This window comes from Pseudomonas fluorescens group sp. PF-69 (assembly GCF_054481235.1).
This window is the reverse complement of the sequence record NZ_JBTMNC010000001.1, coordinates 1610001-1667487: the sequence shown is the minus strand read 5'-3', so window position 1 is coordinate 1667487 and position 57487 is coordinate 1610001. Positions and strand designations below refer to the sequence as shown.

At 58.2% G+C, this 57487-nt stretch carries 52 protein-coding genes and 2 pseudogenes (2 of these 54 only partly in view); 17 read left to right on the top strand and 37 right to left on the bottom strand.

The window, feature by feature from the left end; all coding sequences use genetic code 11:
- On the top strand, positions 1 to 335 hold the 3' portion of the coding sequence (locus ACX3YF_RS07595; RefSeq protein ID WP_047535298.1) for a DUF3301 domain-containing protein. It extends 79 nt beyond the left edge of the window; the window shows 335 of its 414 coding nt (coding positions 80-414); its start codon lies beyond the left edge, outside the window; the stop codon is at positions 333 to 335.
- An 11-nt stretch (positions 336 to 346) separates the two neighbouring features.
- Here ACX3YF_RS07595 and ACX3YF_RS07590 read toward each other — a convergent pair whose 3' ends face one another.
- Positions 347 to 1318, bottom strand: coding sequence for a CobW family GTP-binding protein (locus ACX3YF_RS07590; RefSeq protein WP_458973605.1), 972 nt, complete (start codon positions 1316 to 1318; stop codon positions 347 to 349).
- A gap of 26 nt (positions 1319 to 1344) precedes the next feature.
- Between ACX3YF_RS07590 and ACX3YF_RS07585 the strand changes: the two genes are divergently transcribed.
- Positions 1345 to 1701: an NADH:ubiquinone oxidoreductase gene (locus ACX3YF_RS07585; protein ID WP_130205532.1), complete on the top strand. Its 357-nt coding sequence runs from the start codon at positions 1345 to 1347 to the stop codon at positions 1699 to 1701.
- 4 nt (positions 1702 to 1705) lie between these two features.
- On the opposite strand, the gene ACX3YF_RS07580 is transcribed toward ACX3YF_RS07585, so the two are convergent.
- Both ACX3YF_RS07580 and zigA read right to left on the bottom strand, forming a co-directional pair.
- Complete coding sequence (locus ACX3YF_RS07580) at positions 1706 to 2371, bottom strand: DUF1826 domain-containing protein (RefSeq protein WP_458973604.1); 666 nt, start codon at positions 2369 to 2371, stop codon at positions 1706 to 1708.
- Entirely contained in the window at positions 2371 to 3576 is a 1206-nt protein-coding gene (gene zigA / locus ACX3YF_RS07575) for a zinc metallochaperone GTPase ZigA (RefSeq protein ID WP_458973603.1), read from the bottom strand. Before zigA ends, ACX3YF_RS07580 begins: the two co-directional genes overlap by 1 nt.
- 144 nt (positions 3577 to 3720) lie before the next feature.
- Between zigA and ACX3YF_RS07570 the strand changes: the two genes are divergently transcribed.
- Positions 3721 to 4098, top strand: coding sequence for a glutamine synthetase (locus tag ACX3YF_RS07570; RefSeq protein WP_449106575.1), 378 nt, complete (start codon positions 3721 to 3723; stop codon positions 4096 to 4098).
- Positions 4099 to 4101: 3 nt separating this feature from the next.
- Here the strand turns inward: ACX3YF_RS07570 and ACX3YF_RS07565 are convergent.
- A pseudogene (locus tag ACX3YF_RS07565) lies at positions 4102 to 4407 on the bottom strand (N-acetylmuramoyl-L-alanine amidase family protein); the annotation flags it as partial.
- Between ACX3YF_RS07565 and folE2 the strand changes: the two are divergent.
- The 5 genes from folE2 (at position 4406) to ACX3YF_RS07540 (ending at position 8807) form a co-directional block, all read left to right on the top strand.
- A complete protein-coding gene (gene folE2, locus ACX3YF_RS07560; RefSeq protein ID WP_196585901.1) occupies positions 4406 to 5302 on the top strand; it encodes a GTP cyclohydrolase FolE2 in 897 nt (298 codons plus the stop codon). The pseudogene ACX3YF_RS07565 and the gene folE2 overlap by 2 nt on opposite strands.
- Complete coding sequence (locus tag ACX3YF_RS07555; RefSeq protein WP_196585902.1) at positions 5299 to 5967, top strand: metal ABC transporter ATP-binding protein; 669 nt, start codon at positions 5299 to 5301, stop codon at positions 5965 to 5967. Before folE2 ends, ACX3YF_RS07555 begins: the two co-directional genes overlap by 4 nt.
- A complete protein-coding gene (locus tag ACX3YF_RS07550; RefSeq protein WP_130205520.1) occupies positions 5967 to 6833 on the top strand; it encodes a metal ABC transporter permease in 867 nt (288 codons plus the stop codon). Before ACX3YF_RS07555 ends, ACX3YF_RS07550 begins: the two co-directional genes overlap by 1 nt.
- Before the next feature lie 11 nt (positions 6834 to 6844).
- Positions 6845 to 7720 carry a metal ABC transporter substrate-binding protein gene (locus ACX3YF_RS07545; protein WP_458973602.1) on the top strand — a complete coding sequence of 292 codons (876 nt, stop codon included), beginning with the start codon at positions 6845 to 6847 and terminating at the stop codon, positions 7718 to 7720.
- A gap of 181 nt (positions 7721 to 7901) precedes the next feature.
- A complete protein-coding gene (locus ACX3YF_RS07540) occupies positions 7902 to 8807 on the top strand; it encodes a His/Gly/Thr/Pro-type tRNA ligase C-terminal domain-containing protein (RefSeq protein WP_288099324.1) in 906 nt (301 codons plus the stop codon).
- A 77-nt stretch (positions 8808 to 8884) separates the two neighbouring features.
- On the opposite strand, the gene ACX3YF_RS07535 is transcribed toward ACX3YF_RS07540, so the two are convergent.
- Complete coding sequence (locus ACX3YF_RS07535) at positions 8885 to 9406, bottom strand: DUF3617 domain-containing protein (protein WP_090326836.1); 522 nt, start codon at positions 9404 to 9406, stop codon at positions 8885 to 8887.
- Between the two features lie 133 nt (positions 9407 to 9539).
- Here ACX3YF_RS07535 and cls point away from each other — a divergent pair, with 133 nt between their 5' ends.
- A complete protein-coding gene (gene cls / locus ACX3YF_RS07530; protein WP_130205514.1) occupies positions 9540 to 10979 on the top strand; it encodes a cardiolipin synthase in 1440 nt (479 codons plus the stop codon).
- On the opposite strand, the gene cfaB is transcribed toward cls, so the two are convergent.
- The 5 genes from cfaB to hflK (ACX3YF_RS07505) all read right to left on the bottom strand — a co-directional run bounded on the left by cfaB (position 10976) and on the right by hflK (ACX3YF_RS07505) (position 18347).
- The gene (gene cfaB, locus ACX3YF_RS07525) at positions 10976 to 12163 is read right to left on the bottom strand and encodes a C17 cyclopropane fatty acid synthase CfaB (RefSeq protein WP_458973601.1); all 1188 of its coding nucleotides are present in this window, start codon (positions 12161 to 12163) and stop codon (positions 10976 to 10978) included. The genes cls and cfaB overlap by 4 nt on opposite strands.
- A 226-nt stretch (positions 12164 to 12389) precedes the next feature.
- Positions 12390 to 14297, bottom strand: coding sequence for a cation-translocating P-type ATPase (locus tag ACX3YF_RS07520; protein ID WP_288099327.1), 1908 nt, complete (start codon positions 14295 to 14297; stop codon positions 12390 to 12392).
- Entirely contained in the window at positions 14294 to 15352 is a 1059-nt protein-coding gene (gene hflK / locus ACX3YF_RS07515) for a protease modulator HflK (RefSeq protein WP_458973600.1), read from the bottom strand. Before hflK (ACX3YF_RS07515) ends, ACX3YF_RS07520 begins: the two co-directional genes overlap by 4 nt.
- On the bottom strand, positions 15349 to 16389 hold the full coding sequence (hflC, locus tag ACX3YF_RS07510) for a protease modulator HflC (RefSeq protein ID WP_458973599.1): 1041 nt from the start codon (positions 16387 to 16389) through the stop codon (positions 15349 to 15351). Before hflC ends, hflK (ACX3YF_RS07515) begins: the two co-directional genes overlap by 4 nt.
- Positions 16386 to 18347 (bottom strand): protease modulator HflK, encoded by a 1962-nt coding sequence (hflK, locus tag ACX3YF_RS07505; protein WP_458944024.1) that lies wholly within the window; start codon positions 18345 to 18347, stop codon positions 16386 to 16388. Before hflK (ACX3YF_RS07505) ends, hflC begins: the two co-directional genes overlap by 4 nt.
- A gap of 218 nt (positions 18348 to 18565) precedes the next feature.
- On the opposite strand from hflK (ACX3YF_RS07505), the gene lpdA reads away from it, so the two are divergent.
- Positions 18566 to 19966 (top strand): dihydrolipoyl dehydrogenase, encoded by a 1401-nt coding sequence (lpdA, locus tag ACX3YF_RS07500; RefSeq protein WP_047535348.1) that lies wholly within the window; start codon positions 18566 to 18568, stop codon positions 19964 to 19966.
- 110 nt (positions 19967 to 20076) lie between these two features.
- Here the strand turns inward: lpdA and ACX3YF_RS07495 are convergent, their stop codons facing one another.
- Positions 20077 to 20550 carry an Lrp/AsnC family transcriptional regulator gene (locus ACX3YF_RS07495; RefSeq protein WP_090326856.1) on the bottom strand — a complete coding sequence of 158 codons (474 nt, stop codon included), beginning with the start codon at positions 20548 to 20550 and terminating at the stop codon, positions 20077 to 20079.
- A 145-nt stretch (positions 20551 to 20695) separates the two neighbouring features.
- On the opposite strand from ACX3YF_RS07495, the gene ACX3YF_RS07490 reads away from it, so the two are divergent.
- Entirely contained in the window at positions 20696 to 21325 is a 630-nt protein-coding gene (locus tag ACX3YF_RS07490; RefSeq protein WP_458944022.1) for a LysE family translocator, read from the top strand.
- 3 nt (positions 21326 to 21328) lie between these two features.
- Here the strand turns inward: ACX3YF_RS07490 and ACX3YF_RS07485 are convergent, their stop codons facing one another.
- The 5 genes from ACX3YF_RS07485 to ACX3YF_RS07465 all read right to left on the bottom strand — a co-directional run bounded on the left by ACX3YF_RS07485 (position 21329) and on the right by ACX3YF_RS07465 (position 28487).
- On the bottom strand, positions 21329 to 23443 hold the full coding sequence (locus ACX3YF_RS07485; protein ID WP_458973598.1) for a hypothetical protein: 2115 nt from the start codon (positions 23441 to 23443) through the stop codon (positions 21329 to 21331).
- On the bottom strand, positions 23430 to 24626 hold the full coding sequence (locus tag ACX3YF_RS07480; protein WP_458973597.1) for a DUF3142 domain-containing protein: 1197 nt from the start codon (positions 24624 to 24626) through the stop codon (positions 23430 to 23432). Before ACX3YF_RS07480 ends, ACX3YF_RS07485 begins: the two co-directional genes overlap by 14 nt.
- Before the next feature lie 110 nt (positions 24627 to 24736).
- A complete protein-coding gene (locus ACX3YF_RS07475; protein WP_458973596.1) occupies positions 24737 to 26767 on the bottom strand; it encodes a pyridoxamine 5'-phosphate oxidase family protein in 2031 nt (676 codons plus the stop codon).
- A 63-nt stretch (positions 26768 to 26830) separates the two neighbouring features.
- A complete protein-coding gene (locus tag ACX3YF_RS07470; protein ID WP_130205494.1) occupies positions 26831 to 27457 on the bottom strand; it encodes a glutathione S-transferase family protein in 627 nt (208 codons plus the stop codon).
- Positions 27458 to 27584: 127 nt separating this feature from the next.
- Positions 27585 to 28487, bottom strand: coding sequence for a LysR family transcriptional regulator (locus ACX3YF_RS07465; protein WP_458973595.1), 903 nt, complete (start codon positions 28485 to 28487; stop codon positions 27585 to 27587).
- Between the two features lie 405 nt (positions 28488 to 28892).
- On the opposite strand from ACX3YF_RS07465, the pseudogene ACX3YF_RS07460 reads away from it, so the two are divergent.
- Positions 28893 to 29630, top strand: a pseudogene (locus ACX3YF_RS07460) (HAMP domain-containing protein); the annotation flags it as partial.
- Between the two features lie 153 nt (positions 29631 to 29783).
- Complete coding sequence (locus ACX3YF_RS07455) at positions 29784 to 30488, top strand: methyl-accepting chemotaxis protein (protein ID WP_458946220.1); 705 nt, start codon at positions 29784 to 29786, stop codon at positions 30486 to 30488.
- A gap of 340 nt (positions 30489 to 30828) precedes the next feature.
- Here the strand turns inward: ACX3YF_RS07455 and glmS are convergent, their stop codons facing one another.
- The 21 genes from glmS to rpmH form a co-directional block, all read right to left on the bottom strand.
- Positions 30829 to 32661 (bottom strand): glutamine--fructose-6-phosphate transaminase (isomerizing), encoded by a 1833-nt coding sequence (glmS, locus tag ACX3YF_RS07450; RefSeq protein WP_130210940.1) that lies wholly within the window; start codon positions 32659 to 32661, stop codon positions 30829 to 30831.
- 1 nt (position 32662) lies between these two features.
- The gene (locus tag ACX3YF_RS07445; protein WP_189340492.1) at positions 32663 to 33442 is read right to left on the bottom strand and encodes a DeoR/GlpR family DNA-binding transcription regulator; all 780 of its coding nucleotides are present in this window, start codon (positions 33440 to 33442) and stop codon (positions 32663 to 32665) included.
- Between the two features lie 198 nt (positions 33443 to 33640).
- Positions 33641 to 35008 carry a bifunctional UDP-N-acetylglucosamine diphosphorylase/glucosamine-1-phosphate N-acetyltransferase GlmU gene (gene glmU / locus ACX3YF_RS07440; RefSeq protein WP_130210942.1) on the bottom strand — a complete coding sequence of 456 codons (1368 nt, stop codon included), beginning with the start codon at positions 35006 to 35008 and terminating at the stop codon, positions 33641 to 33643.
- A 114-nt stretch (positions 35009 to 35122) separates the two neighbouring features.
- Positions 35123 to 35548, bottom strand: a complete 426-nt coding sequence (locus tag ACX3YF_RS07435; RefSeq protein WP_130210943.1) for a F0F1 ATP synthase subunit epsilon — start codon at positions 35546 to 35548, stop codon at positions 35123 to 35125.
- Positions 35549 to 35591: 43 nt separating this feature from the next.
- Positions 35592 to 36968, bottom strand: a complete 1377-nt coding sequence (gene atpD / locus ACX3YF_RS07430) for a F0F1 ATP synthase subunit beta (RefSeq protein ID WP_130210944.1) — start codon at positions 36966 to 36968, stop codon at positions 35592 to 35594.
- Positions 36969 to 36995: 27 nt separating this feature from the next.
- Positions 36996 to 37856 (bottom strand): F0F1 ATP synthase subunit gamma, encoded by an 861-nt coding sequence (atpG, locus tag ACX3YF_RS07425; protein ID WP_196586480.1) that lies wholly within the window; start codon positions 37854 to 37856, stop codon positions 36996 to 36998.
- A 50-nt stretch (positions 37857 to 37906) separates the two neighbouring features.
- On the bottom strand, positions 37907 to 39451 hold the full coding sequence (atpA, locus tag ACX3YF_RS07420; RefSeq protein ID WP_008018366.1) for a F0F1 ATP synthase subunit alpha: 1545 nt from the start codon (positions 39449 to 39451) through the stop codon (positions 37907 to 37909).
- 21 nt (positions 39452 to 39472) lie between these two features.
- Positions 39473 to 40009, bottom strand: a complete 537-nt coding sequence (locus tag ACX3YF_RS07415) for a F0F1 ATP synthase subunit delta (RefSeq protein WP_090326933.1) — start codon at positions 40007 to 40009, stop codon at positions 39473 to 39475.
- A gap of 12 nt (positions 40010 to 40021) precedes the next feature.
- A complete protein-coding gene (locus ACX3YF_RS07410; RefSeq protein ID WP_090326939.1) occupies positions 40022 to 40492 on the bottom strand; it encodes a F0F1 ATP synthase subunit B in 471 nt (156 codons plus the stop codon).
- 58 nt (positions 40493 to 40550) lie between these two features.
- Entirely contained in the window at positions 40551 to 40808 is a 258-nt protein-coding gene (gene atpE / locus ACX3YF_RS07405) for a F0F1 ATP synthase subunit C (protein ID WP_003097235.1), read from the bottom strand.
- 133 nt (positions 40809 to 40941) lie between these two features.
- Positions 40942 to 41811 (bottom strand): F0F1 ATP synthase subunit A, encoded by an 870-nt coding sequence (gene atpB / locus ACX3YF_RS07400; protein ID WP_007969902.1) that lies wholly within the window; start codon positions 41809 to 41811, stop codon positions 40942 to 40944.
- 16 nt (positions 41812 to 41827) lie between these two features.
- On the bottom strand, positions 41828 to 42235 hold the full coding sequence (locus ACX3YF_RS07395; protein ID WP_047535609.1) for a F0F1 ATP synthase subunit I: 408 nt from the start codon (positions 42233 to 42235) through the stop codon (positions 41828 to 41830).
- Positions 42236 to 42383: 148 nt separating this feature from the next.
- The gene (locus ACX3YF_RS07390) at positions 42384 to 43256 is read right to left on the bottom strand and encodes a ParB/RepB/Spo0J family partition protein (RefSeq protein ID WP_047535612.1); all 873 of its coding nucleotides are present in this window, start codon (positions 43254 to 43256) and stop codon (positions 42384 to 42386) included.
- Between the two features lie 9 nt (positions 43257 to 43265).
- Entirely contained in the window at positions 43266 to 44063 is a 798-nt protein-coding gene (locus ACX3YF_RS07385) for a ParA family protein (RefSeq protein WP_130210945.1), read from the bottom strand.
- An 18-nt stretch (positions 44064 to 44081) separates the two neighbouring features.
- Positions 44082 to 44726 carry a 16S rRNA (guanine(527)-N(7))-methyltransferase RsmG gene (gene rsmG, locus ACX3YF_RS07380; RefSeq protein WP_090466262.1) on the bottom strand — a complete coding sequence of 215 codons (645 nt, stop codon included), beginning with the start codon at positions 44724 to 44726 and terminating at the stop codon, positions 44082 to 44084.
- Entirely contained in the window at positions 44723 to 46615 is a 1893-nt protein-coding gene (gene mnmG, locus ACX3YF_RS07375) for a tRNA uridine-5-carboxymethylaminomethyl(34) synthesis enzyme MnmG (protein ID WP_458944011.1), read from the bottom strand. Before mnmG ends, rsmG begins: the two co-directional genes overlap by 4 nt.
- A 551-nt stretch (positions 46616 to 47166) precedes the next feature.
- Positions 47167 to 48537, bottom strand: coding sequence for a tRNA uridine-5-carboxymethylaminomethyl(34) synthesis GTPase MnmE (gene mnmE, locus ACX3YF_RS07370; RefSeq protein ID WP_196586483.1), 1371 nt, complete (start codon positions 48535 to 48537; stop codon positions 47167 to 47169).
- A 79-nt stretch (positions 48538 to 48616) separates the two neighbouring features.
- Entirely contained in the window at positions 48617 to 50296 is a 1680-nt protein-coding gene (gene yidC / locus ACX3YF_RS07365; RefSeq protein ID WP_130210948.1) for a membrane protein insertase YidC, read from the bottom strand.
- Positions 50297 to 50298: 2 nt separating this feature from the next.
- Entirely contained in the window at positions 50299 to 50544 is a 246-nt protein-coding gene (yidD, locus tag ACX3YF_RS07360) for a membrane protein insertion efficiency factor YidD (RefSeq protein WP_003213574.1), read from the bottom strand.
- Entirely contained in the window at positions 50537 to 50938 is a 402-nt protein-coding gene (gene rnpA, locus ACX3YF_RS07355; RefSeq protein ID WP_204149576.1) for a ribonuclease P protein component, read from the bottom strand. Before rnpA ends, yidD begins: the two co-directional genes overlap by 8 nt.
- A 16-nt stretch (positions 50939 to 50954) precedes the next feature.
- A complete protein-coding gene (gene rpmH, locus ACX3YF_RS07350; RefSeq protein ID WP_003213577.1) occupies positions 50955 to 51089 on the bottom strand; it encodes a 50S ribosomal protein L34 in 135 nt (44 codons plus the stop codon).
- A gap of 567 nt (positions 51090 to 51656) precedes the next feature.
- On the opposite strand from rpmH, the gene dnaA reads away from it, so the two are divergent.
- The 4 genes in view from dnaA to gyrB are tightly spaced (at most 39 nt apart) and all read left to right on the top strand, a layout consistent with a single transcriptional unit that may run on beyond the window.
- Entirely contained in the window at positions 51657 to 53174 is a 1518-nt protein-coding gene (dnaA, locus tag ACX3YF_RS07345; RefSeq protein WP_130210950.1) for a chromosomal replication initiator protein DnaA, read from the top strand.
- 39 nt (positions 53175 to 53213) lie between these two features.
- On the top strand, positions 53214 to 54317 hold the full coding sequence (dnaN, locus tag ACX3YF_RS07340) for a DNA polymerase III subunit beta (protein ID WP_130210951.1): 1104 nt from the start codon (positions 53214 to 53216) through the stop codon (positions 54315 to 54317).
- A 20-nt stretch (positions 54318 to 54337) separates the two neighbouring features.
- The gene (gene recF / locus ACX3YF_RS07335; protein ID WP_130210952.1) at positions 54338 to 55441 is read left to right on the top strand and encodes a DNA replication/repair protein RecF; all 1104 of its coding nucleotides are present in this window, start codon (positions 54338 to 54340) and stop codon (positions 55439 to 55441) included.
- A 5-nt stretch (positions 55442 to 55446) separates the two neighbouring features.
- A protein-coding gene (gene gyrB, locus ACX3YF_RS07330; protein WP_130210953.1) for a DNA topoisomerase (ATP-hydrolyzing) subunit B crosses the window boundary here: on the top strand, positions 55447 to 57487 show its 5' portion. 377 nt of this gene lie beyond the right edge of the window; the window shows 2041 of its 2418 coding nt (coding positions 1-2041); it begins with the start codon at positions 55447 to 55449; its stop codon lies off the right edge, out of view.

Below are 57487 nucleotides of genomic sequence, written 5' to 3'. Positions count from 1 at the left end.
GCGAACGGGCGCTGGAGCGGGTCAAACAGCATTGCGGCAAGCTCGGGATCGAGTTGCTGGATGGCAATGTGGCGTTGAAAAAAATCGGTTTCATCAAGGATGCCAGTGGTCGCCGACGCCTGGCCCGTGTGTATAACTTCGAATTCACCGTGACGGGCGAAACTCGCCACAACGGCACCATCACCCAGTTCGGCGCCCACAGTGCACAGATCGAATTGGCGCCCTACCCGGCACCGTTCGACGACACGCCACCGGTGGTTGATGTCGCAAGGCCCAGCGCCGAAGTGATCGAACTGAGCCATTGGCGGCAAGAACACAGCAAATGGCGGCCTTGAGCGCGGGTGAGTTAATTCCCTTTCAACCGACACTCGGCGAGGCTTTGCTGCAATAAGTCGACATCCTGCGGCGCACTGAAAATCAGCTCGATCCGCGAATCCTGCCGCCACTCACTGGCCAGCCATTGCAGCTCTGCATTGTCCAGCGCATTTGCCGAGATCCAACCCTCGACACTGTGGATAACCAGCTTCGCCCGCCGCCAGTCCAGGCTGGTCAGCCACCGGGAAACAAGCGACACATCGAATGTCTGGCTCGGATGCCAGCGCCAGCCGATGCTCCAGCCGCCCTCCTGCTCCTGACTCAAACAAATCGGCAGCGCCGGATCGCTCCAGATTGCCGGTATTTGCGCCAACCCCCTGGGCATCACAAAGTTATCCACACCCGCCGCTCCCTGAGCCGCCAGTCCCGGCAGTTCGCTCAGTGGCAAGAACGCTTGCTGCGTCCAATACAATGAACGAGCAGGCAACTGCGCAGCGATTCGCTGACGATCACTGGCGTCCAGGCCTTCCGCCTTGTTCAGCAGCAACAAACCGGCACTACCCAACGCGTCCTGTTGCGACTCGGGCAACACCTTGCCGCTGGCAAGAGCCTGGGCATCGAGCACCATCACACAGGGCTGCACCGCCAACACGCCGACCCACGGCGCCTCGCTCAACTGCCTGAGCAACTGCGCCGGATGCCCCAGCCCGGACGGTTCGATGAACAACCGATCCGGTCGCGCCTTGCGCAGCAGTCGGCCGAGCCCGATCTGAAACGGCGCGCCATTGACGCAACACAAACAGCCCCCGGCGACTTCACCCAGTGCGATACCATCGGCGTCCTGTGTCAGCAGCGCGGCGTCGAGGCCGATCTGGCCGAACTCGTTGATCAACACCGCCCAGCGCTCTCCGGCCGGGCGCTGCGCCAACAGGTGCTTGATCAGACTGGTCTTGCCGGCACCCAATGGCCCGGCGATGACGTGGGTGGGAATGTTCTGCAACATGATCGAGGTTTTCTGAGGAGGTAAGGATGCGGTTGAGGGGATGGTCGTTGCTCCTGACGCTGACTTGCGGCGAGGCGCTGGCTCAAGCCTGCATCGTCCACAGTCAGGCTGAAAGGCTCGACGTGAAAGTCTGTCAGCAGAACCGCAACATCCCGGAAAAACTGTTCGCCGACGGCTTTTGCCAACCGAATCTGGCCGGGCAGACAGTCGAGGTGCAGTACCTCGACCAGTGCCCTGCCGGAGCGTTCGGCGTTTGCAGCAACGCTCAAGTCGCCAATATGCCTTACCGGCAGGATATTCACTATTACGGCGTGGCCACCGACGCGGCGTATTTGAAGCCGTTTTGCGAGGCCCAGAGCCACGGCACCTGGCTCAAACCTTGAGCCGCTAGCTCAACCAGTCGAGGGTGAGGATCAAACGCCGCTCGCCAGCAGCGAGTTGCGGCGAGCGGTGAATCAACCCGAAACCTTCGTTGCCGTGCCATTTCTCCCCCTTGAGCAAAGCCACGTCGCCGCTGGCGATCTGCCCGATCAGCGAGTTGTCCTGGGGTTCCGCGTCAGGCTTGCCCAATTGTCGGCGGTCCATCGCGCCTTCCATCAGCCACTGGCTGCCGACCCCGGCATAGGTGGTAATCAGCCGCACCGGTACGTGATCGACGTGAAAACGCGGGCACATGGCCTTGTCCAAAACCCGCAGACGCAGGCCGATGCGCTTCGCGCCGAGCAAACAGGCGAACGCACGGACCAGCCACGACAGGTCGGCGATAAAGCCTTCGTAGCCCTGGAGATCACTGAAACGTGAGGCCAATCCGTAGAGATTGGGCTCTGCTTCGTCATCGGGCATTTCCAGTGACAACGACTCGGCCAACGGCTCGTTCAGGGACAGCAGCAGGGTCGAGAAATCCGCGATATGGGCCGGGAGCTGGCGATTCCAGACAGCGAGGTTCACATCATCGTCGAGGATGCGGGTCAAGGACTCTGGAGTGCCAGCCTGATGTTGATACAGGGTGCGCGTCGCGACCGGGCTGCCGCCTACGGAGGTCAGCGTCAACATCAGGCCACCTCTTCATGCCAGGGACCGAATGGATCTGGCAGCCGCTGCCAGCCCTCGACACCGAGCGCCATTTCTTCTTCGGTCAGCAGGCAGCCATCGAGCTCGTCGGTGAGGTGCGCGAAATCGATGTTCTGGCCGATGAACACCAGCTCCTGTCGACAGTCACCCGTGGCGGCAGTCCAGTGCGCCATGATGCCGGCCGTGTTTTCTTCCTCTTGAGGCCACTGGTCTTTAGGCACGAAACGCCACCAACGTCCGGCAAACCCGTGCCGCATCAGCCCCCCGGCCTGGGACCAACTGCCCGCATCCTTGTGCTTGCTCGCCAGCCAGAAAAAACCTTTGGAACGCAGCAGTTTGCCGTTCACCCACGGACGATCGATAAAGCTGAAGAATCGCTGCGGATGGAAGGGGCGGCGCGCACGATAAACCGCAGAAGCGATGCCATATTCTTCGGTTTCCGGCACGTGCTCACCCCGTAACACCTGCAACCAGCCCGGTGCCTCGGCGGCTTTTTCGAAGTTGAATCGACCGGTGTTGAGGATTTTTTTCAGCGGCACTTCGCCCATGACCATTGCGATGATTTCCGCGCGGGCGTTGAGCCGCTCGAGGATTGCCATCAACTCTTGCCGTTCGCAGCTGCTGATCAGGTCGATCTTGCTGACCAGGATGACGTCGGCGAATTCGATCTGTTCGATCAACAGGTCGGTGATCGAACGTTCATCCTCTTCGCCAAGGGTTTCACCCCGGGAGTCGAGGCTGTCGGCGGCCTGGTAGTCGAGCAGGAAGTTCACGCCGTCGACCACGGTGACCATGGTGTCGAGCCGGGCGATGTCGTTGAGGCTTTGGCCGCTTTCGTCGCGGAAGGTGAAAGTTTCCGCGACGGGCAGCGGTTCGGAAATGCCGGTGGACTCGATCAACAAGTAATCAAAGCGACCGTCCATCGCGAGTTTGCTCACTTCCTCGAGCAAGTCTTCGCGCAACGTGCAGCAAATGCAGCCATTGCTCATTTCCACGAGTTTTTCTTCAGCTCTATTGAGGCGCACATCCCGTTGCACCTCGCTACCATCAATGTTGATTTCGCTCATATCGTTGACGATGACAGCGACCCGAAGGTTTTCGCGATTACGTAGTATGTAATTAAGAAGTGTACTTTTTCCGGCACCGAGAAAGCCGGACAACACGGTGACGGGAAGACGATCGGGCATCAGGTGCTCCTCACAAGGAATGCCCGGTCAAATCGTCGGGCTTATTTAAATGTTATAATATAACCAAACAATCAAACCACTCCCTTTTTGCCCGCGATGACAAAAGGCACAATGCTCAAGCCCCTTCCAACCAAGAGAAACGCCATGCGTAATGCCCTGAAATTGGCGCTGATGAGCGCTGCATTGTTGGTCGCTGTCGATGCCTGGGGGCAAATTCCGACGTTGGCCACCTGCACCCGCAGCGCCAATTTGCTGGCTTGCGTGGACGCCGATGGCAATGCCTACAGCGTCAACACTGCCGGTAGTACGATTTATCTGCGCGGGTTCGAAGTGGCTGGAAAACGCTACTGGGCGCAGACCAACAGTCGTTACGGCCAACTGACGTTTTTCACTGGCATCGCCTCTGACGGTGAAACCTGGGTCGGCTATAACCGGCGCGTCGGCTGGACCACGATCAATCGGTTTTCCAGCTCCGGCGGCAGCAGTGCCAGGTTCACCTGCAGCCGAGTTGCTGGCTGCTAGCCAGGCTTGGGACGTTTTCTGCGCCTGCTGCCAGGCGATGTAACTGTTGGCCGGTGGATTCTTCTGAAAGTAGCGCTGCAAACCTTCAAACAAGCCGTCAGCCACTGCCTGCTGATGGCGCGCCGTCACCCATCGCTGGCTATCGCGGACATTTGAAATGAAGCCGGTTTCCACCAGGATCGACGGCACGTCCGGTGACTGTTGTGCTTGCCTCTGTGCAGGGTGAAAGCCCGCTCGTGAAAAAGGCATCGTCGATTTGATTGTTATAATATAACATGTCAAATCAACTCCCTCGATGGACTTGCTCATGAATGCGCTGACTCTGCCGGATATCGCCGCGCAGGCCCCACGCCAAGCCCTGCCACTGGAGTGGGTGGGCATGTGCGGCATTGCTCTTCCTGTTTTGTTCGATGGCCAACGTTTGGTGGCAACCGCTGATGCCGGAGTGAGCCTTGACGATGGAGAAGCACGCGGCATCCACATGTCGCGTCTTTATCTGGCGCTGGAACAACTGGAACAGGAAACGCTCTCGCCCCCTGTTCTACAGCGAGTGTTACTGCGTTTTCTCGACAGCCACCGAGGGCTTTCCAGCAGCGCATCGATAAAAATTCACACCGATTTACTGTTAAAAAGACCCGCATTGATTAGCCCGCTGGCCGGCTGGAAAACCTACCCCGTGACCATCGAAGCGCGTTTGAAAAACGCAATGTTCCACGTGGAACTAAAAATCGACCTGCCTTATTCCTCAACCTGTCCCTGTTCAGCGGCACTGGCCCGGCAATTAATTCAGCAACAGTTCATCACTGATTTCGCCAACACCTCCCTGCAACAGGCCGAAGTGTTGGCGTGGCTCGGGTCAACAAAAGGCATCGTTGCGACGCCGCACAGTCAACGTAGCAGTGCCCAATTGCGTCTTCGTCTGGATGACTATCTGGATGAACTGCCGCTGGTTGCGATCATCAACGACGCCGAAGCGGCCCTCGGTACCGCCGTGCAAACCGCGGTCAAGCGCGCAGACGAGCAAGCCTTCGCCTTGGCCAACGGTCAGAACTTGATGTTCTGTGAGGACGCCGCACGACGTTTGAACCAGGCCCTGAAACGCGCCCCGGGCATCAATGCCTTCCACATTCGAGTCGTCCACGCGGAAAGCCTGCACGCCCACGATGCCGTGGCGGAAAGTCGCTGGAATTGGGAGGACGCATGATCCGTTGCCAAGCCTTGCAATGGGGAGCGCCCGGTCAACCGCTGACGCCACCGATGGATGTCGAATTAGCCAAGGGCAGCCTGACCGCCATTATCGGGGCGAACGGCTCAGGTAAAAGCAGCCTGTTGAAAGTCATCGCAGGCCTGCAAAAGCCCCTGGCTGGCAAGGTTGTGCTGGGGAGTCCACGTCGTGGCGCCCTTTCATTTCTGCCACAGCAACAACACCTGGACCGGCAATTTCCCATCAGCCTCCAGGACTTGGTGGCAGCCGGTTTCTGGGGCAGCAAGCAAGCGCCAGAGACACGCAGGCAACGCCTCGAAGCCGTGCTTGAAAGTTGGCACCTGACCGGTTTGGAACAACGCCCGTTAATGGCCCTGTCCGGCGGCGAACTGCAGCGTGCCCTGCTTGCCCGTTTGAGCCTCGCGGACGCGCGCTTGTTGTTGCTCGATGAACCTCATGCCGCGCTCGATGAATCGGGTCAGGCGCTGCTCTGGGAACACATTCACGCCTGGCATGCCGAGGGCCGGACGTTGGTCGTCGTGTGCCACGACCTGGCCGCCGTTCGCCGACACATGCCCCAAACCCTGCTGATCAAAAGCAGTGGGTGCGTCCTCGGGCAGAGCGTGGACTTGATCCATCAACAACCGCAAACGCAGGTGGCCTGATGCTCGCTGCCGCCGATCTTTGGCAACCCTTTCACGAGTTCGTCTTCATGCGCCGGGCGTTGCTCGGTGGCCTGACGCTGGCGTGCAGCACAGCGCCGCTTGGCGTATTTCTGATCTTGCGACGCATGAGCCTGATGGGTGATGCGGTGGCCCATGGCATCCTGCCCGGTGCGGCACTGGGCTTCTGGCTGGCCGGTTTGAGCCTCGGCGCACTGACCATCGGCGGTCTCGCCGCAGGCCTTGGCATGGCGGGCCTCGCCGCATGGGTCACCCGTCGCACCGGCCTGCGGGAAGACGCCAGCCTCGCCGCTGTCTACCCGATCTCCCTGGCCAGCGGCGTACTGATCCTCGGGATGGCCGGTAAACGCCTGGATTTGCTGCACCTGCTATTCGGCTCCGCGCTGGCAGTCGATGCTCCGACACTGACCGGCATGTTATGGGTCTGCGGCTTCAGCCTGATCGCCCTGCTGTTGATCTACCGTCCGCTGGTGCTGGACACCCTCGACCCGCTTTTCCTGCAAACCGTCAGCCGGCTCGGTCCACTGGTCCATGGCGTCTTCCTGACGCTCGTGGTGCTGAATCTGGTCATTGGTTTCCAGGCGATCGGGGCCTTGATGGTGGTTGGCTTGATGATGCTGCCGGCCGCCGCTGCGCGCTTCTGGAGCCGTCGACTGCCGGTACTGATCGCCATTGCCGCGCTGCTTGGAAGCGTCTCAGTGTGGCTCGGTCTGCTGCTGTCGTTCCATGACTCGCTTCCCAGCGGTCCCGCCATTGTGCTGGTGGCCGGCGGTTTCTATCTGGTGTCCGTGGTGTTCGGACCGGTGCACGGATTGCTGCGCCGCCCGCCTTTGCTCACATCCCAATGAGGTATTACCCGATGCGCGCTTTACTCGTGCTGTTCAGTTTGATGCTATCGATGTCGCTGTCCGCTGCAGAAAAACTGCAGGTGGTCACCAGTTTCAGCATCCTCGCCGACATGACGCATCAGGTCGGTGGCGAGCATATCCAGATCACCAACATGGTCGGCCCGGACGCCGATGCCCACACTTACGAACCGACGCCAGATGACGCGAAAGCGCTGTTGAAGGCCAAACTCATCATCAAGAATGGCTTGGGTTTCGAACAGTGGCTGGATCGCCTGGTGTCCAGCAGTGAAACCAAAGCACCGTTGATCAGCGCCAGCCACGGCGTCATTCCGCGCTCACTGGAGGAGGACGGCGAATCCATTCCAGACCCCCATGCCTGGCACAACCTGGCGAACACCGAGCTGTATATCAACAACATCGCCAAAGCGCTGATCGCCGCCGATCCCGCGAACAAAGCCGACTACCAACGCAACAGCCAAACCTACCTGAAGCAGATCCACACACTGCTGGCCGAAGCCAAGGCCAAGCTCGGCTCGCTTCCCCCGGGCAATCGCAAGATCGTCACGTCCCATGACGCGTTCGGTTATCTCGGCCAGGCGTATGGCATCGACTTCATGGCGCCTCAGGGCCTGTCGACCGAACGCGAACCTTCGGCCAGCGAAGTCGCTGCGCTGATCACCCAGATTCGTCAGGCCAAGGTCAAAGCGGTGTTCATGGAAAACATCAAGGACGCCCGCCTGCTCAAGCAGATCGCCGACGAAAGCGGGGCGCAGATCGGCGGCACCCTGTACTCCGACGCGCTCGCGTCGAGCGGTCCGGCCAGTACGTTTGCCGGGTTGTTCGAACACAACCTCAATACCCTCTACAACGCGTTGAGCAAACCATGATCCGCAAGAATCCGTCCGGTGATCTACCGCGTTCTGGCCCGCAGCTACAAGGTCCTGCAGAACGAGTTCTGAACATGGCCGTCGGGCGCAGTGGCCGGATAGGAAAAAGGTCTACATGACAAACGATAACGTTTGCCTCTAATGTTCATGCGTGTGATCGAAGCATTCGAGAACAATAACCATGATCAAGATCACCCTCCCCGATGGTTCATTGCGTGAGTACGATCAACCGCTATCCGTTCATGAGGTTGCTGCGAGTATTGGTCCAGGGCTGGCCAATGCGGCAGTAGCAGGCCGGGTGGACGGTGCGCTAGTGGACTGCGAATTCATGATCAAGGCGAACGCCAGGGTCAGCATTGTGACGCCGCAGGAGCCCGATGGGCTGGAAATCCTGCGACGGTCCTGCTCGTTGATGCTGGCCATGGCGGTCAAGCAACTCCATTCCCACGCGCAAATGCGGACGGGCTCGGAGCTGGGTGACGGATTCTTTTGCGAGTTTGCGGTCGAGCGCCCTCTGACCTCGACCGATCTGCCCCTGATCGAAGCGCGCATGCAGTCACTGGCCGCGACCAACCACTCGATACGTCGCCGTGAGACACCCTCTCCCTCCATGCACCCTGATCACTTGTCGGTGTACCGCCTGGGTGACTCCGAGTATTTGACGACTGGCCCGCACGTGCCCACGACCAAGGTCCTGCAAGCATTCGCCCTTGATCACATCAGCGGGACCTTGCAGCAACGGATCTATGGTACGTGCTGGTCCAGCCACCAGGAGCTGCAACAGTGGCGCCTGCCTCCCCAAGTGATGGTGGTGAGCATCGATGAACGTCAGGCGACTTACGCACAATCGGTGACCGAAACCTTGCGCCGCACGGGCGTGCGCGCCGTGGCGGATCTGCGACATGAAAAAGTCGGTTACAAGATTCGCCAGCACAGCCAAACGGTGCCCTACCTGGTCGTGATTGGCGAGAAAGAGCAGGCGGGTGGGTTCGTCAGTGTGCGCAGTCGCACCGGCGAGGATTTCGGCAGGATGAAGGTTGAGGCGGCGTGTGAATGGTTGAAGCAACCGGGAAATGAGCACGTGTAAACGCAGCCCCCTCGAGAACCAGCCTCACTCCTGTCAGTCGGCAACGTCTGCAGGAACGGGGCTGGCCCTCGAAGCTTTTACGCCCTTGGCTTCACGGTTCCGCAATCCTGCCCCAACCACACGGCGCGGGTATCGAGACTGCCCTTCTGCTGAATACCGGTGGCATTGAAGGTGCCGTTGACCTTGGTCGTGAACTCACGATCGCTGACGAAAGTAGCGACACCCGCACCTTGCGCCTTCGGACAACTGAAGCGGAATTTCCACTGATTGCCGTTGCGATCAGTGATTTCCTGCTTGCAGCCCGATTGCGGGTCCGTCAGTGGAATGTTGTCAGTCTTGACCTGCTCCGGGGTCAAGCACGCGCGGATACCCTTACCGCCCATGGTGATGCCCTGCTTTTCCAGCTGCGCGCGCTGTTCAGGGGTCATCTGACTTTGAAGCTGACCGAGGATCAGTTGCAGATCCGGCAGGTTCTGGTCATCGACTTTCATATTGCTTGAGGTCAATTCCCACAAGCCTGGCTGAAGCATTTGCGCCTGAGCGGCCACAGGAAGTGCCAAACCCAGTGCCATGGCCAAACCCAGCAGACGAACGTTCATCGTGTAACTCCTGATCAGTAGTGGCCGTTAGACGTCAGCCACGGGCTTCGGTTCATGGGTCAATTAAATAGCGACATTCTGCCCGGAACATGGTCTGTTACGCATTGAATCTTCAGGAGCAAGGCTGCCCCCCATGGATTATTTTGGCCCCCATATCTTTGGCTACACGATTGCTCTGCTGCACTTTCTGGGCATGATCACGGCGATACACGCGGTGCTGACCGTACGCACCGCCCAGGGATCGATCGCTTGGGCCCTGTCCCTGGTTTTCATACCTTACCTGACGCTCATCCCTTATCTGGTGTTTGGCCGCAGTACGTTCAACGGTTACATCAAGGCCCGGCGCCAGGCCAACGAAGAAATGCGCAAGGCGATCTCCGAGCTCAATTGGCGGCCATGGGTAGAAGAGGCGCTCACAGCTCGCGCCTCCACCGCATACGCATCATTAAGAGCCATGCCGAAGTTGGGCCGTATGCCGTGCCTGGCCAACAACGAAGTGCGACTGTTGATCAACGGTCGAGCCACGTTCGACGCGATTTTCGACGCCATCAGCCACGCAAAGGAAGCCGTCCTGATCCAGTTCTTCATCGTCCACGACGACCGCCTCGGTCAGCGTCTGCGAGATTTGCTGCTGCACAAAGCGGCCGAAGGCGTGGCGATTTACTTGCTGTACGACCGGATTGGCAGTCACTCCCTGCCCCACAGTTATGTGCAGTCGTTGCGCGAGGGCGGCGTCGAGGTCAAGGCCTTCGCGACCCGCAGCGGCTGGCTTAACCGCTTTCAGGTCAACTTTCGTAATCACCGCAAGATCGTCGTCGTTGACGGAGTACTGGGGTTCGTCGGCGGGCACAACGTCGGCGACGAATACATGGGCGAGAAACCGCCCCTGGCCCCTTGGCGCGATACCCATGTGCGCGTCCGCGGCCCGGTGGTCGCGTGCATGCAGGAGTCCTTTGCCGAAGACTGGTTCTGGGCCGCGCGTGCACTGCCGCCCCTGATTCTGCCGGATGTGTACCCGGATGACGGCGTACTCTGCCAATTGCTGGCCAGCGGGCCAGCGGATTCCTACGAAACCTGTTCGTTATTCTTCGTCGAAGCCATTCATGCGGCGACCGAACGGGTGTGGATCACCAGTCCGTATTTCATCCCGGACGAAGCGGTGTTCGCCGCCTTGCGCCTGGCGGTATTGCGTGGGGTGGATGTGCGGCTGCTGCTGCCATCACGACCCGATCACCGAATCGTCTATGCAGCCTCCAGCCTGTATGCCTTCGAAGCGGTGCGTGCCGGGGTGCGCGTGTTCCGCTACCAGCCCGGTTTCCTGCATCAGAAGGTGGTCTTGATCGACAGCGAAATCAGCGCCATTGGCAGCGCCAACCTGGACAACCGTTCGTTCCGGCTGAACTTCGAAGTGATGTTGCTGACGGTCGATAGCGCCTTTGCCGCCGAGGTGGAGCACATGCTCAACGACGACTTCGCCCAGGCGCACGAAATCGCCAAAGAAGAAAGCCGGGAAACCCACCGCCTGCAACAGGTCGGCATGCGGGTCGCCCGGCTTATTTCGCCGATTCTTTAAGGCGTGTAGATGTCGTCACGGGTCCATGGCAGTTCATGGCTGCCATCGGGGTGGGTCTTCACTGCAAGGATCTGGTGCAGGTTGATCCAGCCCCTGGCAAACGCGTAGGCGCATCCTGCCAGGTACAACCGCCAGATCCGCAGCGCTTGATCCGGCACCTCTTTGGCGGCGGCTTCAAGGTTGTCTTCCAGGCGTTCGCTCCAGTGGTCCAGGGTGCGTGCGTAGTGCAGACGCAAGCTCTCGACATCGACGATCTCGAGCCCTGCCTCGCTGATCTCGGCAGAGATCATCGACAGGTGCGGCAGCTCGCCGTTGGGGAATACGTATTTTTCAATGAAATCCCCAGCGCCACGTCCCACCGGACGACCGTCGGTGTGCTTGGCCGTGATCCCGTGGTTCATCACCAGGCCACCCTCCTTCACCGCACCGAACAAGGTCTTGCAGTACTCGGCCAGGTTGGCGTGACCGACGTGTTCGAACATTCCGACGCTGACAACTTTGTCGAAGCGACCGTCTTGCGGCAAATCGCGGTAGTCGAGCAATTGCAGCTCGACCAGGTCCTCCAGCCCTTCCTCTTTAACGCGCTCACGGGCCAGGACCAGTTGTTCCTTGCTCAGCGTAATGCCGAACACTTTTGCCCCAAACTCACGGGCCGCGTACCGCGCCAACCCGCCCCATCCGCAGCCGACATCGAGCAGATAGTCGCCCGGTTGCAGGCGCAATTTGCGGCACAGGTGGCGGAATTTTGCTTGTTGGGCTTGCTCGAGGGACTCGCTGCCAGTCTCGAAATAAGCGCAGGAATAAGCCATGTCGCTATCGAGCCACAGCTGATAAAACGCATTGGACAGATCGTAGTGGTAGGAAATCGCCTTGGCGTCGGTTTCCTTGTCATGGACGGTGCGTACGGGCTGACTGCCATCGTCCTCAGCTATCAGCGCCTGACTCCATTCATCGCACACGCGAATTACGTCGCTGATGGAACCCTCCAGCTCCAGTTTGCCCTCGACAAACGCCGCTCCGAGCGCGTCCAGGCTGGGATGAGTGAACTGGGTAACCATTTGTGGGTCCTTGACCACAATCGTGACGCTGGGCGTCGGCCCCAGATTGAATTCATGGCCGTCCCAGAGTCGCAGGCGTAGCGGTAATTGCAGATTCTGTAAGGCCGGTGGAAGTTGCGCGAGCATGGATAATCCCCCCTTGTTTCAGACGTCTGATCAGAGGGTAGACCATCTTGGAAAAATAGCTGGCTATCGAACTAATAGCGAATTTCTATAATTCGCGGCAAAACGCCCGCTTGCCGCGAATACACAAAATGCCGTGCCCTCACCTTAGATGACTGCGTACAGCGCGCACAGTTCTGAAATCTTTCAACCGGGCATCCTGCGCGCTAGAGCCGCCGCCAAATTGAACTCACTCCCCATCCTTTAACTTGAGCAGCGGTTCTTGAAAACGCAGCAGCCGCCCTGCGTTACCCAGTACCAATAATGTACTGAGGTTATGCAACAACGCCGCAATCATCGCGCCCGCCGCACCGAGCCAGCCGAACGCGGCAAAGGCCACAATCGCCAGGGTCCAACCCAGGCCGATGATCACGTTGACCTGCAACGTCTGCCGGCATTGCCGACTCAAGCGCACGCAGGTACCGAGGCGGCGCAAGTCGCTGCCGATCAACACGACATCAGCCGACGCTAACGCGATATCCGCGCCGCCCGCGCCCATTGCAACACCAACCACACCCGCCTTGAGCGCCAGCGAATCGTTGATGCCATCCCCCACCACCATCGGCCGGAAACCGCTGCCGATCTCCTTGAGCACGCAGTTCAACTTATCCTCGGGCAAAGCCTGTGCCTGGACGTCACTGATGCCGACATCCCGAGCGAGTGAGTGCGCGACGCTTTGCCGGTCGCCGGTCAGCAACAGCTGCCGGCCCAATCCAAGTTCGCGCAATTCATTCAAGGCAAATTTCGCTTCCGGTTTAACGCTGTCGGCCAACAACAGCCAGGCGAGGAATTCACCGTTGAGCGCCAGCCCGGCAATCGGACCGTCGTGGTCTGGAACGTCTGAGGTGGCGATGCCCAATTGGGCAAACAACTCCGGTCGCCCCAGCGCGGCTTCGCCTTGCTCCGTCATGGCCACGACGCCCAAGCCCTGACGTTCATGAATGTTCGACAGCAGCAAAAAATGATCCTGCGCCACCAGCCCGGCCAGCGCCCGACTGACCGGGTGACTGCTGGCGGAGCCCAGGCTGGCGGCGAGTTTCAAGACGTGGCTGCGGTCCTCCAGCGGGCTGTCGATGGATTGCAGGCGCAAGGTGCCGAAAGTCAGGGTTCCGGTCTTGTCGACCACCAACGATGTCAGGTCTGCCAGCTCTTCAAGAAACGCCGAGCTGCGAATCAGAATGCCGTGCCGCGCGGCCACCGCCACCCCGGCAATCGCTGTCGCTGGCGCGGACAACACCAGCGCGCAAGGACAAGCCGCCACCAACACCGCAAGCATGGCTTGAGCATCGTTGGTGATGAACCAGGTCACGGCGGCCAGTAGCAATACCAGCACCATGTAGCTTCCGGCGTAACGCTCCAGCAACCGGGTGATCGGCGGCTTGGAACGTTCGGCGTTTTGCATCAGCGCGATGACTTTGCCGAGGGTCGATTCGCGGCCGGTTCGGGTCACTTCGATGCGCAGCAGGCCATCGAGGTTAATCGCGCCACCGAACACCGGCATGCCGACGCCGGCCTCGATCGGCACCGATTCGCCGGTGATGGACGCGGTGTCCAGACTCGCCTGACCGGACAACACCCGACCATCCGCCGGCACCCGGTCACCGGCGCGCACTTCCACCTGATCGCCCGCCTTGAGCGTACCGTTGTCCACCTCGACGATGGAGCCATCCGCCTGAACCTTGCGTGCATGGCTGCGAGTCAGTTTGCCGAGGGCGTGAATGGCTTCTTGCGAGCCAATGACGCTGCGCTCTTCCAACACGTGACCGAAGATCATGATGATCGGCAGCAACGCCGCCGTCAGCAGATCGCCTGTCGCCCAGGCTCCCAGCATGGCCAAGGCGATCAGTTGATCGGTAATCCCGTGCAAACTCGGATACCGCAGGCTGTACCAGGCCGACCGCATGACCGGCACGGCCACCAATACGGAAGCAAAACCCAGGAGCAATTGGCTGACACCGATCTGATCCGGCGACCACCAGCGCCACAAGAGGCCCAGCGCGAGCAAGCCGAGTGCAAGCATGGCCAGCGTCAACTGACGGGCAGCGCTGCGTTGTTCTGCCGAGGACAACATGCTCGGCGCAGCAGTTTGAGCGGTCATTGTGCAGCTCCCTGAATGATCAGGCGGGTATCGTCTTTCGGATCAACCGTGGTGACCGAGCCAGCCTGGCCAAGAATCTTCGGTATCCGCTCGCGGTAGATCCGCAGCAACATTTGCGGGTCGGTGCCCTGTTGTTGCGCGTGGGTCAGGCTCAACACCGTGGCCGTATCCGCAGAGGCTTTCGCCAGCCGTTCGCTGGCCTGAGCGTGGGCGACCTGCAGTGTGCGGTCGGCTTGTTCGTTGGCAGTCTGGGTCAACTTCTCGGCGTCAGTGCGCGCGTTGGCCACGGCTTTGTCGGCTTGTTGGCTGGCCGTCAGCACGGCGTTGAAAGCGGTGACCGCAGGGTCTGGCAGATTCGATTGCACATCGACCCTCGACACCTCGATCCCCAGTCCCTGCCCCGTCGCCGCCAATTCAGCCAAGCGTTGATTGATGCCTTGCACCAGATCACCTCGCAGGCGCTCACGTCTTTCGGCTGCCTGATTATCGGCACCGATCAGTTCCGGTCGGGCGACCAGAATGGTGTCCAGGTCACGTGCGGCGGTCAGTGCCACCGCGCTACGGGTCACCATTCGGTCCAGCGCCGGGAGTACATGTTCGCCTTGAAGCACGAAGGCATATGGCTCAGTGACCTTGTAGAACACCCGAACATCCAGTTGCACCACACCGGCATCCCCCGTTAGCAGGTAACCGGAACCTGCCAGTGCATCGCTGATCGGCGTTGCGAAACTGGCCACGCGATCGGCCTGCAATGCGGTGTCCGTGCGCAGCAAATTTTCCACGCGACGCTCGATCACCCGGTCCGCCGCCGGTAGCAAAATCACCTGCTCAAACGGTCGCGGCCAGGCCAATAGCAAGCCAGCATTCTGGATGCGATCCAGCGCGCCGAAGTGCAACACCACCGCACGATTTTGTGGATCTATTTGCCGCACGTTGGAGAACGCCCACGCCAAAGCCGCCAAAACCGTTACCGCGTAAAGCGCGAGAAATGCCAAGCGCCCGGCCTGTATCCAGGGGCTGCTCAACTCATTTGTTCCACGTGGAACCCAACTCATGGCTGCGATCCGGACTTGTTATCGAGGGTTGGCGGGCCATCAACCAGCACCCGGAAAGGTGCGGCATCGGTGCGCAGAATCAGTTTTGTACCCGGCGTGACCACGGTGCCCAAGGTATCGAGCGAGCGTAGAAGGTTGTAAAGCTGTGGTGAACCGGCATAGGCGCGGCCATAAATCTGCGCGGCTTCGACCCGCGATTGCGCCTCGATGTCCGCCGCTTTCACCGTCGCATCGGCCTGGACGATCCGCGCATCACGTTCCGCCGCAGAGCGGATTTGTGCCGCTTCGCGCTTGCCGATGGCCGTACGTTCGGTGGCGATGGTTTCACGCTCGGCGCGCATACGATCAACCGTCGCCGTCAGCGTCACCGAAGGCAAGGTCAGGCGTTCGATACCCACTTGCAGTACCCGAACGCCATAGGTGGTCAGCAACTGCTGATCGATTTGCTTACGCAGCTGCGCTTCGAAATCAGCGATGTGAACTTGGCTGGCGTCGGTGTTCACCAGATTGGCGAGATCAAAACTACTGGCCGTGGTCTCGAGTGCCGAGCCGACAAAGGTGCGGATCTGTCGCGCCGCTTCGTCCGGCTGGTTCTGCACCGCGCGCATAAAACGTTGAACGTTGTCAGGATCACCCTGCACCTGCCAGGCCACGTATGCCTGGACAATGATGCGCAAACCGTCGCGCGTGCCGACATCCTGCAAACCGCTGGAGGTGGTGCGCAACCGCAGATCAACCGGGATCGCCGCTTCGAACGGCGCCGGCCAACGCCACCCCAGACCGGGTTCAAGCAAGACCCGCGACGGATTGCCGAAACGGGTAATCGCCGTCGCTTCACCCGAGCGCACTTGCACCAGGCTCGCGGCCGCCACCGCAACCGCCACCAGCAACGCGGCCCACCCCATGCGTCGCCAAGGGAAAGGGCCGGCCTCTTGTGGATCGCCGTGATGATGGTGATGACCGTGGTGGTGATGCCCGCCATGGCCGTGATCGTGGCCACTGTGGTCATCGTGATCGTGGGTATGCGACTGGCTCAATGGGCGGCTCCTGGCTGAGCGGATGGACGCGACGGCGCAGGGTCAGCCGGCAACGTGAACGTACGGAGATCGATGGTCGGCGCATTGCTGCTGCCGCCCAGGCGATGATCGAGGACCAGCAACCTGGCATTGGCCAGGCCCTGGGAAAGTTGACCGAGGTATTGCTCAAGCACGAAGGCCTGGCCCGCACTGGCATAAGCCTTTTTCTCGGCGGCGAATTTCAGGTCGGCAGCCTTGGCCGTCGCATTGATTTCCCGGGCATTCGCCGTGGCCCGATCGCGGGCAATACTGGCCTGCAACTGGGCCTGGTTGGTGGCTTCGGCGGCGGCGCCGCGTTCACGGGCAATCAGGGCCTGGGCACCGATCTGTGCCGCCTGTACGCCGTGATAAGCATTGGCCGCCCCTGCCGGTGGATGAATCGCCTCGACCACCGTGGCGAGAATTTCCACGCCGCTGTCGAGTTTCTGCAGGTCGGCCTGGACCGCCCGGCCAATTTCTTCGGCGAGCCCGACCCGGTCTTCACCGAGCAAACCGTCGAGGGTCCGCGAGGCGAAGTCGTGGACCAGAATGCGGCTGGCGGTGCTGCGGATCAGGGTCGGCACGTCCGCGCTGTTATAAGTCGCCGCCAGCGCGGATTGATCATCCAGACCGATGCGATAGACAAACCGGACGTCCATGTTGACGATCTGGAAGCTCTGTTTGTCGGCACGGCTGCTGGCAATCACCTGGGATTTGTCATTCACATGGCTCGCGTCCCACAACCGGTTGGCCGTTATCGGCGCCGGGCCTTCGGCGGGGTCGGCCTGCATGGGTGCTGATTTTTCACCCACGCTGGTGGCCAATTCATGAACCACACCGTTTTCGACACTCACCACCCTGCCCAACGGCCAGGGTAAACCTGCCTGTAATCCAGGACCGAATACCGCCACCGGTTTGCCGAAGCGCTCGTAGATCCCCCGCCCTTGCAACGGTATTTCATGAATACCGGTCAGCGACCATCCGACAATGGCGACAACGCCCAGCACCGGCAAAAACGCCCGACGCATGTAAGTGAAGGCCCAGATCTGTCGCAGGTCGATGCCGAAGCGGTTGTGCAATTCGTGCTGCAGGGCCAGCAAGGGTTGCGGCGGCCAGCGCAGCATGTCGGCGATAAAACTGCGCGCCAGCAAAGCAGGTTCGAGTCGATCTCGACGAGGGCTGAACAATGACAACACGGCACGCAGTAGCAATTCGGATGCAACGAGCCCCGGCAGCAGGCCGATCAGTACAGCCAGACGCACCGGCCAGACCGAGGTTTCATTGCCAAACAACAGGCATGACGCACCGAGCATCAGGCTGATGATTGCCACCCGGATCAACTGTGCCAACGCGCCGGCTTCGGGCCATTGGGCGCTGCCTTCCTGCGTCAGCTGACGCTCAAGAACCAGCAAGCCGAAGCCCAGCAACAGCGCCATGGCAGCGCCTACAGTGGCCGACAACCCCAAGGCTGCGGGCGGTAAATCAAGGTTCCAGGCTTGCTCGACACTGAGCAATGCCAGCAACGCCCAACCACCCAACCACAGTGTTGGCGCACCGATTTGCCCGAGCAGATTCAGCCAGCGCTGACTGATCCGCTCCAGCAGCCGTTCGTACCAGCCCAACGGGGCTTCTGCCTCTGCCGGGGCGACCACCAACGGCGCCTGCGGACTCATTGCCCGCGCGCGCCATTGCGTCACCCACCCGGCGGATTGCAAGCCTGCAACCAGCACCAGCAACGCGGCGCTCTGATTGAACAACAGGGCAGGCCAAAGGGATTGCGGCGCAAACAGCCCGACAAAAAAACCCGACACCAGGCCCATCGCCGCGAGCACGCCCAGACCGATGGCGAGCAGGCGCAATCGTCGCCCCTGAAAAACGGCCTGCTGAAAGCGCGGCAGTCCGGCTGCCTGCGCTCCTTCCTCATCGAGATCGACTTGCATACCACTCCAGTGTTTACATTAGCTAACGTCACATTTCGTTACGATATAACGCAACGCGTGAAATTTCCGTACATATTTGCGCTATCTAAAAATGCTCGACCTGTCGCTAGCCTGAAGCCTTGACCGAAATGCACTAAAACGCTCATATTATGATCGTAATTTTTTATCAAAGACTACGTTTACCCCTTCCCCAACCGCTTTCATTCCAGGAGTAATCCATGAGCACTTATGACGTTGTGATACTTGGCGGTGGCCCCGGTGGCTACAACGCAGCGATCCGCGCTGGCCAACTGGGTTTGAAAGCAGCATGCGTAGAAGGACGCGCCACGCTGGGCGGCACCTGCCTGAACGTCGGCTGCATGCCTTCCAAGGCGTTGTTGCACGCCTCCGAACTTTACGACGCGGCAATGGGTGCGGAATTCGCCAACCTGGGGATCGAGGTCAAACCCACGCTCAATCTGGCTCAGATGATGAAACAGAAAGACGAGAGCGTGACCGGTCTGACCAAAGGCATCGAGTTCCTCTTTCGCAAAAACAAGGTCGACTGGATCAAGGGTTGGGGCCATATCGACGGGCCGGGCAAAGTCACGGTAACGGACAGTGCCGGTGGCAAGACCGAACTGAGCGCCAAAGACATCATCATCGCCACCGGCTCGGAACCCACTCCCCTGCCCGGCGTGGACATCGATAACCAACGCATCCTCGATTCCACCGGCGCACTGTCACTGACCGAAGTCCCGAAACACCTGGTGGTGATCGGCGCCGGGGTGATTGGCCTGGAGCTGGGTTCGGTCTGGCGACGTCTGGGGGCTCAAGTGACCGTGGTCGAATACCTGGACCGGATCTGCCCGGGCGTGGACGGCGAAGCAGGCAAAACCCTGCAGCGCTCACTGAGCAAACAAGGGATCAGCTTCAAGCTGAGTTCAAAAGTGACCCGCGCCACCACGTCCGCCACCGGCGTTCAACTCAGCGTCGAGCCCGCCGCAGGCGGCACCGCAGAGTCGATTGAAGCCGATTACGTGCTGGTAGCCATCGGACGCCGACCTTATACACAGGGCCTGGGGCTGGAAAACGTCGGCCTCACCACAGACAAACGCGGCATGCTCGCTAACAAGGGCCACCGCACCGAAGCGGCTGGCGTCTGGGTGATTGGCGATGTCACCTCCGGCCCGATGCTCGCCCATAAGGCCGAAGACGAAGCCATGGCTTGCGTCGAGCAGATCGTGGGCAAGGCCGGCGAGGTCAATTACGACTTGATCCCCAACGTGATCTACACCAAACCGGAACTGGCCAGCGTCGGCAAGACCGAAGAACAACTGAAGGCCGAAGGTCGTGCATTCAAAGTCGGCAAATTCCCCTTCACCGCCAACAGCCGGGCGAAGATCAATCACGAAACCGAAGGCTTCGCCAAAGTGCTGGCCGATGAGCGCACGGACGAAATCCTCGGCGTGCATCTGGTGGGCCCGAGCGTCAGTGAAATGATTGGCGAGTATTGCGTGGCCATGGAGTTCAGCGCATCCGCCGAAGACATCGCCCTGACCTGTCACCCGCACCCGACTCGCTCCGAGGCGTTGCGCCAGGCCGCGATGAATGTGGAGGGGATGGCGACGCAGATGTAAGGCGTCTGATTTTTCTGTAGCGGGTCCATCGCTTTCGCGAGCAGGCTCGCTCCCACTTGAAATGCGTTCATCTGTGGGAACGAGCCTGCTCGCGAAAAGATCGCCTGGGGCTAAAGCGGCAAATGCCCCAAGGGCAACGCCCCCGGAGTCTTCACCGTGTGAATGGCAAAGTTGCTACGGATATCGCTCACACCCGGCAATTTCAACAAGCATCCCGTGAGGAAACGGTCATAGGCGCGTAAATCCGGCACCACCACCTGTAACAGAAAATCCGACTCCCCTGACACGAGAAACGCCGAAATCACTTCGGGCAATGCCGTCACTGCCAGGCGAAAGGCTTCTGCCTGCTCGTCGTTGTGGCGCTCGACCTTGACCCCGACAAACACGGTCAAGCCAAGCCCGACTTCATCACGGTCCAGATTGGCCTGATAGCCACGAATCACCCCGGCCTCTTCAAGCATCCGCACCCGCCGTAGGCAGGGCGACGCAGACAGTCCGATTTCGTCAGCCAGTTGCACATTGCTCAAGCGACCATCCCGTTGCAGCGCGGCGAGAATCTTGCGGTCGTAGGCATCCAGTTTCATGGTTTGGCAGATCCTGATGGTACGAAGGTCAAAGACTGGCAGATTATGCCAAGACTGGCCGTTTTAGAAGCGAACTACGCAACCACCTGCCCTGCCCTTGCACCCTAGACTGGCCCTACCGAATCGACAACGAATGGGGTGCAACATGGCGGGACTCTGGCTGTTTTTCATGGCATTGGCGGTGGTGTATTTGCTGCCCGGCCCCGACATGATCCTGCTGTTGCAGACCGGTGCTCGCCAGGGCAAAGGCGCGGCGCTGGCCACCGCGGTGGGCCTGGCCATCGCCCGCGCCTGCCATGTGGCGCTGGCAGCATTGGGTTTGGCGGCACTGTTCAAGGCGGCGCCCTGGACCTTCGACGTGGTGCGTCTGGCCGGTGCCGCGTACCTGTTGTGGATCGGTGTTCAGTGCCTGCGCACGACCCTGTTGCCGAACCTCAATGGCGCCCATCAAACCACCGGGAAACCGCACTGGGTGCAGGCGATCCAGCGCGGTTTGCTGACCAACCTGCTCAACCCCAAGGCGTTGTTGTTCTGCTCTGTGCTGTTGCCACAATTCATCAACCCACACGCCGGGCCGGTTCTCGCACAATTCGCGACCTTGGGCGTGGTGTTGGTGGCCGTCGGTTTGCTGTTCGACAGTGCTTATGCGCTGGTCGGTGCGGCGCTTGGCCGATGGCTGCAACGCAGTCCATCCGCCCAACGCCTGCAACAGTGGTTGTTCGGCAGCCTGTTGATTGGTTTCGCCGTGCGGCTGACCTTTGTTCAGCAGGCCTGAATCCTACTGAGTTTTGCGGCGGCGATTGATCAACAATAGGGCCGCCGCTACGACCGCCAGCACACTGCCAATCTGCAACGGCACCTTATACGGCCGCAGCGCCGAACGAGCTGCGTCGGTGGCTTGCGTTACGTAGCGCTTGTCGGCGTTCTGGAAGTCTGGATAAGGGCATTGATGACCGAAATCCGCCGCCCACTCCACAAACGGACCCTGTTGAACATAGCGCTGATAGAGCGCGCTTTGCTCTTCAAGGCTGCTGTTCCACCCGGCCGCTTCACACAGCACCGCAGCAAACGCCTGGCTGGTGTGAGGCAAGTTGTCGGCAGCTCGACTGGCCAACGCCGTCGCGACAAAACGATAGTGGTATCGTTGATCGGGCTGAGCGGCACTGGCCTGCTGGCGCCTCACTTCATCCTCGGCCACTAGCGGCCCGACCTTCAGCTCACTGTTTTCCAGACTGTAATTGCCACCGAACGTGGCGTAATCCGGGGCCATTTCATAGCCGAGAATATCCATTCCCCATTCGCGAGCGGTCCATGCCGCGTTGAACAGTGCAGCGGCACGACGCGTCGGCCACCACGCCGAATCGGCAGCCAGACGTTGCTGGCCATACAGCCTGGCCTTGTGGCGTAATCCGTCGTTATCGAAATAGGCAGGCGCTTGCTCGTAATGCCCTTCTCGCAGCAAGCGTCGACCCAATAGATTGCGCAACTTGGCAGCCACCGGCAGCGGCACATAGTTATCGCGATCCTGCTGAGTCAGGGGTGGTGGCGCCGGCACCTGAGTGTCGACGTAATGTTTGAGCTCATCGACGGTCAGCACACGCTCGGCGACTGTTGCCGCATCGAACCAGTAAATGTCGTTGCTTCGATAAAGCTGATCAAACGCCTGCAGATAATCCCCGCGCTGCAAGGCCAGAATCGCGCTTTCGCCATCGACCCGACACTTGGGCTGGAGCGTTTCGTAGTCGTAGTCCGGCGTTCTGCGCTCACCCCAGGATTCGTTTTGCGGGAAAGCCTGGGCGGCCTTGGCATAAGCGGCAGCCGCGGCACTTTTATCACCCTCGCGCACCGCCAGTTTGGCCCGCAGCCACCAAGCCAGGCCACCATCACCGGCGTGTTCGAGGAAGGCCTTGGCACTGGCGTAGTCACCCTGTTGATAATTGACCGCCGCCAGACGATCCGCGTTATCGAGTGTGCCCCGCGTGCTGCTCTGCAAAAGTTTGATCAATTTCTGTTCATTGGCCGGCTGATCACCGAATGACCAACCCAGTCGACTGATCAAGGACGCCGTGATCAGTTGCTGCACCGGTTTGCCCTTGAGCAGTTCGGCCAGTTGATCGTCCGGCATCGCTGACAGATCAGCCATCAACAGCTTCAGCGAGGTGTAGCCGACCGCCGACCCCTGGAGGTTTTGCGTGGCATACAGCTCGATGGCGCTGTTCCAGTCGCCCTCCGTCCGGGCAACGCGGGCCTGTTCACCCAGACTGGCAACACCCAGTTCCAGCGGATCGCTGAAGCCATCGATGCTCAGTTGCCGGGTTTGTTCGAACGCCTGGCGCGACTGCGCCAGCACATCGGGACCGGCGCCCGCTTCCGAGCTCATGGCAAACAACGCCCGGCCCAACGAGTAAGCGGCCCAGGTGCTGCGTAGCGGCCGTTGATCGGCCGGCAGCGCCAGGACTTTCTGAAAATATTCCGCCGCCAGTCCATGATCACCGCCAGCAAATGCCACGGCACCGGCCAGATAGAACTTGAGCTCGGCCGGCAGACTTTCACCCTCAACCTCAACCCGCCGGGCATCGGTCAAACCACGCAACGGTTGCACCAGCGCCTGCTGCTCGGCCGTCAAACCTGCCTGCTCGGCCAGACTGCGCTGCTCGGCATAGTCGGTTGTCTCCATGCTGTTGACGGCTTGGGTGACGTGTTTCAACCCGGCAATGGCATGCCCGAGGCGATTGACCTCGAAATTGAAGTTACCCTCAGGCAGTTCCGCCAGCGACTGGCCACGGTTGTCCAGCAGGCGCATGGGGAAATCCGGCCCGCACGCCAACGCCGAACCCAGCGGCAGGCTAAGACTCAGGCAAAGCAGATGACGGGGCCAGTTACGGGTAAACATTCGAACCTCCTTGATCAATATGTGCGCAGCGTGCCCAACCCATGGCCCGCTGTCCGCCAGCCGCTATTCGACCGTCATGCAGGCGGGTGAAGGTAAGCAGATCCGGGCCTTGTTGCAACGCATATCCGGCCAGCGCATCCGCCCCCTCACACCCTCGCACCGCCAGCGTCACACGCTCGGGCCAGGCGCTGTCGAGGTTGCCCTCGTTACTGATGCCGATGTCATAGAGGCCTTCCTGAGCCGGGAGTTTCAGCGCCAACCGACTGCTCAGCGCCTCACCGCGCACCACTGCGCGCAAGGTCGTCAGGCTCCAGGCACGACGGTCGTTGGCCAGTGGCAGGCGAAACCAGATCAGTCCGGCCAGATGCGCCGGTGGATCGGCGCGCAACTCAGCGCTGAGTTGACTGAGTTGCCGGGGATCGGCCAGCAACTCCTGGCGCTTGCCCTCACGTTCGATGCGAATCTCACTTTCCACGATCGGCGCACCGCCGCCACCAGGCAACAACGCGACGCCGTAGGCCGGCAACGCCAAATAGAAGGGTTTCGAAGTGATTCGGCTCCAGGCGTTCGCCCACTGCCGGGCCTGAACCGGATCGAACAACCCACGACGCGGGTCGCTGACGGCATGCACTTGCAGCACGCTGCTATCGACTGTGGATAACAACGCAGGCAATTCGCGACTGTCGAGCCACGCCGGTAACGCGGTAATGCTCAGGGGTAATGAGGCCGGCAGATGGGCGCGCAGCCGCTGAAGAAATTCGCGGTAGGACGGTAGCCGAGCGTTACCGGCGTCGTGGTCGATTTCCACACCGGAGAGGCTCAGTCCCTGCGCCTGCCAATCGCTGATCACCTGTTGAATCTGTGTCGTGACCTCATCCTGATCCAACGACTTGAGCTGACCATCGAGGCGAATCACCGCAATCAGTGGCCGCCCGTCTCGCTTGAGCAATGCAGGATCAACTCGTGCACGACTCCAGCCAGCCTGGGGAAAGGCTTGTAGCGCCAGCACCCGTAAAGTGGAAAAGTCTCTGCGGCTGTCCCTCAGTGCGACGTCGTGGTCGGATGTCCATTGTCGTTGCCAGACGTAGAGCTGCTGATCGAGTGGCGGAGCGTCCTGTCGTTCGCAACCACTGAACAGGGCGAGCGACGTCAGCAGGACGATCCAGCGAGAAAGAAAAACCATGAAAGCGCCTATCCCTGAAATGCAGAAAGGGCCAGTGACGGCCCTTTCGTTCTTGCGCTCTACCCTACTGAGCCATCGCTCCCCGGGCAATGATGGCTTGTGACGATTCTCTAGATATCCAGTACCAGAGGCTGCGCGCCCTGAGCCGGAATCGCACAACAAATCAGCACCTCTCCTTCCTCCGGCACTTCGGCGGGCGGCTGTGGATAATGCACCTGGCCGCTGATCAGGCGAGTCTTGCAGGTCCCGCAGGAGCCGCCTCGGCAGCTGAATTCCGGGCGCAATCCCCGACTTTCCGCCAGCTCCAGCAGACTCCCGCCATCGGGTTGCCAGCGAGCCTCTTTGGCGGAACGCTGGAACACCACCGGTACCGAGGTGGTGGCGGCTGGCGGTTGTTCAATCACCACGGCGTCGGGGTCTGGTTGTCGACGCAATGTGGAGGGCCCGAAGGTTTCGGCGTGAATCCTTGCGTCGCGGATGTCCAGTTCGCGCAATCCGTCGTACATCGCTTGAGTAAAACTTCCCGGACCGCACAGGACGAAATCCAACTGATCGTAGTCCTCAACCTCAAGCAGATCCTTGAGTAGCGCGACGTCAATCCGTCCGGTCAGGTCGAAATCTTCACCCTCACGCGCCGAAGCCTCTGGCTGACTCAGCAGACGCACCACCCTGACCGCATCCCCAGCGTCATCAAGCAAGCGGTCCAGTTCACGACGAAACACTTGATCGCCCAACGTACGCGAACTCTGCAAGAACCAGGTCGGCCGAATGCGGCGGGTGCGCAGACCTTGATAAACCACCTCTCGCAGCATCGACAAAAGCGGCGTTATGCCGACGCCAGCGGCCAGCAACACCAGCGGACGGCGCTCATGAGGGGCCACGGTGAAATGCCCTTGAGGCGCACGCGCCTCCAGTAGATCGCCGACCTGGATCTGTTCGTGCAGGTGCGAAGACACCCGTCCATCACGTTTGACGCTGATGCGGAAAAAATCGTCCGACGGTGCGCTCGACAGGCTGTACGTGCGGATATGCACCTCGCCATCAATGTTGAACCGCAAAGGCAGATGCTGCCCGGCGTGGAACAATGGCAACCCGGCACCGTCGGCGGGTTCCAGATAGATCGAGCGAATGTTGTGGCTTTCCGCTTCGATCCGCACCACCCGCAGCGGCCGCCAGCTATCGCCAAGGGCCTGCGCTTGCAGTCGAGCCTTGGCCTGCGCCCAAGTGCCGGTCAGCAAACTGGTGGGAGAGACGCCGTCGAAACGCCACCGCAATGCCAAAGCTGCAGGCCGACGCACCATATGTTCCACGTGGAACGTCCATAAACGTTCGGCGCCTTGAAAGGCTTCGACCTGTGGGCCCTCAAGAATGATTTCGGTGCGCCCGCTGAGTTGCAGCAGGTCACCGGAGTTGAAATCGATGAACAACAAACCGGCCTTGGGATTGGCCAGAAGATTACCCAGCGTGTTGAAAAAAAGATTGCCGGCAAAATCCGGGATGGTCAGGCGATTACCTTCTACTTGTACAAAACCGGATTGACCGCCGCGATGGGAGACATCCACTGAACGCTCACCTTCTACGTCCACATAACTGGCGACAAAGAAGGTATCCGCCTCGGCAATCATCGCCTTGGCCGCCTCATCCAGCTCGCTGTCATGCTGCGCGAGCCGGGTTGCCGGATCTTCAAGCGGCACCGATCGAAACTGGCGCAGTTGAATGTATTGCGGACAATTACCGTAGGACTGCTGCACCGTCACGCTGAAGCCGCTCGACGAAATCGCGCCGATACGACCATTGATACGGTTGCGGCGCCGGGTGTGAAGTTCGATCCCCAGCAGGCCGATCGCCGCGCCATCCGTCAATTGCGCCGGATCATCGGCAGCCGGCAGGCTGCTGAATTGCAACAGCCCTGGTTCAGGTGAATGGGCGAAGCCTGGTTCACCTTCAAGCACGCTGGCCCACGGGTTGCCTTCGGCATCCACCGCGCCGTAAAGCATGAACGGCAGTTGCTGATAGAACGAGCGGTGCTGGTCCGGCATCTCGCTGCGAATCACCCTGCGACCTAATACCTCCATTCGCTCGGCGACGCCGACATGAGCCTGCAACTGTTTCTCGCCAGCATGCCACGGTGAACGGTCCATTACGGCTACTCCCCTGCACCCTCGGCGCAGCGTGAACGGCCCGACAGTGTCGGGCCACAAGCATCAGGCGGTTTTTTGCAGGCCGGCGACGGTGCGCGGCATGCCGACAAATCCTGGCAAGGCTTCGACCCGTGCCAGCCAGGCGCGGATGTTGGCGTAGTCGTCCAGCGAGACATTGCCTTCAGGGGCATGGGCGATGTAACTGTAGGCCGCCACGTCAGCAATGGTCGGCTCGCTACCCGCCAGCCAAGGCGTGTTGGCCAGTTCATGATCGATGACCTTCAGCACGGTATGGGCATAAGCGATCGTTTCTTCAGCGTTGTAAGGTGCACCAAACACTGTGATCAACCTGGCCCTGGCAGGACCAAAAGCAATCGGACCGGCAGCCACCGACAACCACCGCTGTACCTTGGCGGCACCGACCGGATCGGTTGGCAGCCAACGACCCTTGCCGTATTTCTGTGCCAGATAAACCAGGATCGCGTTGGAATCCGCCAGCACCACACCTTGGTCATCCAGTACAGGCACCTGACCGAAAGCGTTGAGTGCCAGGTATTGCGGTTGTTTGTGTTCGCCCTTGGCCAGGTCGACGAAGATCAACTCGGTCGGTAATTGCAGCAGCGAAAGCATCAGCTCCACACGGTGAGCGTGGCCGGAACGGGGAAAGTTGTAGAGTTTGATGGCTTGCATGGTCGACTCCGCAGGGTAAGTGGCGCTTCGGAAGATCAGCACCAACGGCAGACATCTTCTACCAGTCCCGAAAGCAACAGAATAACCAGCAAGTGGAATCCATTATTTCATCTGCAGCAATAATGCATCAGCTGCGCAAGGCCGGATGTTCCCGGAGTGCCTTCACCGTAAAATCGACGAAACTGCGAACCCGCGCCGGGGCGTTACGTCCGCCCTGGTAGACCACATGGATGGGCAATGGCGGCATTTCGAAGTCGGCCAGGATGATTTCCAGCTCACTAGCCGCTATTTTTCCCGCAACCTGATAAGACAAGACTCGTGTGAAACCCAAGCCGAGGCTGGCAGCGGCGATGGCCGCCTGATTCGCCGTGACCACCAACCGTGGTTCAGGCCGGACACTCAGGGGTTCGCCGTCCACGAGGAATGGCCAGTTTCTTAACTGTCCGATCGAGGACGTCGCAATAACCGGTGCCTGGGCCAGGTCTTGCGGGTGATTTGGCCGGCCGAAAGTGGCAAGAAACCGTGGCGCTGCACAAATCACCCGTCGCACCTCCCCCACCCGAATTGCATGCTGATTGCTGTCGGGTAGCTCTCCGATGCGCACGGCCACGTCGATGCCCTCCTCCACCACGCTGACCATACGATCCACCAACAACGCATTGATCGTGACATCGGGGAATTGCGTCAGAAAATTCACCATCAATGGCGTGACAAACAGCTCACCAAACAATACGGGTGCGGTAATCGTCAGTTGCCCACGAGGTTGGGCGTGACTGCCCGCCGCCGAGTCCTCGGCTTCCTGCACCTCGGCCAGAATTCTCCGACAATCTTCAAGATAACGCTGGCCCGCCTCACTCAGATGAACGCTGCGTGTAGTGCGCGTCAGCAGCTGCGTACCAATACGCTTCTCCAACGCCGCCACCGCGCGCGTGACACTGGCTGCCGACATGCCCAGACGCCGCGCGGCCGCCGAAAAACCCTGATCTTGTGCGACTGCGGCGAAAACTTGCATTTCCTGGAAGCGGTCCATGGGCATGTCCTGGATTCGGATAAAAAAATCGCAACCATTGGCTGCGATTTTTCGGAGGGTGGTGGCTTACAACATAGTTTGTCACAAAGGGGCCCGAGAACATTGGCCAACTCACATCTTGGGGAACGCACCGGATGTTTCGCCAGAATATAGCGCCGAACGCCATGATATTTTCAACTTGCCGCGCGGTTGCAGTTAGTTGACAGGAGCTTCCCCCCTCCACTACGACTATTAAATCCGTAAAGTAGTGGCGCGTTGATAGTAAAATAGAAATCTGTTGCTCAAAAAAAACAGTTATTTTTCAACCTAATAAGACAGGACTTTGGAAAATCGATGGTTCTCTTCAGATAATCGTTAAAAACACACGAACTTCTTGATCTGCGTTCCCTTTTGCCGGACTACTTTATGATACTCAGTATTTCTCGTTTGATGGCTTTCTGTGCTGCTGGTTTGATGGTCATAGCAATTGGTTTAACGACATTGATGCAAACCCAATTTAACGTCCTGGATGCCATTGGATCCGAAATTGAGCGTCTGGGAAACGCTCTTGAGTCGACTCAAAAATTACGCTACGAGAGCGCGCAGATTCAACAGTTCTATACCGATGCAAGCCTTACTCAAGACCATGAGCCGATGGAGGAAGCACAGCAGCATTACGCAGCTTCGCTACAGCTTTTAGAGGAGATAGAGCAAATCGTTCCAAGCCTTTCTAGCCGACTCCAGGCCCTGCGCACTCCACTGGACCAACTCAACAGCACCGGCAAGCTGATGGTACAGGCCTATGCCAGTAACAAAGCTGCCGGCGATAAAGTTATGGAGGATTTTGACCAGCGTTCGGCGAAAGTTATTTCCGAGTTTGCTGCTTTTAGTCAGCCATTGGGCAAGTTGTATCGTCAGCAGTTGGATGACAGTGAGGCCGAGCGCACAAAAATCCAGGTCACCAGCCTCATCGCATGGGGAACAGTACTTTTAATTATGCTAGGGGTGTTGTGGCTGATTGCTAGTCGAGTGCTACCGCCGATGCAGCAACTGAGCAAGTCACTGAGCGCATTGAATGACGGGAGCGGCGACCTTACCCGCAGCATCCAGTCAAAGCGAGATGATGAAATAGGTCAGGTTGTTGGGCTATTCAATACATTTTTAGGCAGCTTGCGCAGCAAAATCACGACCGTTGCGGATGTTTCGAAGGGGCTTGAGCAATCGGCCGAACAATTGCTAAGTGATGCCGGCGCCTCTCAGCAAAGTGCTACCGATTTGCAAATTGAAGTTGAACAAGTGGCGGCGGCGGCCAATCAAATGGCTACCAACGTGCAGGGCGTTGCCAGCAACGCCGAAGCCAGCTCTGTTCAAACGCGTGACGCCTCTACACAGGCAAAAGAGGCGATTGCCGTCGTCGATAAAACCATCGTTGATATTCGCTCCTTGGCAGAAGAAGTGGGTCGAGCTGCCCAAGTGATCGCTGATCTGGAAGGCCATTCACGGGAAATCGGTGGGGTGCTGGAGGTGATTCGCACCATCGCCGAACAAACCAACTTGCTGGCGCTTAACGCCGCCATCGAAGCGGCTCGCGCCGGTGAGCAAGGTCGTGGTTTTGCGGTAGTGGCAGATGAAGTCCGCACGTTGGCTAGTCGTACGCAAAAATCTACGCAAGAAATCAACGATATGATCGAACGGCTGCAAAATGCTTCACAGCACGCGGTTAAGGTAATGGACGACAGTCGCAACTTTGCCGAACGCGGAGTACAGCAGGCTCTTAGCGCTGGCGAAGCGTTACAGCGAATCAGCACACTGGTGTCTTCAGTGTCCGATATGAGCCTGCACATTGCCGAGGCTGCCAATGAGCAGGCCATGGTTACCGATGAAATCAATCGTCGGATCAGTAGTGTTTCGGTGGTCGCGAACACCACCGTTGTACTTGCGCAAAGCACTCTCAGCCGTGGCCGGGCGAGCGGTGGAGACGCTGAGCGGTTGTTGCAGATTGTGCGTCAGTTCAAACTTTAGGTAATGCCCAAGGAAGGTCTGAAGTCAGCAGCCGTTTTTAACGACCTCGTGTCTGAAGTTCAAAAACACCTGCTTAATCGAAAATCAGACCTTCCCTCCTGTTAGTTCTTTGTTGTCTTACGCAATAGCACTTTTTTCAGGAGATTCCGCTCTACATCGGAGCGCAGAGATTCACTACTTTGTTTTCGCGGCAGCATCTAACGGCTGGATAGGGAGATGTGTCGGGGAGATAGGTGTGGATCCGGGCCTGAAGCAACAGCGGGAGCTGGAGGATAACCCCTCCAGCTCCCGCGAGAGTTTCCATTCTCTAAGGCAAAGGGCTCGATCAGTTGTGGATAACTTATTCCACCGTCACCGACTTCGCCAGGTTGCGTGGCTGGTCAACGTCGGTGCCTTTCAGCACGGCCACGTAGTACGACAGTAGCTGCAGCGGGATGGTGTAGAGGATCGGCGACAGGATGTCGTGGATGTGTGGCATGTGCACGACGTGCGTGCCTTCACCGTTGGTCATGCCTGCCTGTTCATCAGCGAAGACGATCAGCTCGCCACCACGGGCGCGGACTTCCTGAAGGTTGGACTTCAGCTTTTCCAGCAGCTCGTTGTTCGGCGCCACGGTCACGACTGGCATGTCGTTATCCACAAGCGCCAACGGACCATGCTTCAGCTCGCCAGCCGGGTAGGCTTCGGCGTGAATGTAGGAAATCTCCTTGAGCTTGAGCGCCCCTTCCATTGCTACCGGGAATTGCGCACCACGCCCGAGGAACAGGGTGTGATTTTTCTCGGCGAACAACTCAGCGATTTTCTCCACGGTGCTGTCCATGGCCAGCGCTTCACCGAGACGGGTTGGCAAGCGACGCAACTCTTCGACCAGCGTTGCTTCAACGCCTTTGGCCAGCGTGCCGCGAACCTGCCCCAGAGAAAGAGTCAACAACAGCAAACCGACCAATTGCGTGGTGAAGGCTTTGGTCGAGGCCACGCCGATTTCGCGGCCGGCCTGTGTCAGCAAGGTCAGATCGGATTCACGTACCAGCGAGCTGATGCCGACGTTGCAGATTGCCAGGCTGGCGAGGAACCCCAATTCCTTAGCGTTGCGCAGCGCGGCCAGGGTGTCGGCGGTTTCGCCGGATTGGGAGATGGTCACGAATAGCGTGTCCGGCTGCACCACTACTTTGCGGTAGCGGAACTCACTGGCCACTTCGACCTGGCACGGAATACCGGCCAGCTCTTCGAGCCAGTAACGAGCGACCATGCCAGCGTGATAACTGGTGCCACAAGCGACAATCTGGACGTTGCGAACTTTGGCGAACAACTCGGCCGCTTGTGGACCGAATGCCTGCACCAGGACCTGAGTCTGACTCAAACGCCCCTCCAGGGTGCGCTGTACTACGGCCGGTTGCTCGTGGATTTCCTTGAGCATGAAATGGCGGAACTCACCTTTATCGGCCGCTTCTGCGCCATCACGGTACTGCACGGTTTCGCGCTCGACCGCCTTGCCGTCAACGTCCCAGATCTGCACGCTGTCGCGACGAATTTCGGCGATATCGCCTTCTTCCAGGTACATGAAGCGGTCAGTGACCTGGCGCAGTGCCAACTGGTCGGACGCCAGGAAGTTTTCACCAAGACCCAGGCCGATCACCAGCGGGCTCCCGCTACGCGCAGCGACCAGGCGATCTGGCTGGCGAGCGCTGATCACTGCCAGGCCGTAGGCACCGTGCAGTTCTTTGACCGTTGCCTTGAGCGCGACGGTCAGGTCGTGCAGGTCCTTGAGTTTGTGGTCCAGCAGGTGCGCGATCACCTCGGTATCGGTGTCCGACGTGAACACGTAACCCAGGGATTTGAGTTGTTCACGCAGGGCTTCGTGGTTTTCGATGATGCCGTTGTGCACCACCGCCAGGTCACCGGAAAAATGCGGATGCGCGTTGCGCTCGCACGGCGCACCGTGTGTCGCCCAACGGGTATGGGCAATACCCAGACGCCCCATCAATGGTGCTTCAGCCAACGCCTGTTCCAACTCGCTGACTTTACCCGGACGACGCAGGCGTTCGAGTTTTGCGTCGTTGGTGTAGACCGCCACGCCGGCACTGTCGTACCCACGGTATTCCAGACGCTTCAGGCCTTCGACCAGGATGGCGGTGATATTACGTTCTGCGACTGCGCCGACAATTCCACACATGCTATTTCTCCTGACTGATAGCGGCGCATATCAACGTGATGCCGCGCGCCTGAATCTGATCCCGTGCCTCAAGCGGCAGGCGATCATCGGTAATAAGGGTATGAACACTGCTCCAGGGCAGTTCCAGATTGGGAATTCTGCGACCGATTTTGTCGGCCTCCACCATGACAACCACTTCCCGGGCGACTTCAGCCATGACCCGGCTCAGCCCAAGTAATTCATTGAAGGTGGTTGTACCGCGGACCAGGTCGATGCCATCAGCTCCGATGAACAGCTGATCGAAGTCGTAAGAGCGTAATACCTGCTCGGCAACCTGACCCTGAAAGGACTCGGAATGCGGATCCCAGGTCCCGCCGGTCATCAACAGCACCGGCTCATGCTCGAGTTCGCTCAAGGCATTGGCCACATGCAATGAGTTGGTCATCACCACCAGACCCGGCTGTTGACCGAGTTCCGGGATCATTGCAGCGGTAGTGCTGCCGCTGTCGATGATAATCCGCGCATGTTCGCGGATTCGTGTCACCGCAGCACGGGCAATGGCCTGTTTGTATTTGGAGACCGGTTGACCGATATCGGCCACTAGCTCTTGGGGCATGGTGATCGCTCCGCCATAACGGCGAAGCAGCAGACCGTTGCTTTCAAGGGCTGCCAGATCCTTGCGAATCGTAACTTCGGAGGTTTCGAAGCGTTTGGCCAACTCATCCACACTGACTTCGCCTTGCTCATTGAGTAAGGCAAGGATGTTGTGGCGACGCTGAGGTGTATTGCGCTTCGACATAATTCAGTAAGTTTCGTTTCGAAAGATAACGTAACCAATCAAAACCTATCGGCGAAACTTCGTCAAGCTGTGCAAAGAAAATTTATCTGTGGATAAAACACAAAGGATCGCAGTCTGCTTCAACGTCTACAGAATATTTATATTGCTCTGTAGAAGCTGAAGCAGGCTGCGATCCTTAGATTTCAGCGAGCTGTGGATAACTTAGCTTTTCTTGATTTTCTCGGGCCGCTTCCAGCCATCGATATTCTTCTGGCGCGCACGGCCCACCGCCAACTGCGCGTTATCCACATTCTGCGTAATGGTCGAACCGGCCGCAGTGGTTGCACCGGAAGAGATATCCACAGGCGCGACCAGCGAATTGTTGGAACCGATGAACACATCTTCGCCCAACACGGTTTTCCACTTGTTGGCGCCATCGTAATTGCAGGTGATGGTGCCGGCGCCGATATTGGTACGCGCGCCGACCTCGGCATCCCCCAGGTAAGTCAGGTGTCCGGCCTTGGCGCCTTCGCCCAAGTGGGCGTTTTTCAGTTCAACAAAGTTACCCACATGCGCGCGAGCTTCCAGCACCGTACCTGGGCGCAAACGTGCGAATGGACCCGCATCGCTGCCTTCACCCAGAATCGCGCCTTCGATATGGCTGTTGGCCTTGATCACCACGCCTTTGCGCAAGGTGCTGTCCTTGATCACGCAGTTAGGGCCGATCACCACATCGTCTTCAATGACGACCTTGCCTTCGAGAATCACGTTGATATCGATCAACACGTCACGGCCGACGCTGACTTCACCTCGGACGTCGAAACGAGCAGGGTCTCGCAGCGTCACACCCTGGGCCATCAAACGACGACCGGCACGCAACTGATAGTGACGCTCAAGTTCAGACAGCTGTTTGCGGTCATTCGCGCCCTGCACTTCCATAGCATCTTGAGGTTGCTCAGTCGCCACCACCAATCCGTCGCTCACCGCCATGGCGATAACGTCCGTGAGGTAATACTCGCCTTGGGCATTGTTGTTGGACAGTCGGCTCATCCAGCCACCCAGGCTTTCGAAGGGAAGGGCCAGAATGCCCGTATTGCCTTCAGTGATTGCGCGCTGGGCTTCAGTGGCGTCCTTCTGCTCAACGATAGCGGTAACGTTGCCCGCCGCGTCACGCACGATGCGGCCATAACCGGTCGGATCGTCCAGGTTCACGGTGAGCAGGCCCAACTGCTGCGGTCCGACCTTCTGGAGCAGTCGTTGCAGGGTTTCCACTTCAATCAGTGGCACATCACCATAAAGAATCAGCACGGTGTCGGATTTGATGAAAGGGACCGCTTGGGCCACCGCATGGCCTGTGCCGAGTTGTTTGTCCTGAAGAACGAAATTCAGGTCATCAGCAGCCAGACGCTCACGCACCGCGTCGGCTCCATGGCCAATCACCACGTGAATGCGTTGTGGATCAAGTTGCCGGGCGCTGTGGATAACATGGCCGAGCATCGAGTTGCCAGCGATCGGGTGCAGAACTTTCGGCAACGCCGAGCGCATACGCGTGCCTTGACCGGCGGCGAGAATAACGATTTCAAGAGACATGACTGGCTACCAATCCTGGGTGGTCAGCGGCTGCGACCATAATGGTGAACATCAGAAAAGAAAAAAGGGTAGCCGAGGCTACCCTTTTTGATCAATCACACAACAAGCGAGGCCTTAGTGGCCGAACTTCTTGCGGATCTGCTGGACGGTGCGCAGTTGAGCTGCAGCCTCGGCCAGACGTGCGGAAGCAGAACCGTAATCGAATTCCGCGCCACGCTCATGCAATGCCTTCTCGGCAGCCTTAACGGCTTCCTTAGCGGCGGCTTCGTCCAGGTCGGCAGCACGTTGCACGGTGTCGGCAAGAACCTTGACCATGTTCGGCTGAACCTCGAGGAAACCGCCGGAGATGTAATACACCTCCTCTTCCCCGCCCTGCTTGACCAGGCGGATCGGGCCTGGCTTCAGATTAGTGATCAGCGGCGCGTGACCCAGAGCGATACCAAGATCACCCAGTGCACCGTGCGCAATCACCATCTCGACCAGGCCGGAAAAGATTTCCCCTTCCGCGCTGACGATATCGCAATGGACTGTCATAGCCATGATTGCCTCAACCTAAATTAGCGCCCGTTACCGGGCGCCGGGATTACAGTTTCTTGGCTTTCTCGATCGCTTCTTCGATGCCGCCAACCATGTAGAACGCTTGTTCTGGCAGATGGTCGTAGTCACCGTTGAGGATGCCTTTGAAGCCAGCAATGGTGTCTTTCAGGGAAACGTATTTACCCGAAGCACCGGTGAAGACTTCAGCCACGAAGAACGGCTGCGACAAGAAACGCTGGATCTTACGAGCACGGTTTACCAACTGCTTGTCGGCTTCCGACAGCTCGTCCATACCCAGGATCGCAATGATGTCCTTCAGTTCTTTGTAGCGCTGCAGAACGTACTGAACACCACGAGCGGTATCGTAGTGGTCGTTGCCGATCACGTTCGGATCCAGCTGACGCGAAGTCGAGTCCAGTGGATCTACCGCTGGGTAGATACCCAGGGAAGCGATGTCACGGGACAGAACGACGGTGGCGTCCAGGTGGGCGAAGGTGGTCGCTGGCGACGGGTCAGTCAAGTCGTCCGCTGGTACGTATACGGCCTGGATCGAAGTAATCGAACCTTGCTTGGTCGAAGTGATGCGCTCTTGCAGCACGCCCATCTCTTCAGCCAGGGTCGGCTGGTAACCTACTGCGGAAGGCATACGGCCCAGCAGTGCGGATACTTCAGTACCGGCCAGGGTGTAACGATAGATGTTGTCGACGAACAGCAGAACGTCGTTACCTTCGTCACGGAACTTCTCGGCCATGGTCAGGCCGGTCAGTGCTACGCGCAGACGGTTTCCCGGCGGCTCGTTCATCTGACCGTAAACCAGTGCCACTTTGTCCAGAACGTTGGAGTCCTTCATCTCGTGGTAGAAGTCGTTACCCTCACGAGTACGCTCACCCACACCGGCGAACACGGAATAACCGCTGTGCTCGATGGCGATGTTACGGATCAGTTCCATCATGTTTACGGTTTTGCCTACACCGGCACCACCGAACAGACCGACTTTACCGCCCTTGGCGAACGGGCAAACCAGGTCGATAACCTTGATACCGGTTTCCAGCAGGTCGTTGCCGCCTGCTTGTTCTGCGAAGGATGGAGCAGCGCGGTGAATACCCCAGCGCTCTTCGGTGTCGATCGGGCCAGCTTCGTCGATCGGGTTGCCCAGAACGTCCATGATCCGGCCCAGGGTCGCTTTACCGACCGGTACGGAGATGGCAGCGCCGGAATCGACAACGTTTAGACCGCGCTTCAAGCCTTCGGTGGTTCCCATCGCAATGGTACGAACTACGCCGTCACCCAGCTGCTGCTGGACTTCCAGGGTAGTTTCCGCGCCTTGTACCTTCAGCGCGTTGTAGATGCTCGGTACGCTGTCGCGTGGAAATTCCACGTCGATAACGGCGCCGATGATTTGAACGATACGTCCGCTACTCATAGCTGGATCCTCTGAAAATTTGAACCGTTAAACCGCGGCAGCGCCGCCGACGATTTCCGAGATCTCTTGGGTGATCGCAGCCTGACGCGCCTTGTTGTAGACCAGCTGCAATTCGCTGATCAAATCACCGGCGTTGTCGGTAGCGTTCTTCATCGCGATCATCCGCGCAGCTTGTTCAGCTGCGTTGTTCTCGACCACCGCCTGGTACACCTGCGCCTCCACGTAACGCACCATCAAGCCGTCAAGCAGCTCTTTGGCATCAGGTTCGTAGAGATAGTCCCAGTGGTGCTTGAGTCCTTGATCCGGGGTTGCCACCAGCGGAACCAACTGCTCCACGGTAGGGTGTTGTGTCATGGTGTTGATGAACTTGTTGGATACCACGGACAAACGGTCAATACGGCCGTCCAGATAAGCATCCAGCATCACCTTGACGCTGCCGATCAGATCATTGATCGACGGCTCTTCACCCAAGTGGCTGATAGCTGCAACGACGTTACCGCCGAAGTTGCGGAAGAAAGCCGCACCCTTGCTACCAATCACACACAGATCGATCTCGACACCGTTTTCGCGGTTTACCGCCATGTCCTTGACCAAAGCCTTGAACAGGTTGGTGTTCAAGCCACCACACAGACCACGGTCACTGCTCACGACGACATAACCGACGCGCTTTACTTCACGGTCGATCATGAACGGGTGGCGATACTCCGGGTTAGCGTTGGCCAGATGACCAATAACCTGGCGGATGCGCTCCGCATAAGGACGGGTAGCAGCCATGCGCATTTGTGCCCTGCGCATTTTGCTGACCGCCACTTTTTCCATGGCGCTGGTAATTTTTTGCGTGCTTTTGATGCTCGCAATCTTACTGCGAATCTCTTTTGCGCCTGCCATGTAACACCTATCAGGTTAGCAAGCGGGAGCCTTGCGGCTCCCGCTGCGGCTTACCAGGTTTGGGTGGCCTTGAACTTCTCGATACCGGCTTTCAGGCCGCCATCGATTTCGTCATTGAAGTCACCCTTCACGTTGATCTTCGCCATGAGGTCGGCGTGATCGCGGTTGAAGTAAGCAATCAGCGCTTGCTCGAAGCTGCCGACTTTGGTGATTTCGACGTCAGTCAGGAACCCACGCTCAGCGGCATACAGCGACAGCGACATGTCGGCGATCGACATTGGCGCGTATTGCTTCTGCTTCATCAGCTCGGTAACGCGCTGACCATGCTCAAGTTGCTTACGGGTCGCTTCGTCCAGGTCAGAAGCGAACTGGGCGAATGCCGCCAGTTCACGGTACTGAGCCAGAGCGGTACGGATACCACCGGACAGCTTCTTGATGATCTTGGTCTGAGCGGCACCACCCACACGGGATACCGAAACACCGGCGTTCACTGCAGGGCGGATGCCCGAGTTGAACATGGCCGATTCCAGGAAGATCTGACCGTCGGTGATGGAAATCACGTTGGTCGGAACAAACGCGGAAACGTCGCCAGCCTGGGTTTCGATGATCGGCAGTGCGGTCAGGGAACCGGTTTTGCCGGTCACTGCGCCGTTGGTGAACTTCTCTACATACTCTTCCGAAACGCGGGATGCGCGCTCCAGCAGACGGGAGTGGAGATAGAACACGTCACCTGGGTAAGCTTCACGGCCTGGTGGACGGCGCAGCAGCAGGGAAATCTGGCGATAAGCCACTGCCTGCTTGGACAGATCGTCATAAACGATCAGCGCGTCTTCACCGCGGTCGCGGAAGAATTCACCCATGGTGCAACCGGCGTACGGTGCCAGGTATTGCAACGCAGGAGATTCCGAAGCACTTGCAGCCACGATGATCGTGTTTTTCAGTGCGCCGTTTTCTTCCAGCTTGCGAACCACGTTGGCGATGGTCGATTGCTTCTGACCGATGGCTACGTAGACGCAGAAAATGCCGCTGTCTTTCTGGTTGATGATCGCGTCGATCGCCAGAGCGGTTTTACCGATCTGACGGTCACCGATGATCAGCTCACGCTGGCCACGGCCGACAGGGATCATGGCATCGACAGCCTTGTAGCCAGTCTGTACAGGCTGGTCTACCGACTTACGCCAGATCACGCCTGGAGCAACTTTCTCGACCGCATCGGTCTGGGTGTTGTTCAGCGGACCTTTACCGTCAACCGGGTTACCCAGTGCATCGACTACGCGACCCAGCAGTTCCTTACCAACCGGAACTTCCAGGATGCGGCCTGTGCACTTGGCGCTCATGCCTTCAGCCAGAGACTGGTATGCGCCCAAAATAACGGCACCTACAGAGTCTTGCTCCAGGTTGAGGGCCATACCGTAGACGCCGCCCGGAAACTCGATCATCTCGCCGGACATAACGTCGGCCAGACCGTGAATCCGCACGATACCGTCAGATACGCTGACGACAGTGCCTTCGTTACGGGCTTGGGAGGTCACATCGAGTTTGTCGATGCGGCCCTTGATAATTTCACTTATTTCGGAAGGATTGAGTTGCTGCATTGCTCTGCTGCCCCTTCAAACTCAAGATTTCAATGCTTCGGCAAGTTTCGCGATTTTGCCGCGAATCGAGCCATCGATAACCAGGTCGCCGGCGCGGATGACAACACCCCCAATAAGGGAACTGTCTTCCTCGACTTGCAGGCGCACTTCCCGGTTGAGTCGTGCACTGAGAACCTTGGCGAGTTTGTCTTGCTGTTCTTGGTTCAATGCAAATGCACTGGTCACTTCCACATCTACCGACTTCTCCTGCTCGGCCTTGTACAGGTCGAACAGGGCGGCAATCTCCGGCAACAGCGGGAGACGGTCGTTTTCGGCAACGACGTGGATGAAATTCTGTGCCTTGGCATCGAACTTGTCGCCGCACACGTCAATGAACGTGGCGGCCTTTTCTGCGCTCGTCAGTCGCGGGGCCTTGAGCACGCGCAGCATGGTGTCGTCTTGCGACACCGCTGCTGCCAGGCCGAGCATGGCTGACCAATTGGCCAGTTGCTGGTGGGCCTGAGCGTGCTCGAAGGCCGCCTTAGCGTAAGGTCGGGCCAACGTGGTCAGTTCTGCCATGATCGCCCTCGCTTAGATTTCAGCAGCCAGTTGGTTAACCAGCTCTGCGTGCGCGTTTTGATCGATTGTGGCACCCAGGATCTTCGCGGCACCGCCAACGGCCAGGCTACCCACTTGGGCGCGCAGCGCGTCTTTGACGCTATTCAGTTCCTGTTCGATCTCGGCCTGAGCCTGAGCCTTCACACGGTCAGCTTCGACGCGAGCCTGTTCACGGGCTTCGTCGACGATCTGAGAACCGCGCTTCTTGGCTTGCTCGATGATTTCAGCTGCCTGAGCTTTCGCTTCGCGCAGTTGTTGACCCGCTTTCTCTTGGGCCAACTCCAGGTCGCGAGCTGCTCGGCTGGCAGCGTCCAGTCCATCCGCGATCTTCTTTTGACGTTCGTGCAGAGCCGTGATGACCGGAGGCCATACGAACTTCATGCAGAACAGTACAAAAATCAGGAACGCAACGGACTGGCCAATCAGGGTCGCATTAATGTTCACGCCAACACCTCGCAGTTACGTTGTCCATCACACCAAATTACTCGGAAGATCCGAGTAATTAGCCAGCGATCTGACCAACGAACGGGTTCGCAAAGGTGAAGAACAGAGCGATACCAACACCGATCATGGTTACGGCGTCGAGCAGACCGGCAACGATGAACATTTTAACTTGCAGCATTGGAACCATTTCTGGCTGACGCGCTGCGCCTTCCAGGAACTTGCCGCCCAGCAGGCCGAAACCAATTGCGGTACCCAGTGCGCCCAGGCCGATCAACAGTGCAACAGCGATAGCGGTTAGACCAACTACAGTTTCCATCTTTCCTCCCGACTTTTACGTCGTATGGTTTAGGTTTTTTAGATTAAAGCGGTAAAACAAATCGTTTCAGATGCCCCGTTAGGAGCACCCTCCCGTTTGACCGGGAGGGACATCAGACTAGTCGAGACTGGTCTTAATGGTTTTCTTCGTGCGCCATCGACAGGTAAACGATGGTCAACATCATGAAGATGAACGCCTGCAGGGTGATGATCAGGATGTGGAACACAGCCCACGCCCACTGCAGAACTACGCCCAGGCCACTGAGCCAGAGCAGACCGCTGCCGAACATCACGGCGATCAGAATGAACACCAGCTCGCCGGCGTACATGTTGCCGAACAGACGCAGAGCCAGGGAGATCGGTTTTGCGATCAGGGTCACGAACTCCAGCAGGAAGTTCACCGGGATCAGCAGGGCTTGAACGAAGATGTTCTTGCTGCCGAACGGGTGCAGGGTCAGCTCGCCGATGAAGCCGCCGAGGCCCTTGACCTTGATGCTATAGAAAATGATCAGTGCGAAAACCGAGAACGCCATACCCAGAGTTGCGTTCGGGTCGGTGGTCGACACGGCGCGGAACGGGATGTGGTGGTCGCCGGAGATCAGGATGGCCAACTGAGGAATCCAGTCGACCGGTACCAGGTCGACGGCGTTCATCAGAAACACCCAGACGAAGATGGTCAGTGCCAGCGGCGCAATCACCGGGCTACGGCCATGGAAGCTGTCTTTCACGCTGCCATCGACGAATTCGACCAATACTTCAACGAAGTTTTGCAAAGCCCCTGGCTGACCGGAAGTCGCCTTCTTGGCCGCCATGCGGAAAAGAAGAACGAAAATCAGACCCAGTGCGACCGACCAGCCGAGCGTATCGACGTGGAAAGCCCAGAAGCCCATTTCCTTGGCTTCTGCTGCGGTGTGGGCAAAGCCCCAGCCGCCGGTAGGGTGCTGACCGAAAGTCAGGTTCTGCAAGTGGTGCTGGATATAGCCCGAAGCGGTTGTTTCTGCCATGGTTGCCTCAAACGCCCTAAGGTCTCGAAAGTCTTGTTCTCATCAGCAGGGGCGCGAACCAGCTGACCAGTTGGGTCAACACGAAGACGCCGAATACAGCTAGCGGCGCCAATGGCTTCACACCTGCAAACGTCAATGCAAAGAGCACTGCCGTCAAAATCAGTTTGCCCGCCTCACCGGCATAAAAAGACCGGACGATGGCTTGAGCTGCTCGGGCGCCGGAAAACCGAAATGCCCTGTGAGCGAAATAAACATTGGGCAGCAAGGCTATCAGGCCTCCGCAAAGTCCCGAGTACCCGGCAACGACTCCATACCATTGCCAGAGCGCCAAAGCGGCAATGAGCAAAATGACAAATTGAGCCATTAACACCGGAAAAACTGCCAGACGATGGAACGGCAAGCGGTTTGGCGTGCGGGTTTCCATCACTATTGCTCTCCAATGGTCGGCTGCCAGAATGCAACAACTTGGCATAATTTGTGCCGACAAAATGCGCGCAGAGTATAGGGGCGGTTCAGCCCCTATTCAACTATCAGGTAGTGATTTCCGACTGCGCGCTACATGAGGAAATGTTTCAGCGAATATGAGCGAGTACACCTTGTAGCTCATCCAGGGAGTTGTAGCCAATTACCAACTGCCCTTTCCCCTTCTTACCGTGGCGAATCTGCACCGCAGAGCCTAGGCGCTCGGCCAGGCGCTGCTCCAGACGAGCGATATCCGGGTCCGGTTTTACCGGTTCAACAGGCTCCGGTTTACCACTCAACCACTGGCGAACCAGTGCCTCAGTTTGGCGCACTGTCAGCCCGCGTGCGACAACATGTCGCGCCCCTTCAACCTGTTGATTGTCCGGCAAACCGAGCAAAGCGCGTGCATGACCCATTTCCAGATCACCGTGAGACAACATCGTCTTGATGACTTCCGGCAAAGAAATCAGGCGCAACAAATTGGCCACCGTCACTCGGGACTTGCCCACCGCTTCGGCCACTTGTTGCTGGGTCAGCTGGAATTCCTGCTGCAAACGCTGCAGGGCTACCGCTTCCTCGATCGGATTGAGGTCTTCGCGCTGGATGTTCTCGATTAGCGCAATGGCGATCGCGGTTTCGTCCGGTACATCACGGACCATTGCCGGGATCGTTTCCTGACCGGCCTGCTGGCTGGCGCGCCAACGGCGTTCACCGGCGATGATTTCGAAACGGCCACCCCCGATCGGGCGCACCACGATCGGTTGCATGACGCCCTGGGCCTTGATCGACTGCGCCAGCTCTTCGAGCGCCTGAGCATCCATGTCGCGGCGAGGCTGATACTTGCCACGCTGGAGCAGATCCAGCGGCAGATGTTGCAGCTCGCGTTGATCGGCTTGTATCGCTTGTTCTTCCAGCGCACTGACAGTCGGACCACTCAGCAGTGCATCCAGTCCACGTCCGAGACCTCGTTTCTTGACGGCCATGGGGATTCCTTAAGTTGGCTGGGCAGCGGCGATGCGTGAGTTTTTGCGTTGACGACGAACCATTTCGCCCGCCAAAGCCAGGTAGGCAACGGCGCCACGCGATGATTTGTCATACGCCAGCGCCGGCATGCCGTAGCTTGGGGCTTCGGCCAGACGGATATTGCGTGGAATGACGGTGTCGTAAAGCTGATCACCGAAGTGTTCCTTGAGCTGCGCCGACACATCGTTCATCAGGCTCAGGCGCGGGTCATACATCGTGCGCAGCAGTCCTTCGACCTTGAGATCGGGGTTCAGCAACTCGGCGATACGCTTGATGTTATCCACAAGGTCGCTCAACCCTTCCAGCGCGAAGTACTCGCACTGCATGGGGATAATGACCCCATCGGCCGCGACAAGTGCGTTCAGCGTCAGCATCGACAGCGACGGCGGGCAGTCGATCAAGATGTAATCGTAGTTTTCGCGGATCGGCGCCAACGCACTGCGCAGGCGGCTTTCCTTCATCTGCATTTCCAGCAGAACCACTTCGGCGGCGGTCAGGTCGCGGTTGGCCGGCAACAACTGGTAACCACCGTGTTCGGAGAAATGCATGGCCTGGGCCAGGTCGCATTCGCCGATCAACAGGTCGTAGACCGAGTTTTCCAGACCGTGTTTATCCACACCGCTTCCCATGGTGGCGTTGCCCTGTGGATCGAGATCGATCAGCAATACCCGGCGCTTGGTCGCGACCAGGGATGCAGCGAGGTTGATGCAGGTGGTGGTCTTGCCCACACCACCCTTTTGGTTCGCTATCGCGAATACCTTAGCCATTCTTGCTTGTGTTCCCAATCATGCCGTGCGGCGCAGTATCAGCAGATGGCGTTGGCCTTGGCAACCGGGTACGGCCAGGGCGTGTTCGCTATCGAGGTGGAAGTCTGCCGGCAATGCTACCAGCTCATCGGCGGGATGAACGCCCTTCATTGCCAGCCAACGTGTTTCGGTGTCGCCGAGGTGGCGAGTCCAGTTGGTGAAGTTCTCCATGCTGCTGAACGCCCGGGAAATGATCCCGTTGAATGGCTGAGCAGGCTGGAAGGCTTCGACGCGACTGTGGATAACTTGCAGGTTATCCAGTTTGAGTTCGAGTTTGACCTGGGTCAGGAAGCGGGTTTTCTTGCCGTTGCTGTCCAGGCAAGTCACTTGGGACTCTGGAAACAGGATCGCCAATGGAATGCCCGGCATGCCGCCGCCGCTGCCCACGTCGAGCCAGCGACCGTTTTCGATGAACGACATCACGCTCAGACTATCGAGCAAGTGACGGGACACCATTTCGTCCGGATCGCGCACGGCGGTCAGGTTGTAAGCCTTGTTCCATTTGATCAACAGGGCCAGATATCCCAGCAGCTGCGCGTGCTGGGTTTCAGTCAGAGCGACACCGAGCTGGCGAGCACCTGTGGATAACTCTTCTGCATGTTGCGAGGTGACCAACGAACTCAAGCGCTTTGCTCCAACTGACGGCCCGCGCCGCGTTTTTTCAAATGAATCATCAACAGCGAAATGGCTGCCGGCGTAACGCCCGGAATACGCGAGGCCTGACCCAAGGTTTCAGGGCGGGTCGTGCCGAGCTTGCTCTGGATCTCTTTGGAGAGACCGGAAATGTTCGTGTAATCGATATCCACAGGCAATTTGGTGTCTTCACTGGCCCGCAGACGAGCGATTTCATCCTGTTGGCGGTCAATGTAACCGGCGTACTTGGTCTTGATTTCGACCTGTTCGGCGACCTGTGGATCTTCTGCACCCCCACCGGTCACGGCGATCAGACCAGCGTAGTCGATTTCCGGACGGCTCAAGAGGTTCAGCAAGTTGTATTCGTGGGTCAGCGGAGTGCCGAATTTTTCCGCAATCGCATCACCTTGCTCGGTACCCGGACGTACCCAGGTGCTTTTCAGGCGCTGCTCTTCCAGTTCGATGCTTTCGCGTTTTTTACAGAAGGCCGCCCAGCGCACGTCATCCACCAGACCCAGTTCGCGACCTTTTTCGGTCAAGCGCAGATCGGCGTTGTCTTCGCGCAGGATCAAACGGTATTCGGCACGAGAAGTGAACATCCGATACGGTTCTTGAGTACCGAGGGTAATCAGGTCATCGACCAGCACACCGATGTAGGCCTCATCGCGACGCGGGCACCAGGCATCTTTTCCTTGCGCACGCAGTGCAGCGTTGGTTCCGGCCAGCAAGCCCTGGGCGCCGGCCTCTTCGTAACCGGTGGTGCCATTGATCTGACCGGCGAAAAACAGACCGCCGATCACCTTGGTCTCCAGGCTGTATTTCAGGTCGCGCGGGTCGAAATAGTCGTACTCGATGGCGTAGCCAGGACGCACGATGTGTGCGTTTTCCATGCCACGAATCGACTGCACGATCTGCAGCTGGACGTCGAACGGCAAGGATGTGGATATCCCGTTCGGGTACAGCTCGTTTGTGGTCAACCCCTCCGGTTCGATGAAGACCTGATGGCTTTCCTTGTCGGCAAAGCGATGGATCTTGTCTTCGATCGACGGGCAATAACGCGGGCCGATACCTTCGATCACACCGGAATACATCGGCGAACGATCGAGGTTCGCGGCAATGATTTCGTGGGTGCGGGCGTTGGTGTGGGTAATCCAGCAACTGATCTGCCGCGGATGCTGTTCTTTGGTCCCCATGAATGACATCACCGGGATCGGCGTATCGCCGGCTTGCTCGGTCATCACCGAGAAATCCACAGACCGGGCATCGATGCGCGGTGGTGTACCGGTTTTCAGGCGACCAACGCGCAGTGGCAGTTCACGCAGGCGATGAGCCAGCGCAATCGATGGCGGATCACCAGCGCGACCACCGGAGAAATTCTGCATGCCGATGTGGATAAGTCCACCGAGGAACGTGCCTGTGGTCAAAACCACCGAGTCCGCCAGGAAACGCAGGCCCATTTGGGTAACCACACCGCGCACTTGCTCCTGCTCGACGATCAGATCGTCCGCAGCCTGTTGAAATATCCACAGGTTCGGCTGGTTTTCCAGGATTTCGCGGACAGCGGCCTTATACAGAATCCGGTCTGCCTGAGCACGAGTCGCTCGTACGGCCGGGCCTTTGCGACTGTTCAATACGCGAAACTGGATACCGCCTTTGTCGGTAGCCATGGCCATCGCACCGCCCAGGGCGTCGATTTCCTTGACCAGATGGCTTTTGCCAATACCGCCAATGGCGGGGTTGCAGCTCATGGCACCGAGGGTTTCCACGTTATGCGTCAGCAACAGGGTTTTGACCCCCATACGTGCTGAGGCCAGTGCTGCCTCGGTACCGGCATGACCGCCGCCGATGACGATCACTTCAAAACGGGAAGGGAAATCCACCACGCACCTCGTGCCTGCTTAAGTAGGTAATTCAGGAATAGTTTGAGCTCAGGTTTTCGGACCTGGTCGACAAGTATAGGGACTTCGCCCTTCCTAAAGAACCCTTTGCACAAAATTTAACCAGCTGTGGAGAAGTCGGAGTTATAGAAATTAAAAAGAGAGAAATTTATTAAATCTTTGTTTTTATGTTTATTTCTACTGACCAACATTTCTGTGGATAGATTGATACAGGCCTTTATTTCCAATGTGTACAGAGATTCAAAACCCTGTGGCCATGTGCCAAGGAGGCCCTTGGATAACCGGTGTAAGCCTGTGGATTAAAGTGGTGGTTATCCACAGAGGCGGTTATCTCCAGTTTTGAGGCGCTGTTATCAACTGCCCTTAGCGGCGGTTATTCACAGGGCTTAATCCACAGAAAACGGCGGATTGAAGGAATCCAGGGCACAGAAAATCCGCCTGAGCAGAAAGAATTCCGCTCGGCATAGCAGGATGGTGTGAAAAAGGGAGAGAACAGACAGGCACGAATGGCCTGTCTGTGGACAACGAGGTGGCTATTTACCGATGCAGAAGCTGGAGAAGATCCGGCCCAACAAGTCATCGGAGCTGAAGGCGCCAGTGATTTCGCCCAAAAATTGCTGAGCCAGGCGCAAATCTTCGGCGAGCAATTCCCCAGCACCCGCCAATGTCAGTTGAGCGCGACCGTGCTCGAGGGAAGCACTGGCATGTCGTAAAGCCTCTAGATGTCGCCGGCGTGCACTGAAGCTGCTTTCCGAAGTCTGTTCGTAACCCATGCAGGCCTTGAGGTGATCACGCAGCAGCTCCAGGCCTGCGCCAGCGGACTTGGCGCTTAAACTGATGGTGACATGGCCATCGTCACTGACATCCAGGGCGATCGCTTCACCCGTGAGATCAGCCTTGTTGCGGATCAGCGTGACCTTGGCCGGATCGGGGCGGGTCTCGAGGAATTCCGGCCACAATGCAAAGGGATCAATCGCTTCCGGGGCGGTTGCATCGACGACCAGCAGTACGCGATCAGCCTCGCCAATGGCTTTCAATGCCCGCTCTACACCAATCTTTTCCACATGATCATCGGTGTCACGCAGTCCCGCGGTGTCGACGACATGCAGGGGCATGCCATCGATGTGGATATGTTCACGCAGGACGTCACGAGTGGTGCCGGCAATTTCGGTGACGATTGCCGCTTCACGACCCGCCAGGGCATTGAGCAGGCTGGATTTACCGGCATTCGGTCGACCGGCAATCACAACCGTCATGCCGTCACGCAACAATGCGCCCTGCCCGGCTTCGCGCATCACGGTGGATAACTCGTCACGAACTTTGTCGAGCATGCTTAGCACGTGGCCATCGGCCAGGAAGTCGATTTCCTCTTCAGGGAAGTCGATCGCGGCTTCGACATAAATCCGCAAGCCGATCAGTTGTTCGGTGAGGTTATGCACACGTGCCGAAAACGCACCCTGCAGGGAACGCAGAGCATTTCGGGCCGCCTGAGCCGAACTGGCTTCGATCAAGTCAGCAATGGCTTCGGCCTGGGCCAGGTCGAGTTTGTCGTTCAGGAAAGCGCGCTCACTGAATTCACCCGGTCGCGCGAGGCGACAGCCCATCTCCAGGCAGCGCTTGAGCAGCATATCCAGAACAATAGGGCCGCCGTGACCCTGCAGTTCCAGGACATCTTCACCAGTAAACGAGTTAGGGCCCGGGAAATACAGCGCGATGCCTTGATCCAGCACCTCGTCATTGGCGCCGAGGAACGGTCCGTAATGAGCAAATCTTGGCTTGAGCTCACGACCACTGAAGGCCTTGGCCGCAGCGTTGGCCAACGGCCCGGAAATGCGGACGATGCCAACGCCTCCGCGACCCTGAGCGGTGGCGACGGCGGCGATGGTTTCACGAGGAGCGCTCATAAACCGGTATCCAGACAAAAGTGACAGATAGCAAAACGCCCCACTAGGGGGCGTCTTGAGTGGTTATCCACAGTGTAAGTCAGGCAGCCGCTTTGGTAGCTGCTTCGATCTTACGAGTGATGTACCACTGTTGGGCGATGGACAGGCAGTTGTTCACTACCCAGTACAGCACCAGACCAGCCGGGAACCACAGGAAGAAGAAGGTGAAGATGATTGGCATCAGCTTCATTACTTTGGCCTGCATCGGATCCGGAGGAGTCGGGTTCAACTGCTGCTGGATGAACATGGTTGCACCCATGATGATCGGCAGAATGAAGAACGGGTCCTTGATCGACAGGTCAGTAATCCACAGCATGAACGGCGCTTGGCGCATTTCAACGCTTTCCAGCAGAACCCAGTACAGGGAAAGGAAAACCGGCATCTGCACGAGGATTGGCAAGCAACCACCCAGCGGATTGATCTTCTCTTTTTTGTACAGCTCCATCATGGCTTGCGACATTTTCTGCCGGTCGTCGCCATGTTGTTCTTTCAGCGCGGCCAGTTTCGGAGCCACTGCACGCATACGAGCCATGGATTTGTAGCTGGCGGCTGACAACGGGAAGAAAAGCCCTTTGATCAGCATGGTCAGGAAGATGATCGACCAGCCCCAGTTACCCACAATGGCGTGGATATGTTGCAGCAACCAGAAGATCGGTTGAGCGATGAACCACAGGATGCCGTAGTCAACGGTCAGTTCCAGACCTGGGGACAACTGTTTCAGCACGGCCTGGCTTTTCGGACCGGCGTACAGAACAGCGCTGGTTTCAGCCTTGGCACCTGGCGCAACGGTCAAGGACGGACCGGTGAAACCAATGATGTAGTTGCCTTTGCTGTCTTTACGGGTCTGGACGACATTGTTTTCGCCCTTGGCCGGAATCCAGGCAGTCACGAAGTAATGTTGCAGCCAGGCTACCCAACCGCCGGTCACATTTTCTTTGAGTTGCCCTTTGTCCATGTCTTTCATGGACACTTTCTTGTACGGCTCGGAACTTGTCCACAGGGCGGCGCCCAGGTAAGTCGCAGTGCCGGTGGCGGTGCTGGACGACGGATCGGAGCTGGCATCACGCTTCAATTGCGCGAACATTGCCCCGGACCAAGGCTGAGTGCTCTCGTTGTCGATCAGGTAGGAAACGGTTACGTCATACAAGCCGCGTTTCAGAGTGAAACGCTTGATGTAGTTGACGCCGTCCTTGCTGAACTTCAGGTCCACGACCAATTGGTCCTGACCGTCAGCCAGTTGATAGATCTTCTTCTCCGAGGAGTAAACCGGACGACCGGCAGGACTTGCGTCCGGGCCGTTGCTGCCGATCAAGCCACTCTGAGCCAGATAAGTCCGCTCGTTGCCGTTATCGAACAACTGGAATGGAATTTCCGGATGGTCCTGGCGACGTGGATACAGCGGCAATTTCAGTTGGGCGACATCACCACCTTGTGGATCGATGGCCAGATCGAGCACATCCGTTTTGATCTGGATGAGGTCGGTGCTCGCCGCTACCGGAGTTTCGGCAGGTGCGCTGGTATCGTTTGCGGCGTGCGGAATGTCGTCACTGACGGACGCTTTATTGCCAGTTGCCGTATCCGGGAGGCCCGGTGCGGAAGTACTGGAAGCAACATTCTGAGTCGGCAGGGCAGCCTGGCCATAGTCCTGGTTCCATTTAAGAACCATAACGTAGGACACGATTGCCAGGGCGACGATCAGGATCGTGCGTTTGATATCCATGATTACTCGGCCATCGAAGAAGAACGGGAGGTAGGGATAGGTGGAACCGGGTCATAACCACCGGGATTCCACGGATGACAGCGACCTAAACGACGAAAGGTCAGCCAGCCACCGCGCAGAAGGCCATGATTTTCAATGGCTTCTAACGCGTAGCAGGAACAACTGGGGTAGAAACGACAGTGATTGGCCATCAGGGGACTAATGGCATAGCGATAAAACTGGATCGGAACGAGTGCCAGTTTACGCATCTGGACTGTCTACCCCTACAGTTTCGGTTTTGGCTGCTGGTACCGGCGTGCTGCGTGCCAGTCGTTTCCAGAGCTTGCCGAAATGCTGAATCAATTCGGGGTTTTCTACGTCACCCAAACCTTTGCGCGCGACGATAACAATGTCCCAGCCGACCAGTGAATCCTGGTGCAGGCGAAACGATTCGCGCATCAGACGTTTGAGGCGATTGCGCTCGACGGAGAGCTTTACGCTCTTTTTCCCGATAACCAGCCCGAGACGGGGGTGATCAAGATCGTTGTTGCGCGCAAGGAGCAGGAGATTTTTCCCCGGAACCTTGCCGGTAGGGGAGTCAAAGACTGCCTTGAAATGCCGGGGAGTAAGCAGACGCTTTTCCCGACTGAAGTCCTGACTCACCTCCAGTGCCGGATTATCAAACTGCCAGACGCGCACGACCTTTGGCGCGACGACGCGACAGGACGGCACGACCGTTCTTGGTAGCCATGCGAGCACGGAAACCGTGGGTACGAGCGCGTTTGATAGTGCTTGGTTGGAAAGTACGTTTCATTGTCGTGTTACCTGGTTCGTCCACAACGGGCCGGAATGGCCCCCGTTTTAAGAGACCGGGGATTCTAGAGAAAGCAAGCCTCTAGGTCAATTTCCAACCAACGTTTCCTTATAAATAGATCTCTGGACGTTTTGCGGTGCGACTGCCCTTAGCCAAACATAAAATTAAAGAAGGAAAGTATTTAAAGCTTTACTGTAAAGCTTATAAAAGCTAGGGCCACGGTCATCTGTGGATAACTGCCTTCAGCCCTTTTAACACTTGATGTACAGAGAATGACAACTACAGTGGAAAACCGTGTTCAGCCTGTGCTGCACTGTCGGATAACCTGTGTGCGAAAGGGCTACTTATCCACAAGCAGGTTATCCACCGAGTTTCCCCCCCAGTTGTGCAATGAGCTCAGACCCGGTTATCCACAGAGCTTATGCACAGACCATTGGTCGTCTTTTTTGCGTATAAAGCGTTGATTCTTCTTGGCCGGTGATCAAGCTTCATGTGGATAAGTCAGCGTCTGGTCGCTACAATGGCCGCTTGTTTTTGCCTCACCGGCTTTCAACTTAGGGGATATCCGTGTCAGTGGAACTTTGGCAGCAGTGCGTGGAGCTTTTGCGCGATGAGCTGCCTGCCCAACAATTCAACACTTGGATCCGTCCACTACAGGTCGAAGCCGAAGGCGACGAGTTGCGTGTCTATGCGCCCAATCGTTTCGTGCTGGACTGGGTCAATGAAAAATACCTGGGCCGCGTCCTGGAGTTGCTGGACGAGCATGGCAATGGCATGGCGCCAGCGCTTTCCTTATTAATAGGCAGCAAACGCAGCTCGGCACCGCGTGCTGCGCCGAATGCTCCGCTGGCGGCTGCGGCATCCCAGGCTCAGGCTGCGGCTGCACCGGTCAGCACACCACCGCCCGCGTCGGCACCGACCAAGCGTGCGACGCAAAAAGTCGCCGAAGTTACTGAAGAAGAGCCATCGCGCGACAGCTTCGATCCGATGGCGGGCGCCAGCTCCCAACAGGCACCGGTTCGTTCCGAACAACGCACCGTGCAGGTCGAAGGCGCGCTCAAGCACACCAGCTACCTGAACCGTACCTTTACCTTCGAAAACTTCGTTGAGGGCAAATCCAACCAACTGGCCCGGGCCGCGGCCTGGCAAGTGGCGGACAACCCCAAGCATGGTTACAACCCGCTCTTCCTTTATGGCGGTGTCGGTTTGGGTAAAACCCACTTGATGCACGCTGTGGGTAACCATCTATTAAAGAAGAACCCGAACGCCAAGGTTGTGTACCTGCATTCCGAGCGCTTTGTGGCTGACATGGTCAAGGCCCTGCAACTGAACGCGATCAACGAGTTCAAGCGTTTCTACCGTTCGGTGGATGCATTGCTGATTGACGATATTCAGTTCTTCGCCCGCAAGGAGCGTTCCCAGGAAGAGTTTTTCCACACCTTCAACGCTCTGCTTGAAGGTGGTCAGCAGGTCATTCTCACCAGTGACCGCTACCCTAAGGAAATCGAAGGCCTTGAAGAGCGCCTCAAATCCCGCTTCGGCTGGGGCCTGACGGTAGCCGTCGAGCCGCCGGAGCTGGAAACCCGTGTGGCGATCCTGATGAAGAAGGCCGACCAGGCCAAAGTCGAACTGCCCCACGATGCGGCGTTCTTCATTGCCCAGCGCATTCGCTCCAACGTCCGGGAACTGGAAGGCGCGCTCAAACGCGTGATTGCCCACTCACACTTCATGGGCCGCGACATCACCATCGAGTTGATTCGCGAATCCCTCAAAGACTTGTTGGCGCTGCAAGATAAACTGGTCTCTGTGGATAACATTCAGCGCACGGTCGCCGAGTACTACAAGATCAAGATCTCCGACTTGCTGTCCAAACGCCGTTCGCGTTCGGTCGCCCGTCCACGCCAGGTCGCCATGGCGTTGTCCAAGGAACTGACCAACCACAGCCTGCCGGAAATTGGCGATGTGTTTGGCGGTCGCGATCACACGACGGTTTTGCACGCCTGCCGCAAGATCAACGAACTTAAGGAATCCGACGCGGACATCCGCGAGGACTACAAGAACCTGCTGCGTACACTGACCACTTGATGAACACCAGCGCAGCTTATTAAGGCAAGGGACTAGACCATGCATTTCACCATTCAACGCGAAGCCCTGTTGAAACCCCTGCAACTGGTCGCAGGCGTCGTCGAGCGCCGCCAGACCTTGCCGGTGCTCTCCAACGTGCTGCTGGTTGTCGAAGGCCAGCAACTGTCGCTGACCGGTACCGACCTGGAAGTCGAGCTGGTCGGTCGTGTTCAACTCGAAGAGCCTGCCGAACCAGGTTCCATCACCGTGCCTGCCCGCAAACTGATGGATATCTGCAAAAGCCTGCCGAACGATGCGCTGATCGACATCAAGGTCGACGAGCAGAAGCTGGTGATAAAGGCCGGTCGTAGCCGCTTTACGCTGTCGACCCTGCCGGCCAACGATTTCCCGACGGTCGAAGAAGGCCCGGGTTCGCTGACCTGCAGCCTGGAACAAAGCAAACTGCGTCGCCTCATCGAGCGCACCAGTTTCGCCATGGCCCAGCAGGACGTTCGTTATTATCTGAACGGTATGCTGCTGGAGGTTTCTGCCGGTGTCATCCGCGCTGTTGCTACCGACGGTCACCGTCTGGCCATGTGCTCGATGCAGGCCGACATCGGTCAACCGGATCGCCATCAGGTCATCGTTCCGCGCAAAGGTATCCTTGAACTTGCCCGACTGCTGACCGAACCGGATGGCATCGTCAGCATTGTCCTGGGTCAGCACCACATTCGCGCCACCACCGGCGAGTTCACTTTCACCTCGAAACTGGTCGACGGTAAATTTCCGGATTACGAACGCGTTCTACCCAAAGGCGGCGACAAGCTGGTACTCGGTGACCGCCAGGCGCTCCGCGAAGCGTTCAGCCGCACCGCGATTCTGTCCAACGAGAAGTACCGCGGTATCCGCCTGCAACTGGCCAACGGTCAGCTAAAGATCCAGGCGAACAACCCGGAGCTGGAAGAGGCGGAAGAAGAAGTCGGCGTTGAATACAACGGTGGCTCCCTGGAGATCGGCTTCAACGTCAGCTACTTGCTCGACGTACTGGGCGTGATGACCACCGAACAGGTTCGTCTGATCTTGTCCGACTCCAACAGCAGTGCGCTGGTGCAAGAGTCCGACAATGACGATTCGGCCTACGTTGTCATGCCGATGCGTCTGTAATCATGCTCAGCAGAAGCTAGATGTCTTTAAGTCGCGTCTCGGTCACCGCGGTGCGCAATCTGCACCCGGTGACCTTCTCTCCCTCTCCCCGAATCAACATTCTTTACGGCGCCAACGGCAGCGGCAAAACCAGTGTTCTGGAAGCCATACACCTGCTGGGGCTTGCCCGTTCGTTTCGCAGCACCCGCCTCTTGCCGGTCATTCAGTATGAGCAATTGGCGTGCACGGTGTTCGGGCAGGTCGAGCTGGCCGAGGGTGGGCATAGTGCGTTGGGCATCTCTCGAGACCGCCAAGGGGAGTTTCAGATTCGCATCGACGGGCAGAACGCTCGTAGTGCTGCTCAGTTGGCTGAAATCCTGCCGCTGCAGTTGATCAACCCCGACAGTTTTCGCTTGCTGGAAGGCGCGCCGAAGATTCGTCGACAGTTTCTCGACTGGGGCGTGTTCCACGTGGAGCCCCGTTTCATGTCCACCTGGCAACGCTTGCAGAAGGCCCTGCGCCAGAGAAACTCTTGGCTGCGGCATGGTACACTTGACGCCGTTTCGCAAGCGGTTTGGGACAGGGAACTGTGCCAGGCCAGTGCTGAAATTGATGAATACCGCCGCGCTTACATCAAAGCCTTGAAACCAGTCTTTGAACAGACCTTGAGCGAACTGGTTGAGCTCGAGGGCTTAACGCTCAGCTATTACCGGGGTTGGGACAAAGACCGTGAGTTGAGCGCTGTGCTCGCCGGGTCCCTTCAGCGGGATCAGCAAATAGGGCATACCCAGGCCGGACCACAACGCGCTGATTTGCGCCTCAGATTGGGCGCTCATAATGCCGCGGACATATTGTCCCGCGGCCAGCAGAAGCTGGTGGTCTGTGCATTGCGGATTGCCCAGGGGCACCTGGTCAGCCAGGCCCGTCGCGGTCAGTGTATTTATCTGGTGGATGACTTGCCGTCCGAGCTGGACGAGCAACACCGCCGCGCGCTTTGCCGCTTGCTGGAAGACTTACGCTGCCAGGTGTTTATCACCTGTGTAGATCACGAATTATTGAGGGAAAGCTGGCAGACGGAAACGCCAGTCGCTCTGTTCCACGTGGAACAGGGCCGTATCACCCAGACCCACGACCATCGGGAGTGAAGGCATTGAGCGAAGAAAATACGTACGACTCAACGAGCATTAAAGTGCTGAAAGGCCTGGATGCCGTACGCAAACGTCCCGGTATGTACATTGGTGACACCGACGATGGCAGCGGTCTGCACCACATGGTGTTCGAGGTGGTCGATAACTCGATCGACGAAGCGCTGGCCGGCCACTGCGACGACATCAGTATCATCATCCACCCGGATGAATCCATCACCGTTCGCGACAACGGCCGTGGCATCCCGGTAGACGTGCATAAAGAAGAAGGCGTTTCGGCAGCCGAGGTCATCATGACCGTGCTGCACGCCGGCGGTAAGTTCGACGACAACTCCTACAAGGTATCCGGCGGTCTGCACGGTGTGGGTGTGTCGGTTGTGAACGCATTGTCCGAACAGCTGGTCCTGACGGTACGCCGCAGTGGCAAGATCTGGGAACAGACTTACGTGCATGGTGTTCCGCAGGAACCGATGAAGATTGTCGGTGACAGTGAAACCACCGGTACCCAGATCCACTTCAAGGCTTCCAGCGAAACCTTCAAGAACATCCACTTCAGCTGGGACATTCTGGCCAAGCGGATTCGTGAACTGTCCTTCCTCAACTCCGGTGTCGGCATCGTCCTCAAGGACGAGCGTAGCGGCAAGGAAGAGCTGTTCAAGTACGAAGGTGGTCTGCGTGCGTTCGTTGAATACCTGAACACCAACAAGACTCCGGTCAACCAGGTGTTCCACTTCAACATCCAGCGTGAAGACGGCATCGGCGTCGAAATCGCCTTGCAGTGGAACGACAGCTTCAACGAGAACCTGTTGTGCTTCACCAACAACATTCCACAGCGCGATGGCGGTACTCACCTGGTGGGTTTCCGTTCCGCACTGACGCGTAACCTGAACACCTATATCGAAGCCGAAGGCCTGGCGAAGAAGCATAAGGTTGCCACCACTGGCGACGATGCCCGTGAAGGCCTGACCGCGATCATTTCGGTGAAGGTGCCGGATCCGAAGTTCAGTTCCCAGACCAAAGACAAGCTGGTGTCTTCCGAAGTGAAGACAGCGGTCGAACAGGAAATGGGCAAGTACTTCTCCGACTTCCTGCTGGAGAACCCGAACGAAGCCAAGCTCGTGGTCGGCAAGATGATCGACGCCGCCCGTGCCCGTGAAGCGGCGCGCAAGGCTCGTGAGATGACCCGTCGTAAAGGCGCGCTGGATATCGCCGGCTTGCCGGGCAAACTGGCTGACTGCCAGGAAAAAGACCCTGCCCTGTCTGAACTGTACCTCGTGGAAGGTGACTCTGCTGGCGGCTCCGCCAAGCAGGGTCGTAACCGCAAGACTCAGGCGATTCTGCCCCTGAAGGGCAAGATCCTGAACGTCGAGAAGGCACGCTTCGACAAGATGATCTCTTCCCAGGAAGTGGGCACCTTGATCACTGCGCTGGGTTGCGGCATCGGTCGCGACGAGTACAACATCGAAAAGCTGCGCTATCACAACATCATCATCATGACCGATGCTGACGTCGACGGTTCGCACATCCGTACCTTGCTGCTGACCTTCTTCTTCCGCCAGTTGCCGGAGCTGATCGAGCGTGGCTACATCTATATCGCTCAGCCGCCGCTGTACAAGGTCAAGAAAGGCAAGCAAGAGCAATACATCAAAGACGACGACGCCATGGAAGAGTACATGACGCAGTCGGCCCTGGAGGATGCGAGCCTGCACTTGAACGAGGAAGCCCCGGGTATCTCCGGCGAAGCCCTCGAGCGTCTGGTGAATGACTTCCGTCTGGTGATGAAGACCCTCAAGCGTCTTTCGCGCCTGTACCCGCAGGAACTGACCGAGCACTTCATCTACCTGCCGGCCGTCAGCCTGGAACAGCTGTCCGATCACGCAGCGATGCAGGATTGGCTGGCCCAGTACGAGGTGCGTTTGCGCACCGTCGAGAAGTCCGGCCTGGTCTACAAGGCCAGCCTGCGTGAAGACCGTGAACGTAACGTCTGGCTGCCAGAGGTCGAGCTGATCTCCCACGGCTTGTCGAACTACGTCACCTTCAACCGCG

Excerpts from the sequence above, each read along its gene's own strand:
- ACX3YF_RS07495 (WP_090326856.1), bottom strand. The coding sequence starts at position 20,550 with ATGAAACTGGATGCCTACGACCGCAAGATTCTCGCCGCGCTGCAACGG.
- zigA (WP_458973603.1), bottom strand. The coding sequence starts at position 3,576 with ATGCCCGATCGTCTTCCCGTCACCGTGTTGTCCGGCTTTCTCGGTGCC.
- ACX3YF_RS07580 (WP_458973604.1), bottom strand. The coding sequence starts at position 2,371 with ATGTTGACGCTGACCTCCGTAGGCGGCAGCCCGGTCGCGACGCGCACC.
- glmU (WP_130210942.1), bottom strand. The coding sequence starts at position 35,008 with ATGTCTCTTGAAATCGTTATTCTCGCCGCCGGTCAAGGCACGCGTATG.
- atpB (WP_007969902.1), bottom strand. The coding sequence starts at position 41,811 with ATGGCAGAAACAACCGCTTCGGGCTATATCCAGCACCACTTGCAGAAC.
- ACX3YF_RS07520 (WP_288099327.1), bottom strand. The coding sequence starts at position 14,297 with ATGACCGCTCAAACTGCTGCGCCGAGCATGTTGTCCTCGGCAGAACAA.
- ACX3YF_RS07485 (WP_458973598.1), bottom strand. The coding sequence starts at position 23,443 with ATGTTTACCCGTAACTGGCCCCGTCATCTGCTTTGCCTGAGTCTTAGC.
- hflK (WP_458944024.1), bottom strand. The coding sequence starts at position 18,347 with ATGCAAGTCGATCTCGATGAGGAAGGAGCGCAGGCAGCCGGACTGCCG.
- yidC (WP_130210948.1), bottom strand. The coding sequence starts at position 50,296 with ATGGATATCAAACGCACGATCCTGATCGTCGCCCTGGCAATCGTGTCC.
- cls (WP_130205514.1), top strand. The coding sequence starts at position 9,540 with ATGGATTATTTTGGCCCCCATATCTTTGGCTACACGATTGCTCTGCTG.
- recF (WP_130210952.1), top strand. The coding sequence starts at position 54,338 with ATGTCTTTAAGTCGCGTCTCGGTCACCGCGGTGCGCAATCTGCACCCG.
- rpmH (WP_003213577.1), bottom strand. The coding sequence starts at position 51,089 with ATGAAACGTACTTTCCAACCAAGCACTATCAAACGCGCTCGTACCCAC.
- ACX3YF_RS07490 (WP_458944022.1), top strand. The coding sequence starts at position 20,696 with ATGGCGGGACTCTGGCTGTTTTTCATGGCATTGGCGGTGGTGTATTTG.
- dnaN (WP_130210951.1), top strand. The coding sequence starts at position 53,214 with ATGCATTTCACCATTCAACGCGAAGCCCTGTTGAAACCCCTGCAACTG.
- ACX3YF_RS07435 (WP_130210943.1), bottom strand. The coding sequence starts at position 35,548 with ATGGCTATGACAGTCCATTGCGATATCGTCAGCGCGGAAGGGGAAATC.
- ACX3YF_RS07585 (WP_130205532.1), top strand. The coding sequence starts at position 1,345 with ATGCGGTTGAGGGGATGGTCGTTGCTCCTGACGCTGACTTGCGGCGAG.
- atpG (WP_196586480.1), bottom strand. The coding sequence starts at position 37,856 with ATGGCAGGCGCAAAAGAGATTCGCAGTAAGATTGCGAGCATCAAAAGC.
- folE2 (WP_196585901.1), top strand. The coding sequence starts at position 4,406 with ATGAATGCGCTGACTCTGCCGGATATCGCCGCGCAGGCCCCACGCCAA.
- hflK (WP_458973600.1), bottom strand. The coding sequence starts at position 15,352 with ATGAGTTGGGTTCCACGTGGAACAAATGAGTTGAGCAGCCCCTGGATA.
- ACX3YF_RS07540 (WP_288099324.1), top strand. The coding sequence starts at position 7,902 with ATGATCAAGATCACCCTCCCCGATGGTTCATTGCGTGAGTACGATCAA.
- ACX3YF_RS07545 (WP_458973602.1), top strand. The coding sequence starts at position 6,845 with ATGCGCGCTTTACTCGTGCTGTTCAGTTTGATGCTATCGATGTCGCTG.
- ACX3YF_RS07475 (WP_458973596.1), bottom strand. The coding sequence starts at position 26,767 with ATGGACCGTTCACCGTGGCATGCTGGCGAGAAACAGTTGCAGGCTCAT.
- mnmE (WP_196586483.1), bottom strand. The coding sequence starts at position 48,537 with ATGAGCGCTCCTCGTGAAACCATCGCCGCCGTCGCCACCGCTCAGGGT.
- glmS (WP_130210940.1), bottom strand. The coding sequence starts at position 32,661 with ATGTGTGGAATTGTCGGCGCAGTCGCAGAACGTAATATCACCGCCATC.
- yidD (WP_003213574.1), bottom strand. The coding sequence starts at position 50,544 with ATGCGTAAACTGGCACTCGTTCCGATCCAGTTTTATCGCTATGCCATT.
- ACX3YF_RS07480 (WP_458973597.1), bottom strand. The coding sequence starts at position 24,626 with ATGGTTTTTCTTTCTCGCTGGATCGTCCTGCTGACGTCGCTCGCCCTG.
- atpE (WP_003097235.1), bottom strand. The coding sequence starts at position 40,808 with ATGGAAACTGTAGTTGGTCTAACCGCTATCGCTGTTGCACTGTTGATC.
- ACX3YF_RS07415 (WP_090326933.1), bottom strand. The coding sequence starts at position 40,009 with ATGGCAGAACTGACCACGTTGGCCCGACCTTACGCTAAGGCGGCCTTC.
- ACX3YF_RS07395 (WP_047535609.1), bottom strand. The coding sequence starts at position 42,235 with ATGGAAACCCGCACGCCAAACCGCTTGCCGTTCCATCGTCTGGCAGTT.
- ACX3YF_RS07535 (WP_090326836.1), bottom strand. The coding sequence starts at position 9,406 with ATGAACGTTCGTCTGCTGGGTTTGGCCATGGCACTGGGTTTGGCACTT.
- ACX3YF_RS07570 (WP_449106575.1), top strand. The coding sequence starts at position 3,721 with ATGCGTAATGCCCTGAAATTGGCGCTGATGAGCGCTGCATTGTTGGTC.
- ACX3YF_RS07590 (WP_458973605.1), bottom strand. The coding sequence starts at position 1,318 with ATGTTGCAGAACATTCCCACCCACGTCATCGCCGGGCCATTGGGTGCC.
- ACX3YF_RS07465 (WP_458973595.1), bottom strand. The coding sequence starts at position 28,487 with ATGGACCGCTTCCAGGAAATGCAAGTTTTCGCCGCAGTCGCACAAGAT.
- atpD (WP_130210944.1), bottom strand. The coding sequence starts at position 36,968 with ATGAGTAGCGGACGTATCGTTCAAATCATCGGCGCCGTTATCGACGTG.
- ACX3YF_RS07385 (WP_130210945.1), bottom strand. The coding sequence starts at position 44,063 with ATGGCTAAGGTATTCGCGATAGCGAACCAAAAGGGTGGTGTGGGCAAG.
- ACX3YF_RS07550 (WP_130205520.1), top strand. The coding sequence starts at position 5,967 with ATGCTCGCTGCCGCCGATCTTTGGCAACCCTTTCACGAGTTCGTCTTC.
- cfaB (WP_458973601.1), bottom strand. The coding sequence starts at position 12,163 with ATGCTCGCGCAACTTCCACCGGCCTTACAGAATCTGCAATTACCGCTA.
- lpdA (WP_047535348.1), top strand. The coding sequence starts at position 18,566 with ATGAGCACTTATGACGTTGTGATACTTGGCGGTGGCCCCGGTGGCTAC.
- ACX3YF_RS07555 (WP_196585902.1), top strand. The coding sequence starts at position 5,299 with ATGATCCGTTGCCAAGCCTTGCAATGGGGAGCGCCCGGTCAACCGCTG.
- ACX3YF_RS07455 (WP_458946220.1), top strand. The coding sequence starts at position 29,784 with ATGGCTACCAACGTGCAGGGCGTTGCCAGCAACGCCGAAGCCAGCTCT.
- ACX3YF_RS07390 (WP_047535612.1), bottom strand. The coding sequence starts at position 43,256 with ATGGCCGTCAAGAAACGAGGTCTCGGACGTGGACTGGATGCACTGCTG.
- atpA (WP_008018366.1), bottom strand. The coding sequence starts at position 39,451 with ATGCAGCAACTCAATCCTTCCGAAATAAGTGAAATTATCAAGGGCCGC.
- ACX3YF_RS07470 (WP_130205494.1), bottom strand. The coding sequence starts at position 27,457 with ATGCAAGCCATCAAACTCTACAACTTTCCCCGTTCCGGCCACGCTCAC.